General features: G+C 29.4%; 47 protein-coding genes. 9 read left to right on the forward strand and 38 right to left on the reverse strand.

What is annotated here, in order from left to right; translation table 11 throughout:
* Positions 1-176: 176 nt before the first annotated feature.
* The 6 genes from E6248_RS00005 to E6248_RS00030 form a co-directional block, all read right to left on the reverse strand.
* The gene (locus E6248_RS00005; RefSeq protein ID WP_396335113.1) at positions 177-743 is read right to left on the reverse strand and encodes a DUF4256 domain-containing protein; all 567 of its coding nucleotides are present in this window, start codon (positions 741-743) and stop codon (positions 177-179) included.
* A gap of 636 nt (positions 744-1,379) precedes the next feature.
* On the reverse strand, positions 1,380-2,738 hold the full coding sequence (rlmD, locus tag E6248_RS00010; protein WP_316338803.1) for a 23S rRNA (uracil(1939)-C(5))-methyltransferase RlmD: 1,359 nt from the start codon (positions 2,736-2,738) through the stop codon (positions 1,380-1,382).
* Positions 2,739-2,754: 16 nt separating this feature from the next.
* A complete protein-coding gene (locus E6248_RS00015) occupies positions 2,755-3,150 on the reverse strand; it encodes an RDD family protein (protein WP_316338804.1) in 396 nt (131 codons plus the stop codon).
* 29 nt (positions 3,151-3,179) lie between these two features.
* Positions 3,180-3,851 carry a hypothetical protein gene (locus E6248_RS00020; protein WP_316338805.1) on the reverse strand — a complete coding sequence of 224 codons (672 nt, stop codon included), beginning with the start codon at positions 3,849-3,851 and terminating at the stop codon, positions 3,180-3,182.
* 260 nt (positions 3,852-4,111) lie between these two features.
* A complete protein-coding gene (locus E6248_RS00025; protein WP_168354934.1) occupies positions 4,112-4,321 on the reverse strand; it encodes a DUF350 domain-containing protein in 210 nt (69 codons plus the stop codon).
* Between the two features lie 87 nt (positions 4,322-4,408).
* The gene (locus E6248_RS00030) at positions 4,409-5,080 is read right to left on the reverse strand and encodes a helix-hairpin-helix domain-containing protein (protein ID WP_316338806.1); all 672 of its coding nucleotides are present in this window, start codon (positions 5,078-5,080) and stop codon (positions 4,409-4,411) included.
* Positions 5,081-5,233: 153 nt separating this feature from the next.
* Between E6248_RS00030 and E6248_RS00035 the strand changes: the two genes are divergently transcribed.
* A complete protein-coding gene (locus E6248_RS00035) occupies positions 5,234-6,520 on the forward strand; it encodes a D-alanyl-D-alanine carboxypeptidase family protein (RefSeq protein WP_316338807.1) in 1,287 nt (428 codons plus the stop codon).
* Between the two features lie 232 nt (positions 6,521-6,752).
* On the opposite strand, the gene E6248_RS00040 is transcribed toward E6248_RS00035, so the two are convergent.
* From E6248_RS00040 to E6248_RS00105, 14 genes are all read right to left on the reverse strand, one after another.
* Positions 6,753-7,655, reverse strand: coding sequence for an RluA family pseudouridine synthase (locus E6248_RS00040; protein WP_316338808.1), 903 nt, complete (start codon positions 7,653-7,655; stop codon positions 6,753-6,755).
* A 223-nt stretch (positions 7,656-7,878) separates the two neighbouring features.
* Positions 7,879-9,228: an LCP family protein gene (locus E6248_RS00045; RefSeq protein WP_316338809.1), complete on the reverse strand. Its 1,350-nt coding sequence runs from the start codon at positions 9,226-9,228 to the stop codon at positions 7,879-7,881.
* Positions 9,229-9,248: 20 nt separating this feature from the next.
* The gene (gene yqeK, locus E6248_RS00050) at positions 9,249-9,815 is read right to left on the reverse strand and encodes a bis(5'-nucleosyl)-tetraphosphatase (symmetrical) YqeK (protein ID WP_316338810.1); all 567 of its coding nucleotides are present in this window, start codon (positions 9,813-9,815) and stop codon (positions 9,249-9,251) included.
* A gap of 25 nt (positions 9,816-9,840) precedes the next feature.
* On the reverse strand, positions 9,841-10,458 hold the full coding sequence (gene nadD / locus E6248_RS00055; RefSeq protein WP_316338811.1) for a nicotinate-nucleotide adenylyltransferase: 618 nt from the start codon (positions 10,456-10,458) through the stop codon (positions 9,841-9,843).
* 6 nt (positions 10,459-10,464) lie between these two features.
* Positions 10,465-10,761 (reverse strand): ribosome assembly RNA-binding protein YhbY, encoded by a 297-nt coding sequence (yhbY, locus tag E6248_RS00060; RefSeq protein WP_136005978.1) that lies wholly within the window; start codon positions 10,759-10,761, stop codon positions 10,465-10,467.
* 18 nt (positions 10,762-10,779) lie between these two features.
* On the reverse strand, positions 10,780-12,069 hold the full coding sequence (gene obgE / locus E6248_RS00065; RefSeq protein ID WP_316338812.1) for a GTPase ObgE: 1,290 nt from the start codon (positions 12,067-12,069) through the stop codon (positions 10,780-10,782).
* 299 nt (positions 12,070-12,368) lie between these two features.
* Positions 12,369-12,668: a 50S ribosomal protein L27 gene (gene rpmA / locus E6248_RS00070; protein WP_136005974.1), complete on the reverse strand. Its 300-nt coding sequence runs from the start codon at positions 12,666-12,668 to the stop codon at positions 12,369-12,371.
* Position 12,669: 1 nt separating this feature from the next.
* The gene (locus E6248_RS00075; RefSeq protein ID WP_316338813.1) at positions 12,670-13,044 is read right to left on the reverse strand and encodes a ribosomal-processing cysteine protease Prp; all 375 of its coding nucleotides are present in this window, start codon (positions 13,042-13,044) and stop codon (positions 12,670-12,672) included.
* Between the two features lie 5 nt (positions 13,045-13,049).
* A complete protein-coding gene (rplU, locus tag E6248_RS00080; protein ID WP_136005970.1) occupies positions 13,050-13,361 on the reverse strand; it encodes a 50S ribosomal protein L21 in 312 nt (103 codons plus the stop codon).
* Between the two features lie 131 nt (positions 13,362-13,492).
* Positions 13,493-14,941: a ribonuclease E/G gene (locus E6248_RS00085; protein WP_316338814.1), complete on the reverse strand. Its 1,449-nt coding sequence runs from the start codon at positions 14,939-14,941 to the stop codon at positions 13,493-13,495.
* Between the two features lie 16 nt (positions 14,942-14,957).
* Positions 14,958-15,659: a TIGR03936 family radical SAM-associated protein gene (locus E6248_RS00090; RefSeq protein ID WP_316338840.1), complete on the reverse strand. Its 702-nt coding sequence runs from the start codon at positions 15,657-15,659 to the stop codon at positions 14,958-14,960.
* Positions 15,643-17,496, reverse strand: coding sequence for a TIGR03960 family B12-binding radical SAM protein (locus E6248_RS00095; protein WP_316338815.1), 1,854 nt, complete (start codon positions 17,494-17,496; stop codon positions 15,643-15,645). Before E6248_RS00095 ends, E6248_RS00090 begins: the two co-directional genes overlap by 17 nt.
* A 184-nt stretch (positions 17,497-17,680) precedes the next feature.
* Positions 17,681-18,574 (reverse strand): site-2 protease family protein, encoded by an 894-nt coding sequence (locus E6248_RS00100; protein WP_316338816.1) that lies wholly within the window; start codon positions 18,572-18,574, stop codon positions 17,681-17,683.
* A gap of 63 nt (positions 18,575-18,637) precedes the next feature.
* Positions 18,638-19,075: a peptidase M23 gene (locus E6248_RS00105; protein ID WP_316338817.1), complete on the reverse strand. Its 438-nt coding sequence runs from the start codon at positions 19,073-19,075 to the stop codon at positions 18,638-18,640.
* A gap of 365 nt (positions 19,076-19,440) precedes the next feature.
* Here E6248_RS00105 and E6248_RS00110 point away from each other — a divergent pair, with 365 nt between their 5' ends.
* From E6248_RS00110 to E6248_RS00120, 3 genes are all read left to right on the forward strand, one after another.
* Entirely contained in the window at positions 19,441-19,608 is a 168-nt protein-coding gene (locus E6248_RS00110) for a hypothetical protein (protein ID WP_316338818.1), read from the forward strand.
* A 90-nt stretch (positions 19,609-19,698) separates the two neighbouring features.
* On the forward strand, positions 19,699-20,202 hold the full coding sequence (locus tag E6248_RS00115) for an HIT family protein (protein ID WP_316338819.1): 504 nt from the start codon (positions 19,699-19,701) through the stop codon (positions 20,200-20,202).
* A 189-nt stretch (positions 20,203-20,391) separates the two neighbouring features.
* Positions 20,392-21,366, forward strand: coding sequence for an ROK family protein (locus tag E6248_RS00120; RefSeq protein WP_316338820.1), 975 nt, complete (start codon positions 20,392-20,394; stop codon positions 21,364-21,366).
* 145 nt (positions 21,367-21,511) lie between these two features.
* On the opposite strand, the gene E6248_RS00125 is transcribed toward E6248_RS00120, so the two are convergent.
* Positions 21,512-22,126: a hypothetical protein gene (locus tag E6248_RS00125; RefSeq protein WP_316338821.1), complete on the reverse strand. Its 615-nt coding sequence runs from the start codon at positions 22,124-22,126 to the stop codon at positions 21,512-21,514.
* 155 nt (positions 22,127-22,281) lie between these two features.
* On the opposite strand from E6248_RS00125, the gene E6248_RS00130 reads away from it, so the two are divergent.
* The gene (locus E6248_RS00130) at positions 22,282-23,724 is read left to right on the forward strand and encodes a glycoside hydrolase family 1 protein (RefSeq protein ID WP_316338822.1); all 1,443 of its coding nucleotides are present in this window, start codon (positions 22,282-22,284) and stop codon (positions 23,722-23,724) included.
* Positions 23,725-24,037: 313 nt separating this feature from the next.
* Here the strand turns inward: E6248_RS00130 and rodA are convergent, their stop codons facing one another.
* The 13 genes from rodA to E6248_RS00195 all read right to left on the reverse strand — a co-directional run bounded on the left by rodA (position 24,038) and on the right by E6248_RS00195 (position 37,962).
* Positions 24,038-25,174, reverse strand: a complete 1,137-nt coding sequence (gene rodA, locus E6248_RS00135; RefSeq protein WP_316338823.1) for a rod shape-determining protein RodA — start codon at positions 25,172-25,174, stop codon at positions 24,038-24,040.
* Between the two features lie 258 nt (positions 25,175-25,432).
* A complete protein-coding gene (minE, locus tag E6248_RS00140; protein WP_316338824.1) occupies positions 25,433-25,696 on the reverse strand; it encodes a cell division topological specificity factor MinE in 264 nt (87 codons plus the stop codon).
* Between the two features lie 17 nt (positions 25,697-25,713).
* The gene (gene minD / locus E6248_RS00145; RefSeq protein ID WP_136005956.1) at positions 25,714-26,508 is read right to left on the reverse strand and encodes a septum site-determining protein MinD; all 795 of its coding nucleotides are present in this window, start codon (positions 26,506-26,508) and stop codon (positions 25,714-25,716) included.
* A gap of 210 nt (positions 26,509-26,718) precedes the next feature.
* The gene (gene minC, locus E6248_RS00150) at positions 26,719-27,369 is read right to left on the reverse strand and encodes a septum site-determining protein MinC (protein ID WP_316338825.1); all 651 of its coding nucleotides are present in this window, start codon (positions 27,367-27,369) and stop codon (positions 26,719-26,721) included.
* A gap of 354 nt (positions 27,370-27,723) precedes the next feature.
* Complete coding sequence (locus E6248_RS00155; protein ID WP_316338826.1) at positions 27,724-30,669, reverse strand: penicillin-binding transpeptidase domain-containing protein; 2,946 nt, start codon at positions 30,667-30,669, stop codon at positions 27,724-27,726.
* On the reverse strand, positions 30,666-31,157 hold the full coding sequence (gene mreD / locus E6248_RS00160; protein ID WP_156626283.1) for a rod shape-determining protein MreD: 492 nt from the start codon (positions 31,155-31,157) through the stop codon (positions 30,666-30,668). The genes E6248_RS00155 and mreD overlap by 4 nt, the downstream gene beginning before the upstream one ends.
* Positions 31,158-31,167: 10 nt before the next feature.
* The gene (gene mreC / locus E6248_RS00165) at positions 31,168-32,019 is read right to left on the reverse strand and encodes a rod shape-determining protein MreC (RefSeq protein ID WP_316338827.1); all 852 of its coding nucleotides are present in this window, start codon (positions 32,017-32,019) and stop codon (positions 31,168-31,170) included.
* Positions 32,019-33,038, reverse strand: coding sequence for a rod shape-determining protein (locus E6248_RS00170; RefSeq protein WP_136005948.1), 1,020 nt, complete (start codon positions 33,036-33,038; stop codon positions 32,019-32,021). Before E6248_RS00170 ends, mreC begins: the two co-directional genes overlap by 1 nt.
* 17 nt (positions 33,039-33,055) lie before the next feature.
* Positions 33,056-33,742, reverse strand: coding sequence for a DNA repair protein RadC (gene radC, locus E6248_RS00175; RefSeq protein ID WP_316338828.1), 687 nt, complete (start codon positions 33,740-33,742; stop codon positions 33,056-33,058).
* 45 nt (positions 33,743-33,787) lie between these two features.
* The gene (locus tag E6248_RS00180; protein WP_316338829.1) at positions 33,788-34,357 is read right to left on the reverse strand and encodes a Maf-like protein; all 570 of its coding nucleotides are present in this window, start codon (positions 34,355-34,357) and stop codon (positions 33,788-33,790) included.
* Between the two features lie 206 nt (positions 34,358-34,563).
* Positions 34,564-35,265 (reverse strand): SPOR domain-containing protein, encoded by a 702-nt coding sequence (locus E6248_RS00185; protein ID WP_316338830.1) that lies wholly within the window; start codon positions 35,263-35,265, stop codon positions 34,564-34,566.
* Positions 35,266-35,598: 333 nt separating this feature from the next.
* Positions 35,599-36,276, reverse strand: a complete 678-nt coding sequence (locus E6248_RS00190) for an MgtC/SapB family protein (RefSeq protein WP_316338831.1) — start codon at positions 36,274-36,276, stop codon at positions 35,599-35,601.
* 234 nt (positions 36,277-36,510) lie between these two features.
* Positions 36,511-37,962, reverse strand: a complete 1,452-nt coding sequence (locus E6248_RS00195) for an aminoacyl-histidine dipeptidase (protein WP_316338832.1) — start codon at positions 37,960-37,962, stop codon at positions 36,511-36,513.
* 141 nt (positions 37,963-38,103) lie between these two features.
* Between E6248_RS00195 and pyk the strand changes: the two genes are divergently transcribed.
* Positions 38,104-39,522 carry a pyruvate kinase gene (gene pyk, locus E6248_RS00200; RefSeq protein WP_316338833.1) on the forward strand — a complete coding sequence of 473 codons (1,419 nt, stop codon included), beginning with the start codon at positions 38,104-38,106 and terminating at the stop codon, positions 39,520-39,522.
* 202 nt (positions 39,523-39,724) lie between these two features.
* Here pyk and rpsA read toward each other — a convergent pair whose 3' ends face one another.
* Positions 39,725-40,870: a 30S ribosomal protein S1 gene (rpsA, locus tag E6248_RS00205; protein WP_316338834.1), complete on the reverse strand. Its 1,146-nt coding sequence runs from the start codon at positions 40,868-40,870 to the stop codon at positions 39,725-39,727.
* 423 nt (positions 40,871-41,293) lie between these two features.
* On the opposite strand from rpsA, the gene E6248_RS00210 reads away from it, so the two are divergent.
* Genes E6248_RS00210 through E6248_RS00220 form a run of 3 tightly spaced genes read left to right on the forward strand, consistent with a single transcriptional unit; the run spans position 41,294 to position 43,340 of the window.
* Positions 41,294-42,010, forward strand: coding sequence for a hypothetical protein (locus E6248_RS00210; protein ID WP_316338835.1), 717 nt, complete (start codon positions 41,294-41,296; stop codon positions 42,008-42,010).
* Between the two features lie 20 nt (positions 42,011-42,030).
* Complete coding sequence (locus E6248_RS00215; protein WP_316338836.1) at positions 42,031-42,684, forward strand: PspA/IM30 family protein; 654 nt, start codon at positions 42,031-42,033, stop codon at positions 42,682-42,684.
* An 8-nt stretch (positions 42,685-42,692) separates the two neighbouring features.
* Positions 42,693-43,340, forward strand: a complete 648-nt coding sequence (locus E6248_RS00220; RefSeq protein WP_316338837.1) for a DUF1292 domain-containing protein — start codon at positions 42,693-42,695, stop codon at positions 43,338-43,340.
* A gap of 175 nt (positions 43,341-43,515) precedes the next feature.
* Here E6248_RS00220 and E6248_RS00225 read toward each other — a convergent pair whose 3' ends face one another.
* The 3 genes from E6248_RS00225 to E6248_RS00235 all read right to left on the reverse strand — a co-directional run bounded on the left by E6248_RS00225 (position 43,516) and on the right by E6248_RS00235 (position 45,372).
* The gene (locus E6248_RS00225; RefSeq protein ID WP_316338838.1) at positions 43,516-43,902 is read right to left on the reverse strand and encodes a hypothetical protein; all 387 of its coding nucleotides are present in this window, start codon (positions 43,900-43,902) and stop codon (positions 43,516-43,518) included.
* 270 nt (positions 43,903-44,172) lie between these two features.
* Entirely contained in the window at positions 44,173-44,937 is a 765-nt protein-coding gene (yaaA, locus tag E6248_RS00230; RefSeq protein WP_316338839.1) for a peroxide stress protein YaaA, read from the reverse strand.
* Positions 44,938-44,961: 24 nt separating this feature from the next.
* A complete protein-coding gene (locus tag E6248_RS00235) occupies positions 44,962-45,372 on the reverse strand; it encodes a CBS domain-containing protein (protein WP_136005930.1) in 411 nt (136 codons plus the stop codon).
* Between the last annotated feature and the right edge of the window lie 10 nt (positions 45,373-45,382).

Raw genomic sequence — 45,382 nt, forward strand, 5'->3', positions numbered from 1 at the left:
ATTCTATTTTAACAAAAGGAGGTTTTATTTACATACTGACCGCTAAAGCTATTCGGAACACACTTGCATAGCAAGTGGTTTTCAATAAGACAATAAAAAAGGAGTTAACAACAATCAATTTGCTTAACTCCTTTATTTTTTATTTTATTTTAATATATTCACTAAAAACTGTAATTTTACACCCTTAAAGAGCCACGGAATCCCCTTGCAGAATAATATGATTCCGCTCCATTATGATATACAAAAACAGTATCATAACGACGATCACAGAAGATAGCTCCGCCTTTCTTCCTAATATTGTCTGGTGTTTTAACCCAACTAGATGTTTTGACATCAAAGCTTCCTAGTTTCTGTAATTCTCTATACTCCTCTTCCGTTAAGACCTTAATCCCTATATCTAAAGCCATATCAATAACACTATTTTGTGGCTTATTTTGTTTTCTTGATTCTAGTGCTTCACGGTCATAACAAATACTTCTTCTCCCTTTAGGACTCTCTGCTGAACAGTCATAAAAAACATATTCCCCAGTTTCTTCATCATAACCAATTATATCTGGTTCACCACCAGTTCTCTCCATTTCATAAAGTGACCATAGTTTTTCAGTATTAGCTTCTAATTTTTCTTGTACCTCATCCCATTCAATCCCTTTATGACGATTCATGTTCTTTTCAAAACGTTCTTTTAAAATTTCTAATATATCTTTATATTCTTCAGATGACAGCATTCTTTTATCATCACTCATACCAAAACCTCCTCATACAATATATTTATAACTCAATCCCATCAATGTATAAACATACACTGAATTCCTATTTATAAAATATTTGTAAGTAATTGTATCAGATACCTCTTATTTAGTCAACCATTACCAGATATACTAATAAACTTTTACTATTATAATTGCATTCATTGTAGAGTTAAAAATTATAAATCAAAAAAGAGCTAAGCAATTACATTGCTTAACTCTTCTATTTATTTTAGGTTAATTTAATTCTTTTGTACTCTCCCACTAAAGTCTGACTTTCCCTCCCCACCTCCACTCCACTAATACTCTCATTCTTAAAAAATTCCTAATAAAGTTTGACTGCGAAAAACTCATAAAAATGGTGGTATTTAATAACGCTTTCTTAGTCAAACTTTAATCGGATTCTTATTAAAGTTTGACTTTTTAGAAAGCGTTAGATTTAAAGGAATACTAAAAAAGAGCCAAGCAATTATCTTGCTGGACTCTTCTATTTATCTTACTTTATCTATATTTTCTTTTATCTATTTTCCATCTGATACTTTCCTTAACTCTGTTTAACTTTGACTTCATCAAAGTTAAACTATCTTCGGAATAGTCAATGTTTAGTCGGAATAGTTAAAGTTTAATTGGAGACTACATCTTTTTTATTAGTTTTACTACACCTTCTAGATGTGGTGTGTTAGGGAACATATCCTTAACGCAGCTTTCTACTACCTCATAACCTGAGTCTAGTAATACTTTTAAGTTATCTACTAGAGTCTTTGGATTACATGATACGTAAATTATTTCCTTGGCATTAAATTTAATTACATATTCTAATGCCTTTGGATGTACTCCACTTCTTGGTGGGTCTAGGATAATTACATCTGGTTTATCCTTAACTGTTTTTATTATTTCTGCTACATCTCCAGCTAGGAATTCACAGTTATTTAAGTTGTTAAGTTTAGCATTTTCTTTTGCTGCTTCAACAGCTTCTTCTATAAGTTCTATTCCAACTACCTTTTTAGCATTAGCAGCTGTTATTTGACCTATAGTTCCTGTTCCACAATAAAGGTCAAATACTACCTTATCCTTTGATTCACCTATATAATCTCTAACTATACTATAAAGGCTTTCTGCTCCTTTAGTATTAGTTTGGAAAAATGAAAAAGGAGATATTTTAAATTTAAGTCCTAAAAGTTCTTCAGTTATATAATCTTTTCCATATAATAAATTTACTTTTTCAGGTACTACTGCATCTGAAAAAGAGTTGTTTTCAGTATGTAATATAGATACTAAACTTCCTTTATAATTTTGAGCTTTTAGTACTTCAACATATTCTGATAAGTCAAAATCAATTTGAGTTGTAGTTACTAAATTAACCATTAACTCTCCAGTATTGATAGCTTTTCTTATTACTAAGTGTCTTAAGTAACCTTCTCTTTTCATAACTCTGTAATAAGGTAAATTCTTATCTCTAAAATAATCTACAGTAGCTTTAATTAAAGTTCTAAAATCTTCATCTACTATTAAACATCCATCTACTGTTACTATACCAAAGGATTTCCCCTTCATATGCATACCTAATGTAAGTTCTCCACCTTTTTCAAAATCTCCAAAGGTAAACTCCATTTTATTTCTATATTCCCATTGTTCCTTACTTCCAATTATACCTTTATAATTATCAATAGGTAGGTTTGCATCAATAAATAGATTTTTAAACTCTTCACTTAATAAATCTAATTGTTTTTCATAAGTCAGATTTTGAGAAGTACAACCTCCACATACGCCAAAATGCTTACATGGAGCTTCTATTTCATAACTTGCTTTTTCATCTATAGACATTAATTTTAGTTCAGCATAAGCTTCTCTTTTTTTCTTTACTCTCCCAGTAACAACTTGACCTGGAAAAGCACCCTTTACATATATCTTCTTATTTTCTAAGCTACCCACTCCCATTGAAGGGAATTCTGTTTTATCTATTTTAACTTGTACAGTACTTCCTTTTCTCATCTTTACTCCTAAAAATTTATTTTAAAATTGTTTTCTTACCTATAGTTTTCTTAAGTTTAGTTGAAGAACAAATTGCTTCGTAAACTATATTTACTAACACATAAATTATAAAGAATATTGGTTGTCTTTCTGCAACATAAAAACCTAATATTCTTAAAGCAAAATCAAATACTACTAATAATAAAAGTGATATTGCTATTACAATAATTTGATCTATTGCTGAAGCTAATGCTCTCTTTATAAATTTCATTATCTTGCTATCATTTTCTTCTGTATCTCCCTCCACTAATGAGGAATCTCCCATTAATATTTCTTCACTTGAAGATATAACATCTTCCTCTAATATTTCTTCAACAGTTTCTTTAGTATCAATTGCAACTTCCTTTATTACTTCTTCATTATTATTTTCCAAAATCCGCATCCTCCTAATTAATCAAATTACTATTTAAACTGATAAACTTTTGAATCTATCTTATATAATAAAAAGTCATCTTTAATTGTTATTGTTTCTACTAATCCATTTAAATTAGTTTCTATAGTTTGATCTTGCTTACCATTTTTAACTATATCTATAATTGAATTATTTAATTCAGTATAGTCTCTCTCTGTATCATTAGTCATAGCTTCTGAGAAGGCAGACATAGAAGTTTCTTTAAAATCAAACTTCTCCTCATTTTTTATTTGATCTAAATCTAATTTAAATCCAATCTTTAAACCTAAGCTTCCCTTTGCCATATTAGAACCATAAAGCTTATATCCATAATACATACTTTCCATTCTATTTGGCTCTGGATTTAAATTATCAAAATAAATATACTTCTCATTAACACTTTCATTATTCTCATCTTTAATTTTTTCTTCTCTTTTGTACTCTATCCCATAAAAATTAGAAGCTTCTTCTATCCTAGTAGCTATTTCATCATTTAAAGCATTAACTTCATCTAGTGAATAGTCTTTAGCCCATTCACCTTCTCCAATAAATGTTTTCTCTTCTTGTACTGAGGACTTTTCAACTTTTGTATCTTCCTTATTTCCATCTGAGGAAGGACTACATGATGCTAATAAAAAAACCATTGACGTACTCATTATTGCTAAAAATATCTTTTTTATCATAAAAATCCTCCTATGATTTTAAAATTTATTATTATTCTTTCCTAAAGTCACCTTATTATAACACTAACACCATTACTTTTAAAGTCTTTGACACCTCTTTGACACTTAACTGTCATATTAAAGACATCTTTTACATATATGTAATATTTAATTTTAAATCAATAAAAAAAGCCCTAAAAGAGCTATTTATTAAAATATTTAATTTTTATGGCTACTTAGGAGCCTAATAAAAAGCTCCACAAGTAACCTCTACTTGTTGTCTACTTTACTACTTGGGCTACTATTATAGCAATACCTATTAATGCCCCTGCTAAGAATACAGCAACTGCCATATTACCTTTTTCAAGCTCTTTGTTAAAATCAGCAGGTATTATTGCATCAAAAACTTTATAGCCAACTACTAATATTAAGATTCCAAAGGCACCAAATAGCAAACTTAGCCCTAAGTTTAAAAGTGTATTTAAAAACATTTCCAAAACCCATTCCCCCTATATGTTATACTTTATTTAATTTTACCATAAACAGTATATTTGCAATATAAATTATTTGTAACTTTATTATATTCCTACTTGATCCTTTATCTTCTCAAAGGTTTTACTTCCAATTCCATCTATATTCTTCAATTCTTCTATACTCTTAAAACCACCGTTCTTATCCCTATAGTCTATTATACTTTGAGCTTTAACATCTCCTACCCCTGTAATTTTCTTCAGTTCTTCTAGTGGAGCTGTATTAATATTTATTACACTACTATTATTTATAGTACTGGAGTTTTGATTTATTATATTTCCTGATGCTATATCACTTTTATTAGGTATAACTATAAGCTGATTTCCCCTAAGCTTTTCTGCTCTATTTATACCATCTGTATTAGCTTCATCAGTTAACCCTCCAGCTAAGTTAATTAAATCCCTTATTATACTTCCATCTTCAATTTCATATACATCTGGATTTTTTACCTCCCCTTTTATTTCAACTATAATTAAACTTTTCTTCTGATTTTCTGTGTCCACATTTGAGCTAGAAACATTAACACTACTGTTTACAGCTTCATTTTCGCTTTCAGATTCAACGTATATATTATTCATATACTCATCCTTAAATACCTTGGACTTATTTTTATAATATAAAAATAATGAAGATGATAAAAATACTACTCCTAATACAAATATAGCTATAATTCTGGCATTTAATCTCTTTTTTATCTCCTCTTTTATTTGCTCTAACATAGAAACCTCCAAAATAACACTTTTTTATAATTATTACCTAATTTTTAACTTTTTAATTATTTTTTAATTAAATATTTCTAAAATATAGAATCATTCTGATATTTCTGTTAAAATAACTTTGTCTATAATAAGTTTAATGTGGGAGAAATTTGTATGAAAAAGTTTATTAAGAATTTGCTTCTATCCACTTTTTTATTTAGTAGTATATTTTCTACTATAAATACTATAGAAGCTAAAGCGACTGATTTACCTCCAGTTTATTCTGAAGGTGCAATATTAATGGATGGAAAAACTGGTAAGGTATTATTTTCTAAAAATGAGCATACTCAGTTTGAGCCTGCATCTACAACTAAGGTAATGACAGCGCTAATAGTCCTTGAACATACTAATTTAAAAGATAAGGTAACAATAGGAGAAAACCCACCACTTGTAGATGGATCTGCTATTGGTATTAGAGAAGGGGAAGTCTATACAGTAGAGGAGCTTATGCTAGGTTTATTACTTGAATCAGGAAATGACTGCGCTGAGGCCCTAGCTGAATACGTTGCAGGGTCAAATAAAGACTTTGCTAAATTAATGAATGCAAAAGCAAAAGAATTAGGTGCTTTAAATACTACATTTAAAAATCCAAGTGGATTACATGAGGATGGTCATTTAACTACAGCTTATGATTTGGCTCTTATAATGAAAGAGGCTGCTCATAATGAAGATTTTGTAAGAATAGCTCAAACAGAATCTTATAAATATGTAAATCAACCATTTTCTGATGGTAGTGAAAAATGGGCAACTAATAGAAATCAACTATTTAATGAGTATAGTCCTTATTTTTATGATAACGCTTATTGCGGTAAAAATGGATACACTCCAGAAGCTAACCACTCTTACACTGCAGCTGCAACAAAGGGTGATGACATGCTAATAGCAGCATTTTTAGATGCTACAGATAAGGATAACTTCTATACTAATGTAGGCCCATTCTTTAATTACGGATTTGATAACTTTGAAACTTTAAAGCTAATAAATTCAGGAGATATCCTATATACATATAAAATTAACGATGATGTATATATACCCCTAATTGCTAAGAGTGATTTTTATTATACAAAGGCTAAAACAGAACCAGCCCCTACTTTATCCTTAGATTACGAGAAAACTGATATAAGTAAAAAAAATATCAAAACTGGCGATATTATATATAAAGCTAAGGTTAATGTAAATGGTGAAACTGTTTCTAGTATGGATTTACTAAGTGCTGTAGATAGAGAATATAGTACTGCAGATAGAATTAAAGATGCTTTTCATGACTTTCTTGAAAGTCCTCTGAATATTATGCTGGCTATATTAGGAGTAGTAATACTATACATAATTATTAGAATGTTTATAATATCTAAAAGAAGAAAAAATCTTAAAAGAAAAAAAGACAAACTATTCAGCAGATAAATAAAAAGGGTTGCCAAGCAACCCTTTTTTTCAATTAACAATTTACAATTAATAGTTAACAATTTAGGATGTAATTCCTCGGGAATTACCAAAAATATATTTTTTCAAAAACTCCTATGGGAGTTTTGTCCTCAATTCTTCATTCTTCATTTTTAATTTTTCATTAATAAATTCTACATTATCCATTATTCATTTCTTAATTATTTCATTTTTTAATTACTTCATTCTTTCATTACTCCATCCTAATTTTTTCAATTAGAACTCTTATGTCTTCTGGTAAATCAGCTCTTAAGCTTAATTCCTTCTTAGTTCTAGGTGATTTAAAATCTAGTCCATATGCATGAAGTGCTTGCCTTTTAATAATTTCTGAATCTTCTTCAAAACCATATAAGGTATCACCCCAAATTGGATGCCCTTGAGAACTTAAGTGAACTCTAATTTGATGAGTTCTACCAGTTTCTAGTAAACATTCAACTAAATCAGAATCTTTAAATCTTTCAACTACCTTATAGTGAGTAATACTTCTTTGCCCTCTTTCATCTATTACCCTTCTAATAGTTCCTTCTTCTTCTGGTCTATATATAGGTAAATCTATTGTTCCCTCAGTATCCTTCATATGTCCATGAACTACTGCAAGATATCTTTTCTCAATTTTATTTTCACTCATATCCTTAGAAAGCTCCATATGAGCATATTGATTTTTACCTATTATTATAAGTCCTGAAGTATCCATATCTAATCTACTTACAAGCCTAACTATACATTTTTGATTACTTTCTTTGAAATAATACATTAATGCATTAGCTAAAGTTCCACTTTGGTGCCTCTTTGTTGGATGAACTACCATATTAGGACTTTTATTTACAACTATAATATCCTCATCTTCATAAACTATATCTATAGGAATATTTTCAGGATCAATATTTTGACTTTCTTCCTTCATTAAGTCTATTAAAATATTTTCTTCTCCCTTTAATATGTAATTCATTTTAACTGCCTTATTATTAACATAAATTCTTTTGTCTATAGATGCACTTCTTATTAATCTAGAAGATAACCCAAGATCTTCTTTTAAATATTCTCTTATTTTTCTACCTTCATATTCCTTTGGAACTACCTTTTTAATATGACTCATCTGTACTCCACCTTTTCCTGACAATTAACAGTTAGCAATTAATAATTAACAATTACGGATGTAATTTCTTCCAAATTACTTTGTTTTTATACTTTTTCTATTTAATAATTATTAATTTACAATTGTGCGACAGCACCTTATAACTCTTGATTAGAAAAGGTAAAATAAGCTTAGTTAATCTTAATGCATTAAAATTAACTAAGCTTAACCTTCACCTTAACCTTTAATTAAATAAATTGTAATCTTCACCTAATAGTATTACTATATCGTAATCCTTATATTCAGATTTACTTATCTTCTCAATTTTTTCTATGTCTATATCTGACTTTAATAAATCCTTTAAGTCTTTATTGTTAGTTTGAATAACACTCTTATTTACAGCTTCAGTAGTATTTCCAACTTCAACATTTTCATATCCTCTTGCTAAGAGCTTATCTCTTGCAGTTGAAGCTAATCCAGATATATTAGTTCCATTTAAAACTATTACTTTAAGATCTTCTCTATTTATAGTAGTTATATTACTTGCACTTGATGGATCATTTGAGCTTAATGAATTTATTAAGTCCCTATTATACTCTTTATCTGCAACTAAAAATGATTCCCCGTATATATATTGAGGTTCTCCTTGAAGAGTTGTCATTATTATATCACTAGATTTTAGTCTCATTATTTTCATTCCAAGTGAAACTAATTCCTTAGCTGGCATATTTGTTTCAACATTTTCACTTATAGCTTTTAATATCTTTGGAGCTTTAAATACTATAGATGGACTCATTACCTTATCTAATAATTTACTTATAAATAATTGTTGGTTCTTAATTCTATCTAAATCTCCATTAGCCAATCCTGTTCCATCATTATTCTGTCTCCATCTGAAGAACTCTTCAGCTTTTTTACCATCTAAAAGTACTGTTTCTCCAGCCTTAAAGTTAATATGAAGATCTTGAGCATCATCATCATAAAACATATCTTGCTCAATAGTCATTTCTACCCCACCAATAGCATCAACTACACTTCTAAAAGCGTTATAGTCAATTTCAACTATATAGTTTATATCAATATCTAAAAGCGACTCAACATGTGTTATAATTTCTTCTTCACCACCTAATACATAGGCAGAATTTATCTTCCAATATTTTTTATATTCACCAGTATCTAAATAAGCATCTACTTCAATTAAAGTATCTCTAGGTATAGATACTATATGAGATTTTTTAGTATTAGGGTTATAATTAAAAACCATTATAGTATCGCTTCTTCTAATCCCCTTATTACCTTCAATATCAGCATCTCCTATATCCATTCCTAAAACCAATACATTAATAGAATCATTTTTAGATGCTGGTGGTATTCCAGTTCCTAAATTATTAGTTTTAAGACCAGATATAAAACTATATGCATAAAATAATCCGCCAAAAATTAAAGCTATAAAAATTGTAATAATTGAAACTACAATTCTTTTTCTTCTTCTTTTCTTTTTTCTAGCTTCTATTGCTCTTCTTCTTTTTATCTGTTCTTCCCTAGTAAGTCTTCTTCTCCCCCTGTTGTCATTAACTTCCCTACTACTACCCATCCTCTTATTCCTTTCTGATTTTATTCCTTTAGTAATAAGTAATTTCTTGCTTTTATACTATTTATATCAATAGGAATTCCTTTATTTAATAAGTACTTAATAGTGTGAGTTAAGCCTTGAAGAACTCCATTATCTAAGTCTTTAAAGGCCTCTCGTCTTAGTAAGTCTACACCAGGAAAATTTCTGTTTGGCTCAATCATATCAGCAATATAAATTATTTTATCTAGCTTACTCATATTTTCTTTCCCTGTTGTATGCCATCTCATAGCACTTAATATTTCTTCATCTTCTATTCCAAATACTTCTTTAGCTACAATTGGCGATACTATACTGTGCCATAACTCTTGATTTGCTTCTTCATCATAAGTTAAATTTATATTATTTTTCTTTATTATATCTTGTAGTTCATATATAGTCCTATTTTTGGCTATATCATGAGAAAGTGCAGCAATTTCTGCCTTTTTTTCATCTACCCCATATGCTCTTGCAAGTCTAATAGCTGTATCTACTACACCAAGAGTATGGATATACCTATTTTCAATTAAGTTATCTTTAAGGTAGATTTTCATTTCTTCAATACTAAGCATAGTTCTCTCCTTAAATATTACTTTTTTAATTTTTCATTACCTTATTACAATAATTATATAAATTATTTGTAATAATATACTCTAAAACTTCCCTAGGCATAAAAAAGTCAATTCTTTTGCCTTCTTTAATTCTATTTCTAATAATAGATGAGGAAATTTCTAAATATATTATATCTAAAAAAGTAATATTTGTGTTAAACTTTTGCTGGATTTTCTCTTTTTGAATTCTTAAATTTTTCTTACTGTAACCTGCTCTATTGAAAACTACAAAATTACAAAGCTTGAATATTTTCTCAGGATACTTCCATTTTTCAATATCCATAAGACAATCAGCTCCTGTAATAAAATATAATTCATTATCATCGTTCTTGAAATATTCTAAGGTTTCAAAAGTATAACTTAAGCCTTTTTTTTCAATTTCATAATCACTTATTTCAAAATCCTCATAATTTTTTATAGCTTCATATACCATATTATACCTTAAGGAAGCCTCTAATATCTCCATATCCTTCTTATGGGGTGGGCTTCCTGTTGGTATAAATATTATCTTATCTAAATTTAATTGGCACTTAGCTTCATAAGCTATATATAGATGAGCTAAGTGAATAGGATTAAAGGTTCCTCCTATTATTCCAATCTTCATTTTAATCTACCTTGGTAATTCTATCTTAGGCTTTTTTGAGGATTTCTTGTATAAAACTATTTTACTTCCTATAGCTTGAATTCCTTCACAACCTATCTTTTCACAGATAGAATTAGAAGCTTCTCTAGCCATTAATCCACTATTTTCTAGAACCTTAACCTTAATTAATTCTCTAGCTTCTAACGCTTCTTCTAATTGTTTTAAAAAGGCTTCTTCTTCTACACCGTTTTTACCTATTTGAAATATTGGATCCATATTATTTGCAAGGCTTCTTAAATATGCTCTTTGTTTTCCTGTTATCATCTTACTTCCTCCTAAAAATTATAAAATATACTCAAATTCAAAATCATTAAGTCTTACTACATCTCCATCTTCGATGCCCATTTCTCTAAGTTCATCAAATATACCCTTGTTTCTTAAAACTTTATGGAAGTATTTTAATGAATGCGCATCATGAATATTTACAGCATTAAGTAATCTATCAACAAAAGAACCTTCAATTACATAAACCTTATTATCATCTTCTCCGTCCTCAACATTGATTTCGTAAGTAAATCTCTTTTCTTCTGGTATAAATCTTTCTTCATCGCTTATTTCTAAATCCTTAATTGGAATTTCAGTAAGCATTCTACCAGCTTCCTTAATAATTTCTTCTACACCAAGCTTTGTTGCAGCTGACATCTTATATACCATGTTAAAGCCTAATTCATTTACTTTCTTCTTGAAATCTTCATAAATTTCTTCATCATAAAGCATATCTGCCTTATTAGCCACTACTATTTGTGGTCTATCCCATAGCTTAACTGAATATTTCTTAAGTTCTTCATTTATCTTTACGAAATCATCAAATGGATCTCTTCCTTCAATTCCTGAAATATCTACAACGTGTATTAATAATCTAGTTCTTTCTATATGTCTTAAGAACTCTAATCCTAATCCAACACCTTCAGCTGCTCCTTCAATAATACCTGGAATATCAGCCATAACAAAGGCATTCATTCCTTCTGCTTTAACAACTCCTAAGTTTGGCTTTAAAGTTGTAAAGTGATAGTTAGCAATCTTTGGTTTAGCTGCAGTTACTGTCGATAAGAAAGTTGACTTTCCTACATTAGGAAATCCTACAAGACCTACGTCTGCAAGTAACTTAAGCTCTAATGTAAGCCATCTTTCTTCTCCTGGCATACCAGGCTCTGCAAAGTTAGGTGCTTGCCTAGTAGGTGTACAGAACTTACAATTTCCTTTTCCACCTTTTCCACCAGTTGCAATAACGAAAACATCATCTTTATGAGAAAGGTCAGCAATAATCTTATTGCTTTCAAAATCTCTAACTATAGTTCCCATTGGAACTTTTATATGTAAATCATCTCCGTCTTTTCCATAACATTTAGAGCCTTCACCTTTTCCACCAGCTTCAGCCACGAATTTCTTTTTATATTTAAAGTCTAAAAGTGTAGTAAGACCTGGATCTACTTCAAAAATTACACTTCCGCCTTTTCCGCCATCTCCACCATCTGGTCCTCCTAGAGGTACATATTTTTCTCTTCTAAAGGAAACACATCCATTTCCACCGTCACCAGATTTAACAAATATTTTTGACTTATCTATGAACATAAAATCACCTATCTTTCATAATTATTCTAACCTTATTTTCGGTATTTCAACCCTCTTAGGTCTATTATATATGTTTCAATTAGTAATATACATCTCTAGTCTTATAACATTATAAGTTTAAACCTTTTTTAGTAAATTATCTAAATTGAAAGCATATGGTTTTTAATTTTTAAATGAGCAATTGACAATGTATAATGGGCAAGGGTTATGCATTGTCAATTGCCCATTTACATATTAAACATGGATATTATTTTCATAAAATAAAGCACCCTAAATTAGGGTGCTTTATGAAAATACTATTATTCTGCTATTTCTTCAAGATTTACTGGGTAAATGCTAACTTTTTTCTTATCTCTACCCATTCTTTCAAATCTAACAACTCCGTCTTCCTTAGCAAAAAGAGTGTCATCTCCACCCTTTCCAACATTAGTTCCAGGATGAATCTTAGTTCCTCTTTGTCTAACTAAAATGTTACCAGCTAAAACGAACTCCCCGTCAGCAGCTTTAACTCCTAATCTTTTAGATTCAGAATCTCTACCGTTCTTTGTGCTACCTGCTCCTTTTTTGTGAGCAAATAATTGAAGGTTCATTATCATCATACTATTGCACCTCCTCTTCTAATAATCTTATATATTCACTATCTTTTTTACTTCCAAAACTTAACTTTAGAGACTGCATCAAGCTTTCTATACTTTTTTCAAAGGTTAATAGTAATACCTGACATTTCTCTAAATCTTGATCTTTAAGATTTGATAAATTGATATGTAAGAAACCATCATTTATCTTATACTTAACCTTAAGCTTTAATACCTCTTCAATACCTATTAAAGTACCTTGAGATAATACAGAAACGGAATTGCAAATCAAATCATAAGCATCTCCACTTTTCTCTAATTCAGCCTTAGATAAAGCATGACCTTCTATCTTAAAACCAAGTCTTAAATTCTCTTTTTTAAAAATCTTAATCTCAATCATAATAATTAAGCTTCGATTTTTTCGATTACTAACTTAGTGTATGGTTGTCTGTGACCAGTCTTCTTTCTGTAGTCCTTCTTTGGCTTATACTTGAAAACTGTGATCTTCTTAGCTTTACCTTGAGATAAAACCTTAGCTACAACCTTAGCACCTTCTACAACTGGTGTACCAACTTTTAAAGCATCGCCATTTGAAACTGCTAATACTTCTGTTAATTCAACTGTTGAGTCAACTTCAGCGTTAAGTTTTTCAACGAATATTACGTCTCCTTCTTGAACTCTGTATTGTTTTCCTCCTGTAGATAATACTGCGTACATCAAAACACCTCCTCTTATTACGGTCTCGCCAACCGAGGTACAAAACTCTAGGCATTGTTTAAATAAAAACCTCTTATGTGCGGTTTAACATCTGCTATTGTATCATACTATTATGTAGATTGTAAAGGAAATTATTCATATTTTTCATAAGCATTTATTTTATAATTTTTAACATTTTCCTTTTGGCTATTAAATATTAATGGCTCTATTTTATAGCCTTCAATTCCATCTACAAAATTTAGATATATTTCATTTTTTAAGGAATTAATATTGGCAACAAATGAGAAGATATCACCTCTCACCATTTCTTCATAATTCTTATCAAGTTCAATATAGAATGATTTAATAGAATTTTCTTTTTCAGCCTTTATTACTTCATTTTTTATAAGTTTTTCTATATATGATAGTTTTAAAACAAAGCCTTCCATATTACATCTCTTGCAGCCTTCTTCTAGATATTCATATATAGATTTTCCTCTTCTTTTTCTAGCAATTTGCACTAAGTCTAGCTCTGTAAATGGAAAGACCTTAACATTGCCCTTATCTTCTTTTAAAGCATCCTTTAAAGCATCCATAACTATGGCTTTTTGTGAAAAATCTCTCATATCTATAAAATCAATAACTATTATTCCACCTAAGTTTCTTAACCTAATTTGTCTACCTATTTCTTTTGCAGCTTCCACATTAGTTTCTAATATAGTTTTATCAAAACTTCTACCTTTAATATTCTTTGATGAATTTACATCTATTACATACATAGCTTCAGTTTTATCTATTACAATATTTCCACCACAATTTAATGCTACTTTTTTATGTCTAAGCTTTAGAATTTCTTTTTCTATTCCATAAGTATCAAATAGGCTTGTTGTTCCTTTATACTCTTCTATTATTATATCCTTGCTTTCAGCAAGTGCTTCCTTAACGGCTTTAGTATCTTCTTCATTATTGATTATTATTTTGCATTTATTACCTAAGTTTTCGCTAATAACCCTATTTAAAATCATATTATCACCATATATTTTACCTAGGTTTAAGCTATACTTTAACTTTTGTTCCATTTCATAAATAACTCTTAATAATCTTATCTTTTCCTCTAAAAGTGCCTCTTCACTTGCATTTACTGCTTCAGTTCTAATAGTTATACCATATCCATCAACAGGACTAATAATATCTGAAATCTTTAATTTTTCTTCCTCATTGCTAATTCTTTTAGAATAATTAATACCATAACCACCCTTAGTTATTACCATAAATCTTCCTGGTACGCTGATGTTTTTACTAACCTTAGCACCCTTATTATTTATTGGTTCCTTAATTATTTCTACTAAAAATTCTTGTCCCTTTTTTACACCTTCTTCCTTTAGTTCTTTACTAAAGTACATATAGGCTTCTTTCTCTAAACCAATATCTATGAAGATAGAGTTTATAGCCGGAACTATATTTTTAACTCTACCTTTATAGATTTCTCCTATTTTGGGTTCATCAGAATTTTCTTCAACAAAAGATTCCATAAGAGTGTTATTATCCTTTATAGCAATTCTTAATAACCTTTCATCTCTTTCAATGAAAATTTCCCTCATAAAATAATACACTTCCCTAAATAAATTTATATATTGGTATGTATTTATTATCACTAAATACATACATTTCTTCTCTCTTTATATCTATAAATGCATCTAAAGCTATTTCAGGAATGTTATTTTTAATATATTCTGCAACTAAATCTGGGGATAAATGCTCCCTACTTCCTGATGAAATTAGAATATTTAGTACTAACTCATCATCGTTTACCCAATATTTCATTTCCTTAATCATAGTTTTTAGATTAACTTCTTTTTCACCTTTTTTACTTTTCTTAATAGTAGTCCAAGCTTCCTTAGCATATAATTCTTTCATCTTAGCTTCTGCAACATTTGAATCATTACATATCATTTTTATTGTAAACCTTGCTGCATCAATTAATGCCATACTTTGAGGAAGTTTCTTTTCCCCTTCCTTGTTAACTACTTTTCTAGCTTCTAAAAATTTAATTCCAGATGCAGTTTTTTCATTTAATCTATTTATAATTTCTTCTTCTGGTAATTCTTCTACTAATACTATATCCATATATTCAGCTGAAGAGTAAACTCCAACAGATAGGGGTTGCGCTATTGATAATGCCATATGAGGATTAAATCCCTTTGAATATTCCATTGGAAGATTTGCTCTTCTTATTACTCTTTGTATTGTTCTCATTAAATCTAAGTGAGAAATAAATTTAATGCTAGATTCTTTAGTAAATTTAATTACGTAACGCACCTTCAAAACACTTCCCTTCTTTAAAGTTAACATTTATTCCACAACCTGTGCATCCTTTTCTACAGTTTTGTGTAAGTTCTGCCCTCTTAGCTTTTTCATTTTCAACTTCTAGATATTTTCTATTAACTCCAATATCTATAAAGTCCCATGGAAGTATTTCATCATAACTTCTATCTCTATATACATAGAAATCTTCATCTATATTACATTCCTTCATAGCTTCTAGCCATAGTTCATAATTGAAGTACTCTGACCAACCATCAAATCTTGCACCCTTTTCAAATGCCTTTATTAATAGCTCACAAGTTCTTCTATCTCCTCTAGCAAAGACAGCTTCCATAAATGAAGTTTTTTGCTCATGATAGTTATAGTTAATTGCTCTAGTTTTAATAGCTCCCTTAACTGCATCTATCTTATTCCATACTTCTTCTGGTCTAGCCATAGGTGCCCATTGGAATGGAGTAAATGGCTTTGGTACAAGTATTGATGTACTTACAGTAATCTTTAATCCCTTAGCTCTCTTTTCCTTTGGAATTTCATAGTAAACAGCAGCCATCTTTTCTGCAAGCTCACCAATTCCAGCAGCATCTTCTATTTCTTCATAAGGAAGACCTAAGATAAAGTATAGCTTAATAGTACTCCAACCTGACTCAAAAGCACTTTTAGTAGCTTCTAATATTCTTTCTTCAGTTAATCCTTTATTTATAATATCTCTCATTCTTTGAGATCCAGCTTCAGGAGCAAAAGTTAATCCAGTTTTTCTTACCTTTTGGATTTCCTTTATTAAATCTACTGAAAAGGCATCAACTCTTATTGATGGTAGAGCTACACCTACATTCTTGCCACCATGTTCTAATATTAAACTACTAACAAGGTTTTGAATATCTGAGTAGTCACATATACTAAGCGATGCTAAAGAAACCTCTTGATATCCTGTTGCATCTATCATTTTTCTTGCTTGATCTAGTAATGTATTAGTAGTCTTTTCTCTTACTGGTCTATAAATCATACCTGCTTGACAGAATCTACATCCATTAGTACATCCTCTTGATGTTTCTAAAACTACTCTATCATGAACTATTTCAGAATAAGGTACTATCATATCTAAAGGAAAATCTACCTTATCAAAGTTATTTATAATTCTCTTTTTAACCTTTGCAGGAACATCATCGTACTTTGGCTTAAATTCTTTTATAGTTCCATCCTCGTTGTAAGTCACATCATATAAAGAAGGTACATAAACACCTTCAATCTTAGCTATTTCTCTTAAAAACTCTTTTTTCTTTCCTTGTCCTTGATATTTTTTATAAACATCTAAGACATCATTCATGATTTCTTCACCTTCACCAATTTCAAAGAAATCAACTATATCATATAATGGCTCTGGATTATATGCACAAGGTCCTCCAGCCATTATTATTGGTTCATCTTCTCCTCTTTCTGAGGCTCTGTATGTAATACCAGCCATATCTAGCATGTTTAATATATTTGTATAACTCATTTCATATTGAAGTGTAAATCCTAATATATCAAACTCTGTAAGAGGATCCTTTGTTTCTAAGGTCATTAATGGAATTTCATTTTCTCTAAGCTGAGCTTCCATATCTGGCCAAGGTGCAAATACCCTTTCACAATATGTATCTTTTCTTTCATTTATAGTATGATAAAGTATTCTTGTTCCTAAATGAGACATTCCAACTTCATAAACATCTGGGAAACAAAAAGCAAATCTTATGTCAACTTCCTTTGGATTTTTTACTACTTGATTTAACTCTCCACCAACATATCTTGATGGCTTTTCAACCTTATATAAAATATGGTCAGTTAATTTTTTCATACATCTTCCTCCTATAACGGAATTTAAATAGGTGCTGTCACCAACAGCTCAAAATCAAAAATGGAGAATGTAGAACTATTTATTTAATTTTACATTCTTCATTATTCATTTTACCTTGTGCGACAGCACCTATATCTTTATCTTTACTATTCTAGCATATATAAATCTAAAGGTAAATCTATTACTAAGATTTATATCCACTATTATTCAACCCACTTTTAGTAACATTAGGATTTTGATTTACATATTCCTCTAAAGTCATATTACCGTAGTTTTTCAATGCATCGATTAATTCATCTTCATTTAATATATAAATAAGTTTCATATCATCATCTAAAATATAAAAAGTATTAAACTTATTCCTATCTACTAAAGCTAATACATTAACAAGACCTTGCTTGTAATAAACTGATATTATCTTATTTTCTATATATTTATTTTTTAAAATTTTATTTCTTTTTTTAACTATGTTACCCATAGTTATATACATCGAAGTATGAGCTTCCATTCTAGTAATATATATTATAATTCCAGCACCAATGAAAATACTGAAATTTAAACTATGTAGAAATATATAATTTAAAATTCCTATACTAATAAATAACCCTGCTACTATATAACTAATTATACTTATTATTTTTTGAGCTTTTTTAAATAAAATCTTTTTAGTTAAAAGTATCTCTAGTATCCTAGATCCATCTAATGGATAAGCAGGTAGTAGGTTAAATACAGCTAACCCTATGTTTAAATTAATACTTGTCTCAATAAAATTATTATTATATCTAAAGTTTAACAAATAAAGAATTATTGCAGATATAATATTAAATAGTGCACCTGAAAAATACACTATAACCTTCTCCCTTTCCTTAAGGGAATTAATATCTCCAAGCTCTGCATTTAATCCAAAAATATGAAAATTTATATTATAAAATTTACATCCATATATATGAGCTATAAAAATATGTGTTAGTTCATGTAAAAGCACCCATACAAAAGCAAGTCCAAACATACTGTTATAACTACTTATTAATAATATTAATATTATTTCTGCTAATATTTTTTTTACGTCTTTTTTCATTTATATCTCCCTATTAATTGCTACAACACTATATAATCACCTTCTATTTCATAAATATTTCTTTTATAACTTTAAATCACTTTTCAAATCCTCGTATTTATCTTCAAATATATTAAATACCCACTTATAATTTATACCTATAGCTTCAGCCTTATCTAATATCTTACTATAATCATAAGTTCTATTAACTTCAGCCTTTATAGTGCTATATATAGCTTTTGCTTCTTTATTAGGTAATACCTTTAAAGTAAACACTCCCAAAGACAATAAAAATGTAATTATAAGCCTAGCTATAAATTTATCTATATATTTAAACTTCTTCTTCTCTTGTTTCATACCATAAGTACCTGCTCTATAACTATAATTACGCACATTAGAAGTATTAGGGTATATATCTTCTCTACTAGAAAATAGCTTCTCTTTTTTATTATCCTTTTCTTTTACCTTCCCTCTTATCTTATTGTAATAATCACTATAAGCTTCACTATAATGATTTATCATACACCTCTCTCCCTACTCTCAATACTGTATAATATTTTTCTCTATTAAATCTATGCGTGGTTGGGAATAAATTATACCTCATGGGAAGTATATATATTATGCTTAGGCTTCGTCGCATGCTACAAGTCACTCTTTACATAATATATATAATCCCCATTTGATAAATAAATCTTGAGTTCTTTTGCCTACTAAAGAAAGAAATTCAGCAAGCTGAATTTTAATTAAGATTATTAGTTGTTTTGAAATTAAATATCAATCTTATGGAAATATATGTTATTATCAATTTATAATATAGTACTAAAATATGTTTGATAAATAGTAATTTACTTATTAGATTTTTTATATTATGAAAGGGTGTGTATGTAATGGAAAAGATTATTTGGGTTACAAGTTGGTCTGGAATGAAAGCTAATGATGGTTTAAATGAAGTGAATACTTATTTAGAACAAGGATGGAAAGTAAAATTAATTTCTGCTTGTGCTATGGGAGATTCCATTAATTCAGGACAAGCATATATAGTTTTAGAAAAATAAGAAAAGAGAAAAGTCACCTACTTCGATAAGGTGGAATTTAAAAGTAGTTAATTAAAGTTTTTAAGGCTATAGAATAACGGAGGGATTAATTTGTATATTAAAGTACTATCTGAAAGTGAAAAAACGGAATTAAAGAAAAGATCTATCAGAATAAAGGAATTGCAAGAACAAGGAATATGTTTTGGGTGTTATAACTTTGAAACAGACGAGATATTCCCAGGAGAAGGTTTAATCATTTATGAAGATGATAAAGTTAGATGTCAATTTGAAAGATTTCCAAGGGCAACTGGACAAACAACAATAGTTTCAAAATCTCATTATGAGGACATTTCTGAAATGCCTCTTGATTTAGGTACTCACATATTAAAAGTATCAAATGCAATCATAAAGTTGCATAAAGAAATTATAGGTGCAGAAAAGGTATATATGTGTACATTGTGTGATGGCAAAAGAAATCACTTGCACTTTTCATTATTCCCTCGCTTAAAAGGAGAATCAATTGGCTTTAAAAACTTTGTTAAGGAAGACGGCCTTTTAATGGATTATCATGAAGAAGTTGAAATATATAGAGAAAAAATGAAGGAGTTATTCTAGTTCAATAAAAATATCTACACTCATTCATACAATTATAATTTCATATTCAATAATGCGATATATAAAAATACGTATTAAAAAACAAATATGGTTTAATAAGTATATTAGTACCGCTTAATTGTAAGTGAATATAAGTTAGTTGTTTATTATATGCTAGTTATAAATAGGAATCTAAAGGAGATAATCAATATGAATAATTATTATATTGGTATAGATTTAGGTGGTACAAATATAAAATCTGCTATATTTAATACTAATTTTGAAAAAATATCAGAACACAGAGTACAAACACATGCTGATAAAGGTTCTGATGTTGTTTTATCAAGAATGTTAAATAGTATTGAAGAATTATTAAAAAGCTCTAGAATTTATGCAAGCGAAATACTTTGTATGGGAATTGGAGTTCCTGGATTATTGGATACTAAAACAGGAATATCAAAATTTTCTCCGAATTTTTCAAAGTGGGAAAATGTCCATGTATCACAATGGTTTGAAAGCAAATTGAAAATTCCTACATTTATTGATAATGATGTACGTATGAATTTATATGGAGAATTGTATTTTGGATCAGGAAAAGGCAAAAGCAATGTTGTTCTTATAACTTTAGGCACTGGATTAGGATCAGGTGTTATAATAGATGGACATGTATTATACGGTACTACTGGAAGTGTAGGAGAAATTGGGCATATGAATATGTATCGCTCAGGGCGACCTTGTCGTTGTGGAAGTTATGGATGTTTAGGTAGATATGTGTCTGCCATTGGTATGTTAAGAACATTAAAAGAGAAATTACAAAATGGAAATACTAGTGTAATTCATGACTGGGTAAAAGGTGATTATGATAAAATTACTGCCAAAATGGTATCTGACGCTTTTGATAAAGGTGACAAGGTAGCTATAGATACTTTTTATGAAACGGGAGAACTTTTAGGTTATGGGCTGGCTAATGTTATCAATTTATATAATCCAGAATGCATTATCATTGGCGGGGGCATGGCTGCGGCTGGTGAGAGATTGTTAAAAAGCACAAGAAAAATTGTAGATACTCATGCGTTACAAATTTCAAAGAATACTTGTGAGATTGTAATAGCATCCTTAGGGGATTCATCCGGAATGCTAGGTGCTGCAATTTATGCAAGCAACCACATGAGAAAAGAAGAATAAATTTCACAATAATAACATAATTTATTATTTCATTTAATAAAGATAAAAAAATAGAAACTCAATCTAAACTGAGTTTCTATTTTATCTTCTTCTAAAATTCTATTTATAAAGATGTTTTATTTTCTTAGGAGCTATTATTTATAATCTAAATCTGTAGGTACTTTGTAGATTTTTCCTTCTTTATGAATCTTGTAATATATGAAATAATCGTTCCTCCAGTAAGCATTGCAAAAATTGATCCAATTCCAAAAACTCCACCTAATAACATTCCAACTATACAAAATATAACATCTATAACTGTTTTACAGATCTTATAGCTTATATTATATTTCTCTTCTATGTAATATAAAACTCCATCAAGTCCACTCATTCCACTATCCATAGATATTAATATAGCAAAGCCTAAACATATGGAAGCATTCCCTACTAAGATAAATATAAAAGAACCTATTAGGCTATTTGCACTTATGACACTTCCAATTATAATCATATAAAAATCTAGAAAGTATCCACATGTGATAGCATATAAAAAACTTCCTATCCCTAAGGACTTTCTATTAACAATTATTGCAAGAATAATAAAAAAACCATTATACAAAATACCAATTAAACCATAACTTAATTCGAAGTATTCATGAAGTCCCTCCAGTAATAGGGTAATAGAATCCCCTCCTAAACCTGATCTTAGAAATAAACTTGCTCCTAAAGCCACAAAGTTTATAGCTATTATACTAATTATTACTTTTTTTAATGTCTCCATACTCTCCTCCTTTTTTGCTCACCCTTAAATTATCTAAGAAATTAGAGATTACTACAAATATACTTTTGCACCTTTAAGTGAAAATATTAAGTTGAGCACAGAAGGTGAAGTTCCTCATAATAGAAGTATAAGTTAGATTAAAGGAGGTTATTATTATGAATTTACCAAACAAATTTCCAAAAAATTTTTTATGGGGTGGTGCAGTAGCTGCCTGTCAATGTGAGGGTGCTTATGATGTTGATGGAAGAGGATTATCTACCTCAGATATCCATGAATATAATAAACATCTTAATAGAGCATGTATTGAAAAAGAAGGTGGCGGTAAATTAGAAGATATTAAAAGAAAGATGGCAGATACAGAAGGTTATTACCCAAAAAGATATGGTATTGATTTCTATCATACTTTCAAAAGTGACTTAGCACTAATGAAAGAACTTGGATTAAAAGCTTTCAGGACAAGTATCTCATGGTCTAGAATATTTCCAAAAGGTGATGAATTAACTCCAAACGAAAAAGGATTAAAATTCTATGATGACCTTATTGATGAAATAATTAAAAATGATATGGAACCTATAATCACTATGTCTCATTACGATATTCCTCTTCATTTAGTTACTGAATACGGTGGATTTGGTAATAAGAAAATGATTGAATTCTTCGTAAGATACGGTGAAGTTCTTTTAAATCGCTATAAAGGTAAGGTAAAATACTGGATTGTTTGTAATCAAGTTAACTTACTTCCAACTGTTCAATTTGGTTCTCTTGGAATTTATGATGATCAAGCAGAAAATATGGAAGAGCTAATGTACCAAGCAGTACATAATCAATTTGTTGCTGGAGCCAAAATAGTAGAACTAGCAAGAAAAATAGATCCAAATGCTCAAATGGGAACAATGGTTGCAGACGGTACTCTATACCCTGCTTCTTGTAAACCAAATGATGTTGTTCTAGCAATGAAGAAAAACCGCATGCAATATTACTTTACTGATGTACAATTAAGAGGAGAATACCCAATATTTGCTTTAAGATACTTTAATGAAAATAACATAGATCTTAAAATTGAAGAAGGTGACTTAGATTTATTAAAAAATAACACTATGGACTACTTAGCTATATCTTATTACTCTAGTTCAATTGTAGATTCTACAAAAGATACTATGGCACCATTTAAAAATTCACTTAATCCAAATCTTGAACCTACACCTTGGGAATGGCGTATGGATCCATTAGGATTCTATAATAGTCTTTCTCAATATTGGGATAGATATCAAAAGCCATTAATGATTGCTGAAAATGGATTTGGTGCATTAGATGTTGTTGAAGAAGATGGCAGTATCCATGACCCTTATCGTATCGATTTCTTAAAGAAGCATATTGAGCAACTTAAAGAATGCATAATGGATGGAGTAGATATAATCGCTTACCTTTCATGGGGTCCTATTGATATAGTTAGCTCTTCTAGTGCAGAAATGACAAAAAGATACGGATATATATATGTAGATATAGATGACCTTGGTAAAGGTACTAGAAAAAGATCTAAGAAAGACTCATTCTACTGGTACAAACAAGTAATAGACTCCAATGGTGAAATACTATAAAATCCAGTTCAAATTTATTATAAAATAGGAACTCAACTTCAAGCTGAGTTCCTTCTTTAATTATTTCGCTCATTTTTTATTTTAAATCTAAAATTACTAGTAAATATAATATGTGAAATAAGAATATAGCGACGCACTCAACAATAATTCTTAAAATTCAGCTCGTCTGAATTTTTTCCTTTAGTAGGCTTGCATCTACAATTTTAAATTGTTCAAGGAGTTTTTAACATATTGTGCGTAAGCCGACTTGGAGCTTGCGACGGAGGCCGAGCATAATATGTTAAAAACTCCTGTATAATTTAAAACCATTATTCTAGAAGTAAATTTTCTTTCTTCTCATTCCAACATTCATAACTAAGCCTATAGACATAACTGTAGTTAATAATGAACTTCCTCCATAACTTAGAAGTGGAAGAGTTATTCCTGTTATAGGCATAAGACCTATAGTCATACCGATATTTTGCAACAATGCAAATAGGAAATATGATGCTAATCCTATACATATTATTGTTCCAAAAGTATCTTTTGATGTTCTTCCTATAGCAATCATTTTAGAAATTAAAAGTCCATATAATAACAGTAAGAATCCAGCTCCTACAAATCCAAATTGCTCTGCAATACTTGCAAATATAAAGTCTGTTTGAACTTCAGGAACATATTGTGGTGCATATCCTACTGAGGTTTCATTAGTTACTGAATTTCCTTGTATTCCTAATATTCCACCATTCCCTATACTTATAAGTGATTGTCTTAACTGATATCCAGCTTCAGAGGTATCAGATTCAGGATTTAAGAAAGATGTTATTCTTTTCTTTTGATAAGGTGCTATTATTCCAGAGTTCCACACTATAATCACTGCTAAAAGTAATGATAGTAGTCCTCCACCTATTATCTTAATATCTAGTCCTGCAATAAAGAATATTCCTAAAACTATAAAGAATAAAACCATAGTCATACCCATATCAGGTTGAATTACTATAAATATCGCTGGAACTATCGCATAAAAAGCCATCTTAAAGAAATTCTTAAGCTCATTTATAGTCCCATCCATTTCTTCTAAAACTTTACCTAGCATCATTATTGTTGCTATTTTGGCTAATTCTGCTGGTTGAAAGGATAGTGGACCAAGTCTTATCCATCCCCTTGCACCATTTATATCAGTACCAATAAACATGGTTACTATTAATAATGCAATAGATCCCCAATAAAAAAGAGGCGTATAAGATTTTAGTAATGTATAATCAATTGCTACTACAAAATATAATGCTACTAAGCATACTACAAACCAAACTGCCTGTCTCTTTAAAAATAGGGTCCCATATTCAACGTTACTTGCATAGTATATATTTACTATTCCAAATATCATTAATGATATCATAGAAAGTAGCATTACCTTGTCTATTTCTTTTAACTTCTTTAAATCAATCTTAAAATTAGATAATGAAAACATATCCTAAACACTCACCTCCATTTTTGATCTTAGATTTATTATATCCAAAAAACTTATGTTTCTCCATATTATCTTCTATGAATAACAAAAATTTAAGAAATTATTAATTATTCATATTCTAGGTATTCTCTTTAACTTAGATATAAATTAACTAAAAATAAAAAATTCATATTACTTTTGCCTAAAGAAAAACTCAGCCTAAGCTGAGTCCCTTATTAATTTCTGTAATTTAAAACAAATTGCTCTCTTAATTCTTAATTAATTTTTGATATTTTTAATAGGAATATTAGCTACAAGAGCAGGGTTGTTCCCGTCTACATTTTCACTCTTGCTTACTGTTAATTCAACATCATCAATATCTATTTCTATATATTTAGATAATACCTCTAATATTTCCGCTCTAATTTTATCAAGGGTTTCATGAGGCAAATCCCCTCTATCATGTATTAATATTAGCTTTAATCTATCTTTAGCAACATCTTTAGGTGTTTGTCTATTGGAAAATTTCTTAAAAAAATCCACCTCTCTCTCCCCCTTTACTAACGTTTAAATAATTTCTTTAATGATGCGAAGAATCCTTCTCCACCAGTTTTTAAATCCATTAGTGGCACTTCTTCTCCAGTTAATCTTCTAGCTATATTTCTAAAAGCTTGCCCAGACACAGACTTTTCATCTAATACTATAGGCTCACCTTTATTAGTAGATACTGTGATATTCTTATCATCAGGAACTACTCCAAGTAACTCTATTGATAAAGTTTCTATAATATCAGAGATATCTAACATATCCCCTCTTTGAGTCATTTCATAATTTAACCTATTTATAATTACTGAATGATCATCTAATCCTTTAGCATCTAGCTTACCAATAACTCTATCAGCATCTCTAACAGAAGTAATTTCTGGATTTACTACAACTACAGCCTTATCTGCTCCTACTACTGAATTTTCAAATCCTTGTTCAATTCCAGCAGGACAATCAATAAGTATATAATCAAAATCCTCCTTAAGCTGATTTACTATCTTAAGCATATCTTGAGGTCTTATATCATCTTTATCCTTAGTTTGAGCTGTTGGTAAAAGGCAAAGATTTTGATATCTTTTATCCTTTATTAATGCTTGTTTTAATCTACATCTGTTTTCAATAACATCTGATAATGTATAAACTATTCTATTTTCAAGTCCCATTAAGACATCTAAATTTCTAAGACCAGTATCTCCATCTACTACTACTACTTTTTTATTTAAAGCGGCTAATGCAGTTCCGATGTTTGCAGTAGTTGTTGTCTTTCCAACTCCACCTTTACCTGATGTAATTACTATAGAAATTCCCATATTATTATCCCTCCAACACTATCTATATTTCAATAAATAAATTACATTAATGCAGTTCTGTAAAGTTATAAGTAAAAAGAACTACTACGTAAAATATTTTAATTAAAAGCATAGATTATTTAATTATTATTTAAGTTGATAAAATACTTATCTGATATAAATATGATTAATATAAAGTATAACTTTGTATAATTTATACTATATTAAAGCTTATATATATTTCTTGGGTAAATAAGGTTCTACCACTATATTGTTATCTTTTATTTTTGCAAGCTCTGGATAAGAAGGCTTAATACCATCTTCTGGAGCTATAGTTACAATATCTGCAATTTGTAATATTTCTGGTTGAAGGTTAAAAGCTGAAATTATAGCTTTTTTATTTCCTCCCATTCCAGCATGAACTTGACCTTTAATAGTTCCTAGAACTACTATGTTCCCTCCCGCATATACTTCAGCACCATGATTAATATCTCCTACAATCACGATATTTCCATAATACCTTACAAGTTGTCCACCTCTTATAGTTTTCTTTATAAATTTAGTTTTTCCTTCATATATTCCATTAAAAATTTTATTTTCTTTCTTTTCCTTAGCTCCAGTTTTCTTTATAGGTTCAAAAACACATTCTTTAATTTGAATCTTATTAAATAAGGTTTCTTTTAACTGTGCTACTTCTTCTTCTTTTAATAAATCTAAGTTCGTTTCTATTTTAATAGATGATCCCTTGTAAAAACCTTTACCCACAGATAACTTTTTAACTAATGCTTCTAGCATATCATCAAAGTTATTAAATCTATCCATATCTATAAAGGCGTTTATTCCGTCACTATTACCTCTAATTTGAATACTATGTACTTTCATTGGCCACCCTCCACCAACTTAAACTTTACTTTTTAAAATTTTTGTCACATATCTATAATTATACAATTAATTTATATATATTAACAACAGTATTTTTTAACAAACTCCCATATATCCCTAATTCCATAAGATTTTTATAATATTATTACAATTATTTCCCAATTATGAAGATAAAGCTTCAATAATCTCCTTAGAAAGACATCAAAACCTTTCTTAAACTTTTTCTCTCCTAATTCCCTCTAAAACTCATCAAAGTAAAGAAACTCAGCAAAAGCTGAGTCCCAAAACTTAATAATATAATTCAGAAGAAATTATTTCCTTAATTCTTCATTCTTAATTTTTTATTCTTAATTATTAATTAGCCGTTGTATCTATCTTTATGCTATCATCCTTATTATCCTTAAGAGGTGAGTCTTGAACATACTTTCTAAAGGATTCTGATTTTGATGCATAAGATGGATCCATTTTTAATAACTCCTCTTTAAAGAAGGCTTCATAAATTGCCTTATGAATAGTTGCACCTTCACTACCTCTTTTACCATCATAGATAGTTGAGAATATAGCTATTTGAGGATCATCTAATGGTGCAAAACTAATATAGTTACCATAAGCTAATCTACCTTGAATAACATAGTTCTCATCTGTACTAAAGTCGGCAGTACCTGTTTTACCTGCAACCTTTATAGGAAAGTTTCCAAAACTCTGATATGCAGTACCATTACTTGGACTAGTGTTAACTCTATACATACCATCCTTTACAGCTTGTAAATATGATTCCGGTATATCTAATTCATCTACCAGCTCAGGTTTATATTCCTTTATTACCTCTCCTGTTGGAGTTGTAACCTTATCTACAATGCTTACCTTATATCTCTTACCACCACTAGCTAAAGTAGCGACATAGTTTGCCATTTGTACAGGTGTAACATTATTCATACCTTGACCTATAGCACTAGATATAATTTGACCTGGAGTTATAATTTCAGTTGTAGCGTTATTTATAATGTAAAAGGCTATAGCATCTGCTATTACTCCAGCTTCCTCATTAATATCTACACTTCTCTTTTGGGAAGTTTCAACTACTGCGCTTTTAAACTGAGGAGAAAGATCCATAATTTTTTTAATATATGGCAATAAGCTTTCTGCAAACTTAGTATTATCTGTTATCTCTTCATCAGTCCCTACCTTTTCTAATGCTGCTTTCATTTCATTCTTTAATGCAGTTTTTGCTTCCTTTAAGTCATCTGGATCGCTTTCATTATCTGCTATATCAAAAGGAACAAAGGAATAACGATAATAGACTCCCTTTTGTAAATCTTCTACTATTCCATACATAGGAGTATCTACTATTTTCTTTTTCCAAGATTCAAAATTATATACTTGCCCAAAGTCTTCTTGTATTTGAATACCTGTTGATAAGCTCTTTTCTTTTTGATCCTCTTGTGACATACCAAGTCCAAACTTCCATGCATAATGTGCTAAAGTGTCTAAGGCTTCAATATTACCGCCATTAATAGCTCCACCATTTTTCTTATATAATCTATATCCAAGTTCATAAAAATAGTAGTTTGATGAAACTTCTAAAGCCTTTCTTAAGTCTGTAGCACCATTAGCTCTTCCCTCAAAGTTTTTTAATATCATCCCTGGTAATTCTTCCGTACTCCAAGTTCCGTTATTATCCATCATAACTTCCCCTTCAGTTACTACACCTTCCATCAATCCAGCTATTGCTGTAATTGGCTTAAATGTAGATCCAGGAGGAAGTAATCCTTGTGTTGCATAGTTAAAAAATTTCTTAGGGTAAGTATCAAACTTATCTACTCTTTTCCCAGTATCTTCATCCATAGGAAATAAGTAATCTATTCCTCCAGTAGCTCCAGTCCTTTTTATAAATTCTTTGGCATAAGCATCTATATCAGGATCAAAGTATTCTTGTGATAATTCATCAGTAAGTTTTCCTGGAATTGAAAAGACATTAGGATCATAATCTGGGTAACTTGCCATAGCTATTACTCTACCTGTATTTACTTCTATAGCTACTACAGCACCTCTAGTTGCATTAGGAGCTATACTACTTCTTACTCTTTCTAGCGTATCCTTCAAAGCTTGCTCAGCTGCATACTGTACATTCTTATCTATAGTTAAATGAACATTATTCCCTGGGTAAGAATCTAATCTAAATAATTCTTCTGTAACTCTCCCCTTAGAGTTTACTTTAACTGTAGTTCCACCTTTAACTCCTTTTAATTGATCTTCAAAGGCTGATTCTATACCAGCAATACCAATTAAGTCAGAAGAAGCATCATATCCTCTTAACTCATAATTAGTTTCCTTAGAAGAATCTATTGATGATAGATATCCTATAGTACTAGATGCTAAAGTATTGTAAGGATAATATCTAATTGGTTTTTTACTAACATCTATACCTGGTAAATCATTTAACTTTTGATAAACTATAAAGGCAGTATCTTGTTTAATATTTTCAGCAATATCAACTGCTCTATACCCCTTAAAGCTTTGCATTTTTATAGCATCTTTAACTACCATGTATTGTCTTACTTCTTTAAGTGAATATTTAGTTAAAAGCTCATCAAGGATTTCCTTACCGGACATCTCCTCATATTTGTCATTATATGCTTCAAGCCTAGCATTATAAGCCTTATTAGTTTCTCCTTCTTCTTGAACTGGAACTGGATTTACAAGTTCTTGAAGATTATATATCTTAACAAGTTTATAGAAAGTTTCTTCTGGTGAAATTTTAAGTAGCTCTTTATCTACTAAAGCTATTTCATCATCAGTAAAGTCTGTTTCTTTACCTTCAAACTCAGCCTTCTCTATTTCCTCATTAAGGCCTCTATCTCTTTTAAATCTTACTTCAACTATTTTCTTAGTATCAGCATCATCAGTTTTAAAGTCAAAATAGAACTTGCCGCTACTATCTAACTTTAACAATAAATCATCTTGAAATTCTTCACCATTTTCAGATAAAATCTTAAAAACATTACTCATAGTTTCATAAAAATTTTCATTTTCATCATTTGGCTTAGTATAAGTTAAGTTATATGTTTGGATATTAGTAGCTAATATATTACCTTCACTATCATATATTTTACCTCTAGGTGCATCTTCAGATATAAGTCTTGTAGAACTAATATCAGCTCTTTCCTTATAATCTGCATGCTTATATATTTGGAGGTAAACTAATCTTGAAAGTATAGTAGTAAAAAGTACTATCATTATAATATTTAAAACAAAAAACCTAGAAATCTTCTTCTTTTTTTTCGGTTTATTTACTATCATTTAAACCTCCATGACTTCTTTTTATAATTATTATCATAAAGTCTTAAAACAAAATTGTACCCTAGAAACATAACAACAGCATTATAGATTGATGAATAAATACCTATTGTTCCATTAACAGTTTTATCAGATAACTTTAATATTAAAGCTATAGCAAAAACTTTTAATAATGATAAGAACACTGTAGATACAACAGGTATTAATTTCTTTTCTCTATATATGTTTTCACCTATAATTGCTGCAAGTAGGCATAAAAGCATATTAATAAAAGAGTTTACTCCAAAACCATTGTAAAAAAATATATCTTGTAGTAACCCTGAAGTTACCCCTATAATAACAGCTTCTTTTCTTCCATAAATAATTGAATAAGCTATTGCAAATGTGAAAATCAAAGTTGGATAAGCACCTTTTATAGAAAAGAAAGGCATAAGAGAGTTATCTAATATTAAAAGTAATAACGAAATTAAAACTAAAATCCACTTCTTCATAAACTACCCTCTAATTCTCATATTTTACTTCCCTAGTTTCTGTAGGGATAATAACAAATAAATCCTCAAGATTACTAAAGTCAACATATGGCTTTACTATTGCAGTCTTCATAACTCTAATATCATCTGTTTCTACTGACACTACTTCACCAATTCTGACTTCCTTAGGATAAATCTGTCCAAGTCCTGAAGTTAATATAACATCTCCTTCTTTTATAGCAGAATTAACAGGTAAGTTTGTAACCTTAGTTAACCCATCATTGCTACGAGTTACATATCCTTCTAATATACCTGTAGTTTCTCTAGTGCTATTTACCATAACAGAAACAGCTATATTTTCACTTAATAAGCTTTCAACTATCGCCCAATTAGTTCCTGTACTGGTAACCTGTCCCACAAGCCCCTTATCAGCAACTACTACCATGCCCTTTTTAAGCCCATGATTTTCCCCCTTATTTATAACATATCCTTGAGTATAACTTTCTCCGCTATATCCTATAATTTCACACCCAATATATTCATAACTGCTTTTAGAATCTGTAAAGTTAAGCACTTCTCTTAACCTATCATTTTCTTCCTTAAGCTTATCGTACTCTAATAACTTATTTTTAAGTTCAATATTTTCCTTTGTTAAGTCTTTATTTTCATTTTTTACCTCTGAGAAATTAAGAAAAAAATCCAAAGTTTCCTTTACCTTATCACTAATAGAGTAAACAACTTTTTGCAGAGGATTTATTGTAGTACCCACACCACTTGAAAGCGCATCTTTACTATCACTATTAACTGTATAAATAATTATTCCTAAAAAGGCAACTGACAGCACTATTACAGTTACTGCCAGTTTATTCTTAAAGAGCTTCATTATTGACCTCTTTGAGTTCTACTTAGTTCATCAAAATTATCTAATGCTTTTCCTGCTCCTAAAACAACACAATCAAGTGGTGATTCTGCAATATGAACAGGCATATTTGTTTCATAGTTAATTAGTGAATCTAATCCTCTAAGTAAAGCTCCGCCACCAGCTAACATTATTCCTTTTTCCATTATGTCTGCTGCTAATTCAGGTGGTGTCTTCTCTAAAGTTGTCTTAATTGATTCTATGATAGCATAAACAGGTTCCTTTAATGCTTCTCTAATTTGATCTTCAGAAACTTTAACGGTCTTTGGAAGGCCAGTTATCATATCTCTTCCCTTTATGTCCATTTCTCTTACTTCATCATCTACTTTATAAGCTGAACCTAATTCCATTTTTACTTGTTCTGCTGTTCTTTCACCTATCATTAAGTTAAATTCTTTCTTTATATAAGCGATAATTGCTTGGTCTAATTCGTCCCCAGCAACTCTTAATGATTTGCTTGTAACTATTCCTCCTAAAGAAATTATAGCTACTTCTGTAGTTCCTCCACCGATATCAACTATCATGCTACCAGTAGGCTCTCCTACAGGAAGTCCAGCTCCAATAGCTGCAGCCATTGGCTCTTCCATTAAAACTACATCTCTAGCTCCAGCAAACTTTGCTGCTTCTTCTATTGCTCTTCTTTCAACTTCTGTTACACCTGATGGATAACATACTATTATTCTTGGGCTAGTAAAAGCACTTTTGCTAGCAACCTTTTCTATTAATTTCTTAAGCATTGTTTGAGCTATATCAAAATCTGCTATAACTCCATCTTTTAAAGGTCTAATAGCAACTATATTTCCTGGAGTTCTTCCTATCATTAATTTAGCTTCAGCACCTACTGCTAAAGGTTTTCTAGTTGTACTATTTATTGCTACAACTGAAGGTTCGCTTAAAACTACACCTTTACCTTTTACAAAAACAAGCGTATTTGCTGTTCCTAAATCTATTCCCATATCCTTATTACTACTGAAAAATCCCATTTGAATTCCCCTTTCGTTTATATTATTCCTTTTTCTTTCAAACTTACATACTGATTTTTTCCAATTATTAAATGATCTAATAGATCAATTCCTATTATCTTACCACATTCTTTTAATCTGATCGTTATATCAATATCCTCCTTGCTTGGAGTTGGATCCCCTGAAGGATGATTGTGACAAACTATTATACTAGAACTACTTCTTTTAAGAGCTTCTTTAAAAATCTCCCTTGGATGAACTATTGAAGTATTTAAACTTCCAACAAAGACATCCTTTAGTCCTATTATGTTATTCTTAGTGTCTAGCATTACTAATCTTAAAACCTCTTGCTTTAAAAACACCATATCCTTCATTAAAATTTTTGCTATATCATTTGGAGAAGAAATTTTATCTCTTTCCTTAAGTAAAACGGATTTACTTATTCTCCTAACTAATTCTCCTACAGCTAAAATTTGACTAGCCTTTTTATTTTTAATACCTTTTATCTTAGTTATTTCTTCAATACCAGCATCCAATAAACCTTCTAGTCCATCTAATTCAGATATTATTCTATTGCTTAAAGTGATTATATTTTCCTCTTTAGTCCCTGTTCTTAAAATAATTGCAAGAAGTTCTGCATTATTTAAAGATTCAGGTCCACTTATTAAGAGCTTTTCTACAGGTCTTTCCTCTTCTGGCATATCTATAACTTTAACATTACTCATTTTACACCTCAAAATTGTAATTTATTATAAATATTGCCAAATTGCCTATTCCTTAATCTTTTTAAGCATTTTATTTAAAAGGTTTAATGGTAATCCCACTACATTATAGTAGCATCCATTTATCCCTTCAACAAACACTCCTCCGAATCCTTGAATTCCATAAGCTCCAGCTTTATCTAGTGGCTCTCTAGTTTTTATGTAATCTCTTATTTCCTTATCTGATAAATTAGAAATTCTAACTTCAGTATAAAGAGAAGCTTCCTCTACCTTATTATTGTACATATTTATAAGTACTATACCTGAATATACTCTATGAGTTTTACCACTTATACTTTTTAATATATTATAGGCATCTTCTTCATTTTTAGGTTTTCCTAAAATCTTATCTTCTAGTACAACTATTGTATCTCCTGCAATTATTATTGCATCTTCTTGAAGACATTCTTTAGTACTTAAAGCTTTTCCTTTAGCTAAATTTATTACATATTCTTCAACATTTCCATTAAAAACAACAGAGTCCTCATCAAAATTACTTACTAATATTTCAAAGTCATCTACTATCCTATGTAATAATTCTTGTCTTCTTAAAGATCCAGAAGCTAATACATATTTCAAACTTATCACTTCCTAATTTGTGCATATTTTTAGTCTCTACAAAAGGTTTAACTAAAACACAAAAATAAAGACAAAGATATTTGTCCTTACCTTATATCTAATATAGTTTATCATTATATAAGCTTTGAAACAAGTAGCTTTGCCCCTCTTTATTCAATTTTTATTTAATTGTAATAGTTTTGTTATTTTTTTCTAAAATACCACTTTTATACTTTTATTTTACTTAGTACTGAATAAATATACTCAAGTTCAGCCGCTATATTTTCCTTGCTAATATTCTCATTTAATGTCTCTATATGTTCCTTATATTCCTTCAATATTTCTATTTTTTCCCCTTCAGATAACTCTGGAAGTTCTTTTGACCAGGCTTTAAAGTCATTAGTATTAACGTCCTTAACATCATCCTTTTTAGCAGTATTAAGTATTTCTAAATATCCTTCTGTAATTGCAAGTATTTGTCCTTCAACCTCATTATTTTTATCTAATGGTAAATTTACTTTGATTGCCTCAACACCGTTTCCTTTTAATCCTTCAACAACCTCACTACTATCTGATTCTTTTGCTATTCCTGCGATCACTCTATACTTTCCATCTGAATCTTTTGCAATAAAAGAATCATAACTTGAAGGAATCTTTCCTAAAACTTGTTTTGCATTTTCTTCCTTAGAGAAGTATCCACATTGAATTAAGGAGTAATTTTCAATTTCTTTTTCATTGTTACTTGCATCTTCTTCTATAGGTATATTAGCATCTGTAGCTTTTAATTTATTTAAGTCAGGAATAATTTTAAGTAAAAGCCAAGCTGCTATTAAACCTATAGCAACAGCTGATAGAGTAGTTATCATTAAAGAAGTAAAAAGTTTTGCCCCATGATTCTTCCTTTTGTAATTATACTTTGTGTACTTCATTTTACCATCCCCCTCTTTCTATACTTATATATATTCCTAGTGCTCTTATTATATTCATTATGTAAAACAAAAAAATTAAAAGTTAAAGTAAAAAGAAGGTGCTATCGCACAATGAAAAATTAATGACAAACCTCCTAATGTAGTTTTCAAAAAAATATTGATGTAACTATTTTCTAATTACATCAATATTTATTCATTTTCATTATCTTTATTTGTGAAACATCACCATCCTATATCTAATCACCTTAATTATTCTTTTAATACTTTTAATAAATAATTCCAAACATTCTCAACTGATGTTATTCTTATTAATATTTACTTTAATCTTTAGAATTATATTTCCTCTATACTGCAAACCCCCTCTGATTTACTCAGCAATTCTATAACATCCACATATTGAGTTTTTTCAAGTAATTTCAATGTAAATACTCCGCCTACTATCGTTTCAGTTAACTCATTAGATTTTATTAATTCTAACTCAACTACTTTCATATTATGATGTTTTACATACTGTAAAAAAGCACTTAAGTTCTTTATACTAGCAAACTCTATATATACAGTAACCTCTTTAGTCAATAATGTAATTCTATTATCAACTCCATGCAATAATGCCATAGCTATATAAATCATGACACATCCTATTATAGCTCCTGAATAAAAACCAACACCTATAGTAAGTCCTATACATGCTGATGCCCATAGCCCTGCTGCTGTAGTTAATCCTGTAACTTTATTTCTACCAGTTACAATAATTGTACCTGCTCCTAAAAAACCAATCCCACTTATTACCTGAGCCCCCATTCTAGAAGGATCTCCAGTAGAATATATATCAGCTATATATTGATTAGTAATCATAACCATAGCAGATGCAACACAAACTAACATATATGTCCTAAATCCTGCTGGTCTATTTTTCTTACCTCTTTCAATACCTAAAATTCCTCCACAAATTAAAGCTAATAATAGCCTAAAAAATGTTGATATCATATTTATTTCATATAACTTTTCCATAAGCACCCACTTCCTTAATAATTGAATAAAATTCCAAATCGATATTATCTCATCAATCTGGAATATTAAATTAATTATATTATTTATTATAATATTGTCCCTATATTCTTTTAAAAGACTTAGCCAATCTGTTTGGATGATATCAATTTTCTTAACCCCTTTTAAAAAAGACTTTGAAAAAATATTAAATTGATATTTTCACAAAGTCTTCTTTTATTTAGCAATCTTATTAAATTATTTTAATTCTTTTAATACTTCTAATAAGTACTCCCAAACATTCTTAACTGATGTTATACTCATATGCTCCTCTGGAGTATGAACATCATAAAGATTAGGTCCAAAACTTATCATATCTAACTTTCCTAATCTTTCATTGAATAATCCACATTCAACTCCAGCATGAATAGCAACTATTTCAGCGTCTTTTCCGTACATTCTCTTATATACCTCTTGGCATATTCCTCTAACTTTTGACTCGCTATCGTATTGCCATTCTGGATATCCTGCTGTAGTTTCAAATTCTGCACCTAATAAATCTGCTATAGTCTTACTTCTAAGTACTATTTCATCTTTTAAAGATGCTACTGAACTTCTAATTGCACTATCATACTCTACAGTATCGCCATTAGTAATTACTACTCCTAAATTAGTTGAGCTTTCAACTAACCCTGCTATTTCAACGCTATTAGTATTAATACTATTTGGTATTAAATAAAGTAAGTTTACTGCTTTTTCAGTATCTACTCTTGTAAATACTTTTTCAACTTTTTCTGTATTTTCTAATATTGATACTTTAACTCCTGGATCTTGAGTTTTTAACTCATTTAATAAAATTGGATTCCATGAATTAATTATTTCTTTAGCCTTTTCTAAATCAGCTGATTTTAATGCTATGACTGCATCAGCTTCTCTTGGAATAGCATTATTTTTAGATCCACCATGAACCTCTGCTAGCTTATAATCTAATTCTAATAAAGATTTAAGAATTCTACCCATAATCTTATTAGAGTTTCCTCTTTCCTTATTAATTTCCATTCCAGAGTGACCACCTTTTAGTCCTCTTACAGCAATATGTAAGAAATTGTTGTATTCATTAACTTCTTCTAAGTTTACCTTTAATAAATGCTTACTTCTTACTCCACCAGCACAGCTTACTAATAAATGTCCTTCTTCTTCATTGTCTATATTTAAAAGAATCTTACCAGTAATATCATCTTTAGAAACAGCCATTGCTCCTGACATACCAGTTTCTTCATCTGTAGTAATTAAAACTTCTAAAGGTGGATGAGGAATATCTGTAGAATCTAATACTGCTAATGAATAAGCAACTGCAATTCCATTGTCAGCTCCTAAAGTAGTATCTGTAGCATAAACCATATCATCTACTATTCTCAATTTTAATGGATCTTTTTCAAAGTCATGGTCAGTTCCTTTATTTTTTTCACAAACCATATCCATATGTCCTTGAAGAATTACTGTAGGTGAATTTTCATATCCCTTAGTTCCTGGCTTTTTTATAATTACATTTAATGCTTTGTCTTGAATTACTTCTAAATTTAACTTCTTAGCAACACCTACTAAGTAATCACTTATAGCTTTCTCATTTCCTGATCCTCTTGGTATTTGAGAAATTTCTTCGAAATATTGAAAAACCTTTTTAGGTTCTAAATTTTGTAAAACATTCATAATACTATCTCCTTTGCTTCCTAATATATGTTAGAATTATATTATAAAATAAGTATATCATAGTATATATGATACTTAAATTTTATTTTTTTATTATACTTATTCAGAAAATTCCTAATTTTTAATAATTGAGGTGGTATTATGCAAAAAACAAAAATGATCTTTACTATCGGTCCTGCTAGTGATAATGAGGAAGTTATCAGAAAATTTATCAAAATAGGCATGAGTGCAGCCAGATTAAATTTTTCTCATGGTACTCACGAAACTCATAAAGAAAAAATAGATTTAATAAAAAAAGTAAGAGAAGATTTAAACTCTCCTACTGCAATAATATTAGATATTAAGGGTCCTAAAATTAGAACTCATAACTTTGTTAATGATGGAGTTGAACTTGTAGAAAGCCAAGAATTTTCCTTCTTATGTGAGGATGAAATCCTTGGTGATACAGAAAAATGTACAGTATCATATAAAGATCTATATAAAGACGTAAAGCCTTCTGGAGAAATCTTAGTAGACGATGGGCTTTTAAGATTTAAAATTAAAGAAGTTAATGGAACTGAAATTAAATGTGTAGTTACTGTAGGTGGATTAATTAAAAATCATAAGGGTGTTAATGTTCCTAATGTTAGAATTAACCTTCCCTCAATAACTGAAAAGGATAAAGAAGACTTAATCTTCGGCTGTGAAAATAAAATAGATTTTGTAGCTGCTTCTTTTATAAGAAAAGCTTCTGATATCCAAGATGTAAAAGATGTTTTAAAGACTCATGGTGGAGATTATGTTCAAATTATAGCTAAAATAGAAAATCAAGAAGGCGTAGATAATATAGATGAAATAATTGAGGTATCTGACGGAATAATGGTTGCTAGAGGTGATATGGGAGTTGAAATTCCTATAGAAAAAGTTCCAATAATCCAAAAGAAAATTATTAGAAAATGTAATGAAGCCGGTAAGATAGTAATAACAGCTACTCAAATGCTTGATTCTATGATAAGAAATTCTCTTCCAACTAGAGCAGAAGCTTGTGATATATGTAATGCTATCTTCGATGGAACTGATGCAATTATGTTAAGTGGAGAAAGTGCTAGTGGCAACTATCCAATAGAAGCTGCTGAAACTATGTCAAGAATAGCAATAGAAACTGAAGAAAACCTTGATTATAATTATTTAAATAGAAGGCTTAAAGAACCTTCACTTACTTCCTTCTCAGAAACTATTAGTTACTCTGCTTGCAGAAGCTCAAATCTTCTAAATACAAAGGCAATAGTAGCAGCAACTAGTAGTGGCGCAACTGCAAAACTTATTTCAAAATATAGACCTAAGTGTCCAATAATTGCAATTACCCCTCATGAAGAAGTAAGGAGAGGATTAAATTTAAACTTTGGAATATTCCCACTTAAGTGTGAGATGTTCAATACAACTGATGAAATATTAGTTGAAGCTAAGAAAGTCGCAACTAAATTGTCCTTTGCAGAAAATGGAGATGATATAATAGTTGCAGCAGGTATGCCAAATGCAGTAACTGGTGGAACTAATATGTTAAAAATAGAGAAATTATAAAATTCTAAGCATTTTATAATGAAAAAATGAAAGAGTGAAGAAAGTGCTATCGCACAATGAAAAAATTAATTTTAAATAATTATTTTAAATTTAAAATTAATCTCTCATGCGATAGCATAATCTATATAATTTAAGAGGTTTTGCATAGCAAAACCTCTTAAACTCCTTCATTTTTTAATTATTTCATTTCTTCATTATTTCATTATTTAAAGAAGTCTTTAAATAAGTCTCCTAAAGAAACTCCATCATCAATATCATTGTATTTTAAGTATTCTTTAGATTTTTCTTCTGCATCTTTTATAGTTAAAGAAACCCTCTTATTTGTTTTATCAACATCTAAAACCTTAACCTTTACTTTTTGTCCTAAAGTTAATACATCAGAAGGCTTAGCTATATTCTCTTCAGTAATTTCATTTATATGAACTAATCCTTCAACTCCTGGATATAATTCAACAAAAGCACCGAAGTTTAAAAATTTAACTACTTTTCCTTCAATAACAGTTCCTATTTCTAATTTTCCTTCATTCATAGTCCAAGGATCTTCATTTATATCTTTTAAGATTAGTGATACTCTTTCATTTTTAGTATCTACTTCTCCTACAAATACTTCTACTTTATCGCCTTCTTTAACTACATCTTCAGCTTTATTTACTCTTCCCCAAGATAAATCACTTAAATGAATAAGTCCTGTTATTCCTCCAATATCAACAATTGCACCTGCTTTAATAAGCTTCTTAACAACTCCTGATCTCTTTTCTCCTGATTTTATTGATTTCCATAATTCTTTTTTATTACTTTCAAAAATAGCATCTTCTAAAATTCTTCTTGATGCAACTACTTTTCTTGCTTTAAAGTCTAATTCTATTATTTTAACTTCTAATTCTTTTCCTATTAGATCAGATAAGATAATTCTTTCTCTAGATGCTAAGGATGCTGGAATAAATACTCTTGTACTTCCATAATAAGCTACTAATCCACCCTTTACTTCTTCTCTTACATAGACCCTTATAACTTCATCATTATTAAAAGCCTTCTTTATATCTTCTCTTTCAGTAATCTCTAAAGCTTTAACTCTTGATAACTGAACATATCCTTCTCCATCATTAGGTGATAAAACATATACTTTAAGCTTATCTCCTTTCTGTACTACCTCTCTTGGATCCTTATCTATGTTTGTTAATTCAGCTTTTTCTATAACACCATCAAAGGCATAATTAATATTTACTGTAACTTCCTTATCGTTAACATCAATAACTTCTCCATCAAGAATGTCTCCAGATTTAATTCTTTTAACATCAAAGTCCTGTAATAAAGCCCCCATGCTTTCTTCTATATTTTGATTTGTCATATTTATTCACTCCTTCAAAACTAGTGTAATAAATTAATTTTAGATTATTCTGATATTGATTACAAGTGATATATGTAATAAATTGTGTAGGAGCCTTAGAACTTCTTTTTTCAGCCGTTTGTCTTATGGAGCATATTATATTTATATTTGTGGTTATATTGGCAATTTAAAACTACTATTCATCTATTTTTTTATTAATTATGATATAATAATTAATAAAGAACTTTAATCCGAATTAAAAGTTATTTATTAACTCTTAACAAGGTAGTATTAACTATTAAATAAGAGATAATTAACGATTTGCTTAGATTGATTTATCTATTTAGGTAAATATTACTTATTTGTTTATAATTTAGGCTTAAATGAAGTTTGTAAATTATATATTTTCTATATAAAATAATATCATAATCTTTTTTCTTGGGGGTGAGCTTTATAAAAAGAAACAATCATAAAAAAATAATATTTACTTTATTTTTAACCTTTATCTTTTTAACTTCTAGTTTCCTTATAGATACTATTCCTATTTTTGATAGCATTACTCAAGGTGAAACAGTAGTACTGGCAAAATCAAAAGGATCTAGTAGTTTCAAAAGTTCAGGAGGATTTAAAAGCTCTAGTAGTAAGACTTCTAGTAGTACTTTTAAATCAAGTGGAGGAAAATCTAATGTAAGCAAGTCTACTAGTGGTTTTAAAAGTGGTTCTTTTAGTAGTGGTAGTTCTAATAAAAGTTCTAGTTCTTCTAGTGGTAATAAAAACTCTAGTTCTTCTTCCAGTAATGACAAGAGCTCTAATAGCTCATCTACATCTGGCAACTTCAAAAGTGGATCTTTTAGCTCAAGTACAGATAAAGGCAAATCTGGGGCCTCAAAAGGTTTTTCTTCAGGGTCTTACAGTTCAACAAATAATACAGATAAAACTCAAGACAAAGATTATAATAACAACACTAGCTATGGTGATTATAATGATTCAGGTGGTTCCTTCTTTGGAGATATGATGTTTGGCCTTAATTCTTTAAGAATGTTTGCCTATGGTTCTAGTAGGGGGAGTGGTTTCTCTATAGGATCAATCATAATAATGGCAATCATCTTTATGATTATAATCAGAATAATAAGATTATATTTAAAAAATAGAAAATACTAATTAATTCTAGGAGGATGTATATGGGAATATTCACAAGAATGTCAAATATGTTAAAGTCAAAGGTTAACTCTACTTTAGATGAAATGGAAAATCCAATTGAGTTACTAGATCAAAAAATAAGAGATATGGAATCACAGTTAAACACAGCTAAGCTTAACTCTGCACAAATTATTGGTAATGCTCATGAAATAAAGAAAAAACTTGACGCAAGTGAAATTGAAGTTAAGGATTACGAAGACAAAATTAAACTTGCTCTATCTAAAAACAATGAAGATTTAGCAAAGAGAGCTTTAGCTAGAAAAATTGAATCTGAAAAGAAACGTGACTCATTAAAGACAAGTTATGATGCTGCTAGAACTCAAGCTGATGCTATCAAGAAAAACTTAGCTGCTTTAGAAGCTGAGTTAAATAAAACAAGAAATTACAGAGATGAAGCTGCTGCAAGATATAGTAATGCTGAAGCTAGCCAAAAAATCAATGAAGTTCTTGCTAATGTACAAACTAAATCTAACTCAATTCAAATTGATAGCATAGAAAGAAAGATCCAAAAGAAGGAATCTTTAGCTAATGGCCTAGGCGAACTTAGAGAAGTTGATACATTTGATAGTGAATTTGAAGCTTTAGATGCAGTTGACTTAGATTTAGAACTTGAAAAATATAAGAATAATAACTAGGTGCTTATATGTCTAATACAATTGAATTTATAACTAAAGAGAGAGAAACTGTTGGTAAAACTTATACAGATGTAACTTATGCTATAAGTGAAGTTTCACCCTTTCTTGATGATAGTATATTAAAGAAAAGAAAGTATTATTCTAAGTTGCCTATCTTAACAAAATATATAGAATTGCTTAATGATGCTGAATATAAAGATAAAAATAAAAAGTTTAGTCTTTTTAGAAAGGACGATACAGTATCTCAGTTAACAAAATATAAGCAGGATAATTTAGAAGCTTTTAACCAATTAACTGATTGTTCTAAATGTACTTGCCTAAATTGTATAAAAGAATGTAGTTTTAGAAGTTGTAGTGGTTGTAGATCGAACTCCTTTATAAAGAGTTGTGATAAATCTAAAATCAATGTTAGACTTCATAAAGACTTTATTTTAAGCTTAACTAACAATGATACTGGAAGATCTAGTAGATATAAAGTATTAGCTACAATTGAAAACTGTGAATTAGATAGACTATATATAGCTCTTGAAAACTTATTGGATTCAAATGATAAGCTAATACTGTATTACTATCCTGGAATCTCATCTGATGACTTCGGTGAAATCACTGATGAAGATGAATTCAACTTAGTTGTTGAAGCATATGAACAAGCATAAAAAGGACAGCCTCTTTAAGGCTGTCCTTTTCAATTAACAGTTATCAATTAATAATTAACAATTTAGGATGCAATTCCTTCAGAATTACTTAAATAAAAAGCTCTATTTTAACCCAACGTTGATATTGAGCTAAATAAAGTTGACATTCATCCGATATCCCCTTGTTAATTATATCTTATTCAATAAACTGATAAAATTTATCTAGGTCAATACTACCACTTGTTATTTGGTAAGTCCTATCTTCAATTCCTATATATTTATTGTCAAACAAGCTTACTTTAGTACCATTCTTATTAGTAATATCAACTTTGTTTGAATATTCAGTAGGAATATCCTTATCATACACTCTTAAAGTATATCTTGAAAGTTTTGGAATAAAATCATCTATTAAGTACTGCTGTTTACTTTCAGCATCAATAGTCTTATCCTTGATTTCAATTGAAATATAATTACTTTGGACTAAATCCAAAACATCGGATGCAGCAATATCTTTTTTATCACATCCTATTAAGAGTAAAGTACAAAGTAATATGCTAATGGATAACTTAACTCTATTTTTCACAAATCCTCCCCCTATTCTCTCTTTGTATGTAATATATTACACAAGCTGATTTTTAAAGTATAGTATTCTAAATCAACACTTATTTAAACCAAAGCTAAATAAAAAACTCAGCTGGCTGAGTTTTATCCTTTATTAATTTGATTCTTCCAATAGTATTTACTCTTATTCCTTTATATCGCAATTGAACTCTCACTATATATTGTGCGTAGGGCGACTTGGAGCTAGCAAGGTCGCCAGAGCATAATATATAGTGAGAGTTCTTTTGTATAACTATCTTGTAAATACTAGTTCTTTTTCTGTAGACATTTCTGGATTAAATGCATAGTTATCAACATCAAACTTTTTAAGTTCTTCAATATCTTCTATTTCATTTTGTATTATATATCTACTCATCATTCCTCTAGCTTTTTTGGCATTAAAGGCTATTATCTTATATTCATCTCCTCTAAGCTCTTTAAAAACTGGAGTTATAATATTAATATTAGGATTGTTTTCTATATTCTCTACTGACTTAAAGTACTCATATGAAGCTAAATTAATAATAGTCTTATTCTTATGATTTTTTAAATCATTTACTAAACATTCTACTAATTCATTTTTCCAAAATCCATATAAATCTTTTGAATCATTTACTTTAAGTTTAGTTCCCATTTCTAATCTATATTCTTTTATTCCATCAAAAGGTCTTAAAACCCCGTAAAGACCAGATAATATTCTTAAATGATCATTTGAATAAAACAGATTTGAATCACTAAAGCTTCCGACATCCATTCCCATATAAACATCGCCTTTAAAGGCTAATAATGCTTGTTTAGCAGTATCTAAAGATGGCGTCCATTTCCCAAATCTTTCTTCATTTAATGTAGCTAACTTTGTACTTATTTTCATAAGTTTTTCTAATTCATAGCTACTATAGTTTTTTATTTCATTAATTATTTCCTGCGATCTTTCTAAAAACCTAGGTTCACTCATAGGTAAATTACTATTCTTTTCTTTAAAGTCTAAAGTTTTTGCAGGAGAAACAACAATTATCATAATTAATCTCCTTTTGTTCTTACATTATTTTTTCTTATTCATTTCATTGTAGCAATAATTTATTATATCACTTCTTTTTATTATTCCAATAAATATTCCCTCATCATCTACTACAGGAACAAAATTTTGGCTTGTTGCAAGTGAAATAAGACTTTCTACATTTGAATTAATTGAAACGCTTTTATGTTTTCTTTTCATTGGTATATCTATTATTCTAACATTTTCTGTATTCTTAAAATTTAAATCTGGAGTATTCTTAAGCTTCCAAAGTAAATCTCCCTCAGTTAATGTCCCAACATACTTTCCATCCTTATCAATTAAAGGAATTGCTGTATATCCGTGATGTTCCATTCTTTCAATAACTTGTCTCATGGTTGCATCTAAATATTCATATATAACCTCATTTTTAGGTGTCAAAAAAAATGCTATATTCATATTTCATCAT

It is taken from the genome of Clostridium sp. (genome assembly GCF_032552055.1).
In the GTDB taxonomy this organism is placed as follows: Bacteria; Bacillota; Clostridia; order Clostridiales; family Clostridiaceae; genus Clostridium.

Excerpts from the sequence above, each read along its gene's own strand:
- E6248_RS00005 (WP_396335113.1), bottom strand. The coding sequence starts at position 743 with ATGAGTGATGATAAAAGAATGCTGTCATCTGAAGAATATAAAGATATA.
- rlmD (WP_316338803.1), bottom strand. The coding sequence starts at position 2,738 with ATGAGAAAAGGAAGTACTGTACAAGTTAAAATAGATAAAACAGAATTC.
- E6248_RS00020 (WP_316338805.1), bottom strand. The coding sequence starts at position 3,851 with ATGATAAAAAAGATATTTTTAGCAATAATGAGTACGTCAATGGTTTTT.
- E6248_RS00025 (WP_168354934.1), bottom strand. The coding sequence starts at position 4,321 with ATGTTTTTAAATACACTTTTAAACTTAGGGCTAAGTTTGCTATTTGGT.
- E6248_RS00030 (WP_316338806.1), bottom strand. The coding sequence starts at position 5,080 with ATGTTAGAGCAAATAAAAGAGGAGATAAAAAAGAGATTAAATGCCAGA.
- E6248_RS00035 (WP_316338807.1), top strand. The coding sequence starts at position 5,234 with ATGAAAAAGTTTATTAAGAATTTGCTTCTATCCACTTTTTTATTTAGT.
- E6248_RS00040 (WP_316338808.1), bottom strand. The coding sequence starts at position 7,655 with ATGAGTCATATTAAAAAGGTAGTTCCAAAGGAATATGAAGGTAGAAAA.
- E6248_RS00045 (WP_316338809.1), bottom strand. The coding sequence starts at position 9,228 with ATGGGTAGTAGTAGGGAAGTTAATGACAACAGGGGGAGAAGAAGACTT.
- yqeK (WP_316338810.1), bottom strand. The coding sequence starts at position 9,815 with ATGCTTAGTATTGAAGAAATGAAAATCTACCTTAAAGATAACTTAATT.
- nadD (WP_316338811.1), bottom strand. The coding sequence starts at position 10,458 with ATGAAGATTGGAATAATAGGAGGAACCTTTAATCCTATTCACTTAGCT.
- yhbY (WP_136005978.1), bottom strand. The coding sequence starts at position 10,761 with ATGATAACAGGAAAACAAAGAGCATATTTAAGAAGCCTTGCAAATAAT.
- obgE (WP_316338812.1), bottom strand. The coding sequence starts at position 12,069 with ATGTTCATAGATAAGTCAAAAATATTTGTTAAATCTGGTGACGGTGGA.
- rpmA (WP_136005974.1), bottom strand. The coding sequence starts at position 12,668 with ATGATGATAATGAACCTTCAATTATTTGCTCACAAAAAAGGAGCAGGT.
- E6248_RS00075 (WP_316338813.1), bottom strand. The coding sequence starts at position 13,044 with ATGATTGAGATTAAGATTTTTAAAAAAGAGAATTTAAGACTTGGTTTT.
- rplU (WP_136005970.1), bottom strand. The coding sequence starts at position 13,361 with ATGTACGCAGTATTATCTACAGGAGGAAAACAATACAGAGTTCAAGAA.
- E6248_RS00085 (WP_316338814.1), bottom strand. The coding sequence starts at position 14,941 with ATGAGGGAAATTTTCATTGAAAGAGATGAAAGGTTATTAAGAATTGCT.
- E6248_RS00095 (WP_316338815.1), bottom strand. The coding sequence starts at position 17,496 with ATGAAAAAATTAACTGACCATATTTTATATAAGGTTGAAAAGCCATCA.
- E6248_RS00100 (WP_316338816.1), bottom strand. The coding sequence starts at position 18,574 with ATGAAAAAAGACGTAAAAAAAATATTAGCAGAAATAATATTAATATTA.
- E6248_RS00105 (WP_316338817.1), bottom strand. The coding sequence starts at position 19,075 with ATGATAAATCATTATAGTGAAGCTTATAGTGATTATTACAATAAGATA.
- E6248_RS00110 (WP_316338818.1), top strand. The coding sequence starts at position 19,441 with ATGGAAAAGATTATTTGGGTTACAAGTTGGTCTGGAATGAAAGCTAAT.
- E6248_RS00120 (WP_316338820.1), top strand. The coding sequence starts at position 20,392 with ATGAATAATTATTATATTGGTATAGATTTAGGTGGTACAAATATAAAA.
- E6248_RS00125 (WP_316338821.1), bottom strand. The coding sequence starts at position 22,126 with ATGGAGACATTAAAAAAAGTAATAATTAGTATAATAGCTATAAACTTT.
- E6248_RS00130 (WP_316338822.1), top strand. The coding sequence starts at position 22,282 with ATGAATTTACCAAACAAATTTCCAAAAAATTTTTTATGGGGTGGTGCA.
- rodA (WP_316338823.1), bottom strand. The coding sequence starts at position 25,174 with ATGTTTTCATTATCTAATTTTAAGATTGATTTAAAGAAGTTAAAAGAA.
- minD (WP_136005956.1), bottom strand. The coding sequence starts at position 26,508 with ATGGGAATTTCTATAGTAATTACATCAGGTAAAGGTGGAGTTGGAAAG.
- minC (WP_316338825.1), bottom strand. The coding sequence starts at position 27,369 with ATGAAAGTACATAGTATTCAAATTAGAGGTAATAGTGACGGAATAAAC.
- E6248_RS00155 (WP_316338826.1), bottom strand. The coding sequence starts at position 30,669 with ATGATAGTAAATAAACCGAAAAAAAAGAAGAAGATTTCTAGGTTTTTT.
- mreD (WP_156626283.1), bottom strand. The coding sequence starts at position 31,157 with ATGAAGAAGTGGATTTTAGTTTTAATTTCGTTATTACTTTTAATATTA.
- mreC (WP_316338827.1), bottom strand. The coding sequence starts at position 32,019 with ATGAAGCTCTTTAAGAATAAACTGGCAGTAACTGTAATAGTGCTGTCA.
- E6248_RS00170 (WP_136005948.1), bottom strand. The coding sequence starts at position 33,038 with ATGGGATTTTTCAGTAGTAATAAGGATATGGGAATAGATTTAGGAACA.
- radC (WP_316338828.1), bottom strand. The coding sequence starts at position 33,742 with ATGAGTAATGTTAAAGTTATAGATATGCCAGAAGAGGAAAGACCTGTA.
- E6248_RS00185 (WP_316338830.1), bottom strand. The coding sequence starts at position 35,265 with ATGAAGTACACAAAGTATAATTACAAAAGGAAGAATCATGGGGCAAAA.
- E6248_RS00190 (WP_316338831.1), bottom strand. The coding sequence starts at position 36,276 with ATGGAAAAGTTATATGAAATAAATATGATATCAACATTTTTTAGGCTA.
- E6248_RS00195 (WP_316338832.1), bottom strand. The coding sequence starts at position 37,962 with ATGAATGTTTTACAAAATTTAGAACCTAAAAAGGTTTTTCAATATTTC.
- pyk (WP_316338833.1), top strand. The coding sequence starts at position 38,104 with ATGCAAAAAACAAAAATGATCTTTACTATCGGTCCTGCTAGTGATAAT.
- rpsA (WP_316338834.1), bottom strand. The coding sequence starts at position 40,870 with ATGACAAATCAAAATATAGAAGAAAGCATGGGGGCTTTATTACAGGAC.
- E6248_RS00215 (WP_316338836.1), top strand. The coding sequence starts at position 42,031 with ATGGGAATATTCACAAGAATGTCAAATATGTTAAAGTCAAAGGTTAAC.
- E6248_RS00220 (WP_316338837.1), top strand. The coding sequence starts at position 42,693 with ATGTCTAATACAATTGAATTTATAACTAAAGAGAGAGAAACTGTTGGT.
- yaaA (WP_316338839.1), bottom strand. The coding sequence starts at position 44,937 with ATGATAATTGTTGTTTCTCCTGCAAAAACTTTAGACTTTAAAGAAAAG.
- E6248_RS00235 (WP_136005930.1), bottom strand. The coding sequence starts at position 45,372 with ATGAATATAGCATTTTTTTTGACACCTAAAAATGAGGTTATATATGAA.